This window comes from Cryobacterium sp. TMT2-15-1, assembly GCF_004402345.1.
GTDB lineage: Bacteria > Actinomycetota > Actinomycetes > Actinomycetales > Microbacteriaceae > Cryobacterium > Cryobacterium sandaracinum.
Genome location: NZ_SOGD01000009.1, coordinates 1 through 57671 on the forward strand (window position 1 = coordinate 1; position 57671 = coordinate 57671).

The window sequence follows — 57671 nt, forward strand, 5'->3', positions numbered from 1 at the left end:
CGGGCAACTCTGAAATATCCAACTGAACTCTCAATTCCCCGCCTCAAGTGCGGCCTGTAGTGAAACACGAACTGTCTCACTACAGGCTGACACTCAGGGATTCCACCCCGAGAAAGCGGTTTCACACGAGAATCTCCGTCGAATTGGTTCGACACCGGGCACTTCGCGTCACCGGTGAGGATCAGCTTCCACGAGGTGCCGTCAGCTCTGACTTGCCGAGGGCGACACCAGTGGTCGGCTCGGACTCGTTCTCTTAGGTCAGGCAGTTCGGCCCGAGCAGGCTCTTGAGCTCCCCGAACAGGTCGGCGCTGATCTTCACATGATGGGGTAGCTCGAACACTCGGGCCGTGTGGCCCTTCACCAGCTTGATCCGCACCTCGGAGCTGCCGATGTGGCGGGTGATGACTTCACCCAGCGCCGTCACGGTGTCGGTTGTGGCCCGGGATTCCGCCAGCGTGACCGTCAGCGTGCCGGTTTCCGAGGCCAAGCCGAGCTCGGGCGCGAAAATGCTGTACGCGTGCAGATTCATGCCGTCGTCGCGCAGGCTCACCCGGCCCCGCACGACCACGACCGAGTCGCTGACCAGGTCGGACGAGAACTCCTGATAGGCCTTGCCCATGAACATCACGGCGATCTCCCCACCGAAATCCTCGACCTGGATGATGCCGTATTGGTTGCCCGACTTCTTCGCGATCCGGTGCTGCACGCTGGTGATCAGCCCGGCGATGGTGACGGTGTCGGCATCCTGCGTCTGCTCCGATCCCACCAGGTCCACGATGGTCGTGCTGGCGTGCTTGGCCAGCGGGAGCTCGAGCCCGGCCAGCGGATGGTCGGAGACGTAGAGCCCGAGCATGTCGCGTTCGAGCGCGAGCTTCTCCTTCTTACTCCATTCGGGACGGTCGGGAACCTGCTCGCTCTCTTGCGGGTCGTCGAAGAGGCTGTCGAAGTCGAAGCCGACCATGCCGTGTTGCTCGTCGCGCTTGATCTTGACAGCGGATTCGACCGCGGCTTCGTGGATCTCGAACATGGCCCGGCGGGTCGCGCCGAGCGAGTCGAATGCGCCGGCCTTGATCAAAGACTCGACCGTGCGCTTGTTCGCCACCGGGATCGGCACCTTGCGCAGGAAGTCGTGGAACGACTCGAACGCGCCCTTCTCGGTGCGTGCGGCGCGGATCGCGTCGACCACGTTGAATCCCACGTTGCGCACCGCGCCGAGCCCGAAACGGATGTCCGTGCCCACGGCCGCGAAGTACCCGATCGATTCATTCACGTCGGGCGGCAGAACCTGGATGCCCATCCGGCGGCACTCGTTCAGGTACAGCGCGAGCTTGTCGCGGGAGTCGCCGACGCTGGTCAGCAGCGCGGCCATGTACTCCGCCGGGTACTTCGCCTTGAGGTACGCGGTCCAGTACGAGAGCACCCCGTAGGCGGCCGAGTGCGCCTTGTTGAAGGCGTAGTCGGAAAACGGGAGCAGGATGTCCCAGACGGTCTTCACCGCCTCCATGGAGTAGCCGTTGGCGACCATGCCGCCGGAGAAGCCCTCGAACTGCTTGTCCAGCTCCGACTTCTTCTTCTTGCCCATCGCGCGGCGCAGCAGGTCGGCCTGGCCCAGGGAGAACCCGGCCAGCTTCTGCGCGATCGACATGACCTGCTCCTGATACACGATCAGGCCGTAGGTGGTGCCGATGACGTCGGCCAGCGCCTCCTCGAGCTCCGGGTGGATCGGGATGATCTCCTGCTGGCCGGTCTTCCGCAGCGCATAGTTGGTGTGCGAGTTGGCGCCCATGGGGCCGGGCCGATACAGGGCGATGACGGCCGAGATGTCTTCGAAGTTGTCGGGCTTCATCAGGCGTAGCAGCGACCGCATGGGCCCGCCGTCGAGCTGGAACACCCCGAGCGTGTCACCGCGGGCGAGCAGCTCGTAGGCGGCCGGGTCTTCCAGGCCCATTTCTTCGAGCACGGGCCGGTGTCCACGGTTCACGGCGATGTTGTCGAGGGTGTCGTCGATGATGGTGAGGTTACGCAGCCCCAGGAAGTCCATCTTGATCAGGCCGAGGGCCTCGGAGGCCGGGTAGTCGAATTGGGTGACGACCTGGCCATCCGCTTCACGCTTCATGATCGGGATGATGTCGATCAGCGGGTCGGAGCTCATGATCACCCCGGCGGCGTGCACGCCCCACTGACGCTTGAGATTCTCCAGGCCGAGGGCGGTGTCGAAGACGGTCCGGGCCTCGGGGTCGGACTCGATCACGGCGCGGAAATCGGCGGCCTCGCGGTAGCGCGCGTGGTCCTTGTCGAACATGCCGGTCAGGGGCACGTCCTTGCCCATGATCGCCGGCGGCATGGCCTTGGTGAGCTTGTCCCCCATGCCGAAGGGGAAGCCGAGCACCCGGGACGCATCCTTGAGGGCCTGCTTGGCCTTGATCGTGCCGTAGGTGACAATCTGGGCGACGCGCTCCTCGCCGTACTTCTCGGTCACGTAGTGGATGACCTCGCCGCGACGGCGCTCGTCGAAGTCCACGTCGAAGTCGGGCATGGAGACGCGGTCAGGGTTCAGGAACCGTTCGAAGATCAGCCCGTGCACGAGCGGGTCCAGGTCGGTGATGCCCATGGCGTAGGCGACCATCGAACCGGCGCCCGACCCGCGGCCGGGACCTACCCGGATGCCCTGCTGTCTGGCCCACATGATGAAGTCGGCCACGACGAGGAAGTACCCGGGGAAGCCCATCTGGATGATGATGCCGATCTCGTAGTCGGCTCGTTTGCGCACCTCGTCCGGGATGCCGTTCGGGTAGCGCTTGGCCAGCCCGATCTCGTTCTCCTTGACGAACCAGCTCTCCTCGTTCTCCCCCTCCGGGCAGGGGAACCGGGGCATGTAGTTGGCCTTGGTGTTGAACTCCACCTGGCAGCGTTCGGCGATCAGCAGCGTGTTGTCGCAGGATTCCGGGTGGTCGCGGAAGAGATGCCGCATTTGCGCGGCGGTCTTCAGGTAGAACTCGTTCGAGTCGAACTTGAAGCGGTTCGGGTCGTCGAGGGTCGAGGCCGACTGCACGCAGAGCAGGGCCGCATGGGCGGTCGCGTCGTGGGCGTGGGTGTAGTGCAGGTCGTTGCTGGCCACGAGCGGCAGTTTGAGTTCGCCGGCGAGTTTGAGCAGGTCGGTCATGGTGCGGCGCTCGATGTCGATGCCGTGGTCCATAATCTCGCAGAAGAAGTTCTCCTTGCCGAAGATGTCCTGGAATTCCCCGGCCGCCTTCTTCGCCTCGTCGTACTGGCCGAGGCGCAGGCGGGTCTGCACTTCGCCGCCCACGCACCCGGTCGTGCCGATCAGCCCGTCCGAGAACTCGGCGAGCAGTTCCCGGTCCATCCGGGGCTTGAAGTAGTACCCCTCCAGGCTGGCCTTGGACGACAGCCGGAACAGGTTGTGCATTCCGGCCGTGGTCTCCGAGAGCAGCGTCATGTGCGTGTACGAACCGGCGCCACCGACGTCGTCACGGTTCTGACCGCTGGTTCCCCAGCGCACCCGGGTCTTGTCCCGCCGGTTGGTTCCGGGGGTGATGTACGCCTCGGTGCCGATGATCGGCTTGATGCCGGCCTCGGTCGCGGTTCGCCAGAAATCGAACGCACCGAACACGTTGCCGTGGTCGGTGATGGCGACCGCCGGCATCCCCTGCTCGATCGCCGCGTTGATCAGCGGTTTGACCCGCGCCGCGCCGTCGAGCATCGAGTACTCGCTATGCACGTGCAGGTGCACGAAGGAATCTGTCGATCCACCCGACTTATTCTGAGAGGACAAAACGGCTCCGAGGTGTTGGAATTGGGCGCTACGCGTCAGGCGTCGCGCAGCACGTCGAGGGCGTGCGCGAGGTCGGCCGGGTAGTCGGTGGTGAAGGTGACCCACTCCCGAGTGTCCGGGTGGTGGAACGCCAGCTGCTTGGCGTGCAGCCACTGGCGGGTCAGACCGAGGCGCGCCGTGATCGAGGGATCCGCGCCGTACATGGCGTCACCCACGCACGGATGTCGCTGGGCGGCCATGTGCACCCGGATCTGATGTGTGCGCCCCGTCTCCAGGTGCACCTCCACCAGTGACGCCGAGGGGAAGGCCTCGAGCGTCTCGTAGTGCGTAACGGAATCCTTGCCGCCGGCGATGACCGCGAACTTCCAGTCCGACCGAGGGTGGCGCCCGATCGGCGCGTCGATCGTGCCGGTGCTCGGATCGGGGTGGCCCTGAACGACGGAGTGGTAGATCTTCTCGACCTCGCGGTCGTGGAAGGCGCGCTTGAGCGCCGTATACGCGGTCTCCGACTTGGCGACGACCATCAGACCGCTGGTACCCACGTCGAGGCGGTGCACGATCCCGGCCCGCTCGCTGGCCCCGGAGGTGGCGATGCGGTAGCCGGCCGCGGAGAGCGCGCCGACCACGGTGGGACCGGTCCAGCCCACACTCGGATGCGCGGCCACCCCGGACGGCTTGTTGATGACCACGATGCTCTCGTCGTCGTGCACGATCGTGAGATCCGGCACCGGGATGGGCACGATCGCCAGGGCCTCCTTGGGCTGCCAGGACACCTCCAGCCACGCTCCATTGTGCAACCGGTCGGATTTACCGGCCACGACCCCGTCCAACGTGACTCCGCCGGCCTCGCAGACTTCGGCCGCGAAGCTGCGTGAGAAGCCGAGGAGCTTGGCGATGCCGGCGTCGACGCGGACTCCGGCGAGTCCGTCCGGGAGAGGAAGGGAGCGTGTTTCCATGGCGAGAATCAGGATGCTATCTGGGTGGGGGTGGATTCGGACGGGTCCGAGGCGTCGGTGCGGCGACCGTCGAGGCCGATTCCGCGAATGGTCAGGTACATGAAGATGATCATGCTCGACACGATCGCCATATCCGCCACGTTGTAGATGGCGGGGATAAGCCAGGGCGTGGAGATGAAATCGATCACGTGACCGAGGCCGAAGGACGGCTCCCTCAGCAGCCGGTCGGTCAGGTTGCCGAGCACGCCGCCGAGCAGGAGCCCGAAGACGACAGACCAGGCCAAAGAGCGGATGCGCCCGGCGAACCAGACCATGAGGATCACCACGGCCACGGCGATGATCGAGAAGATCCACGTCATGCCGGCTGCCAGGGAAAAGGCAGCGCCCGGGTTCCGGACGAAGTGCATTTGCAGCACGTCTCCCAGAACCCGGACGATGTCACCCTCGGTCAGTCTGCTGACGATGAGGTACTTACTGATCTGATCCAGAGCGTAAATTCCCAGGGCCACGACGGCCAGGAGGATCAACGCACCGGGGCGCTTCTTCGTTCGAACCTTAGGCGCCAAAGCTCTGGAAGCTCGACTTCGAGGCGTTGCTCGACTCGACCGGCGACGTGGCGTCGAGGTCGCGCAGCTGGGTCTCGATGTAGCTCTTCAGCTTCTGGCGGTACTCGCGCTCGAACGTGCGCAGATCGTCGATCTTGGTCTCGAGGACGGAGCGCTCCTGGTCGAGAATGCTGAGTTGCGCGCGCTGCTTAGCTTCGGCCTCGGCAACGAGACGGGCTGCGGTGGCGTGGCCTTCGGCGATGAGTGCGTCGCGCTTCTCGGCACCCTCCTTGACATGCTCCTCGTGTAGGCGACGAGCCAGCTGGAGGAGGTTGGTCGTGCCGGCGGTCTCGTCGATGGGCCCGGCGACAACCGGTGAGGCCACGACAGCGGGAGCCACGACGGGCTCCGCGACGGCCTCGGGCGCCGGTGCGACCTCGGCTGCAGGCTCCGCTGCGCCGCCAGAGCTGACGCGAGCCTTGAGCTCCTCGTTCTCTGCAGTCAGTCGGCGAAGTTCAACGACGACCTCGTCGAGGAAGTCATCGACCTCGTCCTGATCGTATCCTTCGCGGAACTTAGTCGACTGGAACCGCTTGTTGACTACATCTTCCGGAGTTAGCGCCATGGCTTTCCACCCTTAAAACTCGAGTTGCGAACATTGTGTTTGCGTTCAACCAACGCTATCAAGGTCCGACGCGTAGTCGGACCGCGTCAGCCCGGCACGCCGTCGGACCAGAATACATGCCCAGTCCGGGGCGCGAGGTAGCGGTCAGCGCATGAGCCCGGTGATCGACATGCCGACGATGACGCAGAGCATGGTGATGCTCCAGCCGAAGTCGAAGGCGATCGGGCCGACCCGAAGCGGCGGCAGGAGCCGGCGGAAGAACTTGATCGGCGGGTCGGTCAGGGAATAGGCCAACTCGATCACGACGAGCAGGGGGCCTTGCGGCCGCCAGGACCGGTTGACACTGCGTACGAGGTCGATGATGAACCGACCCCACATCACGAAGAAGTAGAGCAGGAGGGCGTAGTAGGCGATCGCACCGATCAGGCTGACGGCAAACACGGCGGTAACTACGACTGCGCGAAGAAGGACGCCTCGGCATCGGAGTCCTCCGCGGCATTGTCGCCGGACACGACAACGTGGGACGGGGAGAGCAGGAAGACCTTCGCCGTGACGCGCTCGATCTTCCCGTACAGACCCTGGGACAGTCCGCTGGCAAAGTCGATGAGGCGGCGCGCATCGGCGTCGCTCATCTGAGACAGGTTGATGATGACCGGGATTCCATCGCGGAAGGACTCCGCGATCACCTGAGCGTCCTTATACTGGCGCGGGTGGACGGTGAGGATTTCATTCATGTCTGAGGCAGCCACATTCTTCGGAGCGGAGGTCTTGCGCAGCGGTGTCACCGATGCGCGACCGGCCGAGGCGGATGCGCCGGCGGTGTGTGACGACGACGCGGTCGACGCGGCGTGCGAGGAATTGGGGGTGGAGTGCGGAGCAGCGGACTTTGATGCCGCAGCACCGGTCGCCGTCGAGTGAGTGGCCGTCGATGCGGGCGCAGTAGCGGGCGCCTCGTACTCGAGTTCCTCGTCTGCCAGACCCAGGTAAACCATGGTTTTCTTGAGCGGGTTGGACATCTCGACCTCCGTGTTGGTGATTCTTCTTGTCCAGATTAACCGGATACCGGGCGTTTCCCGGTGATTGCTGTGCCAATTCGAAGGTGTGTCGCCCCTTCGATGATCGCCTCCGCATAGTCCTGGGACATGCCCATGGACAAGGATTTCGCGTTCGGCGCGATCTGCTGAATCTGCTCACCCAGTTCGCGAACCCGGGCGAAGGATGGGCGCGGTTCTGCACCGAGCGGGGCCACCGCCATCAGCCCGATCAGCCGGAGTCCGGCCGTGGAGAGCACGTGTTCGACGAGTTTGGGCAGCTCCCCCGGAGCGACTCCGCCGCGAGACGGGTCAACCGTGAGGTTCACCTGCACGAAGCAGTCGACGACCGAATCCTCCGACGCCAATGCATCGACAAGCGATGCTCGATCCACGGAGTGGATGACGTCGGCGTAGGCCCGCACCTGCCGGGCCTTCTTCCCCTGCACCTGGCCCACGAAATGCCAGGTGAGGTCGAGGTGGAGGAGATCGGCGGCCTTGGCCTGGGCTTCCTGGTGGCGGCTTTCCCCGAAGTTGCGCACGCCGAGGGCGGCGAGTTCCTGGAGCAGCGAGACGGGCTGGAACTTGGTCACGACGATGGTCGTGAGCTCCGCCGGGTCGCGCCCGGCGGCGGTAGCCGCGGCGACGATCCCACCCTGAACGGCGGTCAATCGTTCCGCGAGGCCACCGGCCCCGGGCCTGACCGAGTCACTCATCTGGCTGCCTGCGGCACTACTTGAGGAAGTCCGGGATGTCCAGGTCGTCCGGGTCTTCCTCGAAGGCCGGGTCGGCCACGGCCGCACCCGGCTCGACGCCGGACCAGACCGACGAGGCTGCGGCATCCGTGTAGGGAGCCGAGTCGGTCGCGCCGACCGCCGCAGCGCCCGCCATGCCCACACCCGCGCCGGCCGCGACGCCGGCGGCGACCAGGTCTGCGCGGCGCACCTCGACCGCCTTGGCACCGGGCTCACCGCCGTCGAATCCGGCAGCGATGACGGTGACCCGCACCTCGTCGCCCAGGGTGTCGTCGATGACCGCACCGAAGATGATGTTGGCTTCCGGGTGCACGGCTTCCTGCACGAGGCGAGCGGCGTCGTTGATCTCGAAAATTCCGAGGTTGGAGCCACCCTGGATCGAGAGCAGCACGCCATGGGCACCGTCGATCGAGGCCTCGAGCAGCGGGGACGCAACGGCGAGTTCGGCCGCCTTGATGGCTCGGTCCGCGCCGCGGGACGAGCCGATACCCATCAGCGCGGAGCCGGCACCCTGCATGACCGACTTGACGTCGGCGAAGTCGAGGTTGATCAGGCCGGGGGTGGTGATCAGGTCGGTGATGCCCTGCACGCCGGCGAGGAGCACCTGGTCAGCCGTGGCGAAGGCCTCGAGCATGCTGATGCCGCGGTCGCTGATCTCCAGCAGACGGTCGTTCGGCACGACGATGAGGGTGTCGACCTCATTCTTGAGGGAGGCGACGCCGGCCTCGGCCTGAGCCTGGCGGCGCTTGCCCTCGAAGCCGAAGGGCTTGGTGACGACACCGATGGTGAGCGCGCCGATGGACTTGGCGATGCGGGCGACGACCGGCGCACCGCCGGTGCCCGTGCCACCACCCTCGCCGGCCGTGACGAAGACCATGTCCGCGCCGGCCAGAGCCTCTTCGATTTCTTCGGCGTGGTCTTCGGCGGCGCGGCGGCCGACCTCAGGGTCGGCGCCGGCGCCCAGGCCTCGGGTGAGATCGCGGCCCACGTCGAGTTTGACGTCGGCGTCGCTCATCAGCAGCGCCTGGGCATCCGTGTTAATGGCGATGAACTCGACTCCGCGGAGGCCAAGCTCGATCATGCGGTTGACGGCGTTGACACCGCCGCCACCGATTCCAACAACCTTGATGACTGCGAGGTAGTTCTGATTTGTTGTTGACACGTCCGGCCTCCGGTGGAACCCTAAACCTCTTGTCGAAGTTTAAAGTTATGCTGAGTATGCAATTCCTGTTTAGAAAGTTATGCGCCAGTCGATCAGGCTCGGGGAGGCGCGCCCGCGTGTCGCGAAGATCCAACCAACATCTCAGCGGAGAACGGCGCTGTCCGGGGAGGAGACGTCGTACTCACCGACGCTGCCGATCGGGTGGCTCACGATCAGGGCCGCGAGCACGACCGCCTTGAAGTCCGACTTCTCCGCACTCCCCCACACGACGCGCGCGCCGCCCACGAGCGTGAGGGTGACGTCGTCCGTGGTGGCGGCGGTGACGGTGTCGAGGGTGGAACGGATGTCTGCCGGCAGGGCCGCGATCACGGCCGCCGCCGCCCGGAAGCCGGCACTGCCGACCCCGGCCCGCGCATCGATCGTGGCGTACCCGGCGGGGCGCTCCGCGCCGCTCTGGATCACTACGCCGGCCGCGTCGACCAGGTCGAACCCGGACTCGGTCACGAGGGCGCCGACGGGCTCCCGCTCGACAATACGCACGACGAGGGTGTTCGGTGGACGGCTTTCGGTGACGTAGCTCTGGATCAGGGTGAACGCCGACAGCTCCTGTTTCACCGCGTCGAAGTCCACGAGCGGCAGCGGTGTACCCAGCTGGCCGTCGAGGGCGGACTGGATCTGCTCGGCCGGCACCCGGTTCGCCCCGACGACCTCAATGGTGCGCAGCGCCATCAGGGGCGAGAAGGTGCCGACGAGAACGAAGGCGACGAGCGCGCCCAGAATGCCGAGCGCGGTCAGCCAGATGTTCCGCCGCCGACGGGACCGCCAGGTGAAGCGACGCACCTCCTCCCGCTCATAGAGTTTGCGGGCACGACGGGCGGCCCGGAGCTTGCGTCTGGCCCCGGCCGGAGTCAGCGCAGAGTCGCGGGGCTCCGTGGGTGCGGGCGCGGAGGAAGGGGAAGAGTCCGGCGCCCGCAGCCGGGACACGGGTGCGATCGGGTCGGCGGGAAGCGTGATCGGCTCGGTGTTCGCGTGGTCGCTGTGACCGCTCGACTGGCGTCCTCCCGGCTTGGGACGGCCTGTCTTCGCTGCGGCAGGCTTCGCCCCCGCGCTGTTCGCGGCGGTCGCCTTCGGCCCGGCGGCCCGCTCAGCGCCTGCCGGCGGACGGTCGTAGCCCTCGGGCCGCTTCATGCTCGGCGGCGGGTCATCCGCGCGCCTGCGTGAGCGAGGCGAGCAGCTGGGGAACGATCCGATAGACGTCGCCGCAGCCGAGGGTGACGACGAAGTCGCCGTCCCGGGCGATCGAGGCGACGTAGTCGGCGGCCTCCTGCCAGTCGGGCACGTAGACGACCTTGCCGGCATCCGTGAACCGGTCGGAAACGAGGGCGCCGGTCACGCCGGGCTCCGGGTCCTCCCGGGCGCCGTACACGCCGAGGACGACGGTCTGGTCCGCCTTCTCCTCGAGCGTCTGGGCGAATTCCTGGGCGAACAGCCGAGTGCGACTGTAGAGATGCGGCTGATGCACGGCGATGATCCGACCGCCGCCGACCACCGTGCGGGCGGCGGACAGCGCCGCGGCCACCTCGGTGGGGTGGTGGGCGTAGTCGTCGTAGACGCTGACCCCGCCCACGGTGCCATGCAGCTCGAACCGGCGCTCCGTGCCGCCAAATTCCGAGATGGCGGCCAGGGACGCCTCCGGGGCGAAACCGAGGCCGACGAGCACCGCGAAGGCGCCTGCGGCGTTGATGGCGTTGTGCCGGCCCGGGATTCGGAGGGTGGCGAAGTAGTCGCTCCCGGCCCAGGCCACACCGAAACGCACCGGCCCGTCGGTGACGACCGAGTGCACGCGCACGTCGGCCGCGGCGTCCTCGCCGAAGGTGATGACCCGTTTGCCGGTGAGTTTGCCGGTCACGCTGACCGCGCCTGGGTCGTCGGAGGAGATGACGACGAAATCGGTCGCCTTCTGCGCGAATTCGACGAACGCGGCCTCGAACGCCTCGAGCGACCCGTAGTGGTCGAGGTGGTCAGGGTCGACGTTGGTGACCAGGGCGACGGCCGTGTTGTACAGCAGGAACGAGCCGTCCGACTCGTCGGCTTCGACCACGAAGAGGTCGTCGGTTCCCGCGGCCGCCGACACGCCGAGCGATTCGATCACGCCGCCGTTGACGAAGCTGGGATGCGTGCCGAGACCGAGCAGACCGGTCACGATCATGCCGGTCGAGGTGGTCTTGCCGTGGGCGCCGGCAACGGCGACGAGGCGGTGCTTCTGGATCAGCCAGGCGAGCGCCTGGGAGCGGTGCAACACGGGGATGCCGCGCTCGTTCGCCAGCACGTACTCCGGGTTGTCCTGCCAGAGCGCCCCCGTGACGACGAGGCTGTCGGCATCGCCGACGTTCTCGGCGGCGTGGCCGATCAAGATACGGGCGCCGAGCTCGCGCAGGGCGAGCACGTTGTCGGACTCGCGCACATCCGAACCGGTCACGGTATGCCCGGCGGCGAGGAACAGCCGAGCGATCCCGCTCATCCCGGAGCCGCCGATGCCCACGAAATGCACCGTGCCGAGGTCACGGGGAATGGTGAGGTTCAGGTCGGGCTTGATCACGGTTGCTGGCTCTTCTCAGTTGGAGACGAATGCTGGTGTGCGGTCGGTGCTGGTGTTCCGGTGCTGGATCAACGTTAGCCGCTGCGGCTACGCGAGGGCGGCGTGGATGAAGTCGGTCATGCGCGCCGCGCCGTCGAGAGCGCCGGCGGATGCCGCCGCGACGCCCATCCGGCGCACGCGCTCCCGGTCGGTGAGCACGGGAACGAGCTCGTGCTGAACCCAGTTCGGCAGGAAGTCCGCATCGTCGACGAGGATCCCGCCGCCGGCGCCCACGACGTCGGCCGCGTTGAAGCGCTGCTCGCCGTTGCCGACGGGGTAGGGCACGTAGACGGCCGGGATGCCGAGGGCGCTGAGTTCGCACACGGTTCCGGCACCGGCCCGGGACACCGCGAAGTCCGCCGCGGACAGCGCCAGGTCCATCCGGTCGCAGTAGGAGATCAGACGGTAGTGGTGCAGACCTGGGTCTGTCACCTCCGACTTCTCGCCGGTGATGTGCAGCACCTGCCAACCGGCCATGATCAGACCGGGAGCCGAGGAAGCGATGGTGTTGTTCAGGCGCCGAGCGCCCAGGGATCCGCCGGTGACCAGCAGGGTGGGGCGGTCGGCGTCGAGGCCGAAGAACGTCAGGGCCTCCGGGCGCGCCTGAGCCCGGTCAAGCTCGGCGATCTCGGGTCGCAGCGGCATCCCGACGACGTGCGGGTGGCGGATCCGGGTGCCGGGAAAGGCCACCGCGACGTGGCGGGTGAACCAGGCGCCGAGCCGGTTGGCCAGCCCGGCCCGGAAATTGGCCTCGTGGATGACGATCGGCACCCCCGCCCGGCGCGCCGCGAAGTAGGCCGGAGTCGAGACGTAGCCGCCGAACCCGACGACGACGTCGACCGTGCGGAACCGGATCAGATCGGCCACAGCGCCAATGGCCTGGTTCAGCCGTGGCAAAAAGGTGAGGGCCTGTCGGTTCGGCCGGCGTGGGAAAGGCAGTCGGGGAACGAAGACGAGCTCGTAGCCGCGGGCCGGCACCAGGCGGGCCTCGAGGCCCTCCTGGGTGCCGAGAACGATGACCGTCGCATCCGGTTCCCGGCTCATAATGGTGTCGGCGACGGCCAGCAACGGGTTCACGTGGCCGGCGGTTCCGCCCCCGGCCAGCAGATAGGTGGTCACTGTCGGGCTCCTGACGTGTCGGGTGACATGGAGCTGCGTCGTGGCGGCTCCGCCTGGTCGCCCCGGGTGAATGAGAGCACGATGCCGATCGCGCCGAGGGTCGTGAGCAGGGCGGTGCCTCCGGCGGAGACCAGCGGGAGCGGAACACCCAGCACCGGGAACACGCCCAGGACCACGCCGATGTTGACGAAGGCCTGGCCGATCAGCCAGACGAGCACGGCGGCCGTCGACACGCGGGCCTGCAGGCTCGTGCTGGTGCGCATGATGCGCAGGAACGCGAAGGCCAGCAGGATGAACATGAATAGGACGACGATGGCCCCGATCAGTCCGAGTTCCTCGCCGACGATGGCGAAAATGTAGTCGTTGTCGGCCGCCGGCAGCCAGGACCACTTGGCCTTGGAGTTGCCGAGCCCGACGCCGAAGATCCCGCCGTTGGCGAGTGCCCAGGTGCCGTGCAGCGGCTGCCAGCAGGGTGCCGAGATGGGGCCATCGAGCTCTTCGCAGCCGGCTCCCATGAAGCTCAGGATGCGGGTCATCCGGTTTGTGCTCGTCAACGCCATCAGAACCGCGAGCACGACCCCGGCGCCGAGAGGCACTGCCAGGAGGCGCAGTCGCACGCCGGCGAAGAACAGGGCTCCGAAAAGGATACCGGCCATGATCAGGACGGTTCCGAGGTCACCGCCGATGAGCACGAGCAGCACGGCGCCGCCGCCCACGCCGAAAACCGGAATGTACACGTGGCGCCAGTCGTCGAGCCGGTTCTCCTTCTGCGACAGGATCATGCCCAGCCAGACGACGAGGGCGAGTTTGATCGCCTCGGAGGGCTGGAACTGGACTCCGCCGACGGACAGCCAGTTGGTGTTGCCGGCCACCTCGACGCCCAGCGGCGTGAACACGACCAGGCATTGCAGGAGGCAGGCGACGATGAGCATCGGCCAGGCCACACGCTGCCAGAACTTCAGCGGCAGGTGGCTGATCATCAGCATCACTGGAACGCCGATCAGCGCGAATCCCCCCTGGCGCAACACGGTGCCGAAGAAGCCGGTGTTCTCCAGGTAGGAGTCGACCGAGGAAGAGGACAGCACCATGACCAAGCCGAACACGACGAGGAACAGTGTCGTGCCGAGCAGCAGAAAATAGCTCGCGGACTCGGACTTGAACACCCGGCCGAAATGAATCCGGGTGGAGGCGACGGGCTCGGCCTCCCTAGGCGCCGGGGTTCGAGGCGGAGTCTTCATCCGCCTCACCTCCCAGGTGCTCCCGTACGGCTTCTGCGAACAACCGGCCCCGCTGGGCGTAGTCGGTGAACTGGTCCATCGACGCCGCGGCCGGAGCCAGCAGCACGACATCGCCGGTTTCTGCGAGACCGGCCGCGAGGCGGACCGCCCCGGGCATCACCTGACCAGTGTCGTCGGCGTCGATCTCGAACACCGGCAGCTCCGGCGCGTGTCGCGCAAATGCGTCCCGTAACACGGAGCGGTCGGCTCCGATGATCACGGCCCCGCGCAGGTGGCCGACGTGCCGGGCCACCAGATCATCGACGTCGACGTCCTTGAGCAGGCCGCCGACCAGCCAGACGACGGTCTCGAAAGCGCTGAGCGAAGCATCCGCCGCATGCGGGTTGGTCGCCTTCGAGTCGTCGATCCAGCGGATGCCGGCAAACTCGGCCACGATCTCGATCCGGTGCGCGTCGAGGTGGAAACCCGCCAGGGCGTCGTGGATGACACCGGGCGCGACACCGAAGGACCGGGCCAGGGCGCTGGCGGCGAGGATGTCGGCGAGCAGGTGCGGCGCGCTGAGCCCGCGGGCCCGGAGTTCCGGCGCGGTGGTGATCTCGATGGCGGTCTCGAACCGGTCCTCGTGGAACGCGCGGTCGCAGAGGATGCCCTCGACAATGCCGAAGTCGCTGGGCCCGGGGGCGCCGAGACCGAAGCCGATCGCCCGGGCGCCCTCCTGCACGTCGGCGTCCTCGACCATGCGGATGGTCGCGGCATCCGCCTTGTTGTAGACGCAGGCCACCCGGGTATTGGCGTAGACGGTGGCTTTCGCATCGCGGTACGCCTCGGCCGAACCGTGCCAGTCGAGGTGGTCGTCGGCGATGTTGAGGCAGACGCTGGAGAACGGCAGGAGGGCGCCGGGACCGGTGCGGGGCAGGTGGTGAAGCTGGTAGCTGGAGAGTTCGACCACGAGCACGTCCCAGCCCTGCGGGTCGCGTACGGCGTCGAGGACCGGCACACCGATGTTGCCGCAGGGTGCGACGCGCAGGCCGGCGGCGGCGAGCATGGTGGCCGTCAGCTGCACGGTGGTGGTCTTGCCGTTGGTGCCGGTGACGAGGATCCACTCGGCTGCGGGCCCGACCTTGTCCCGCAGGCGCCAGGCCAGCTCGATGTCTCCCCAGACCGGGACCCCGGCCTCAGCGGCCCAGAGCAGCAGAGCGTGGTCGGGATGGTAGCCGGGCGAGGCGATCAGAACCTCCGGGCGGTGCCGGGTCAGTTCGTCCGGCACGATGCCGGGCGCCGCCTGCACCAGTTGCGCCCCGATCACGTCGAGCAGGCGGATGGTATCGGCGGGAGCATCGCCGGCCACAACGAGCACATCGGCTCCCAGCTCGGCGAGGGTATCGGCGGCCGCGAAACCCGTGACGCCCAGACCGAGCACGGCCACGCGCAGGCCGGACCAGTCGGCGTGCCAGCTCGTGAGGGCGTCAAGGCGTGCGGCATCCGCTGCAGTGGGCTCGGCGTCGTCCGAGTGTCGACCGGTCACTCGGCGGTCAGCCATTCGAGGTAGAAGGTGCCGACGCCGGCGGCCACGAGCAGCCCGCCGATGATCCAGAAACGCACCACCACGGTGACCTCGGCCCACCCCTTGAGCTCGAAGTGGTGATGGATGGGGCTCATCAGGAAGATGCGCTGGCCGCGGGTCACCTTGAAGTAGGCGCGCTGCACGATCACCGACCCGGCCTCGATCACGAACAGGCCGCCGATCAGCACGAGCAGCAGTTCGGTGCGGCTCAGAATGGCCAGGGCGGCGAGGGCGCCGCCGATGCCGAGCGAACCGGTGTCGCCCAGGAAGATCTTGGCCGGCGAGGTGTTCCACCAGAGGAAGCCGATCAGGCCGCCGACGATGGCCGCGGAGACGATGGCCAGGTCGAGCGGGTCCCGAACGTCGTAGGCGCGGTAGAGGTCGGAGATATCCGCGCCCCCGAAGCGGGCCTGGTTGGACTGCCAGAAGCCGATCACGATGAACGCGCCGATCGACAGGATCGACGACCCGGTGGCGAGCCCGTCGAGGCCGTCGGTGACGTTGACGCCGTTGGACGTGGCCGTCACGATCAGACAGATCCACAGCACGAACAGGGAGATGCCGATGATGCTGCCCAATTGCATGAAGTCCAGCGGCAGATCTCGTAGGAACGAGATCTGGGTCGACGCCGGCGTGACGCCGTTGGCGTTCGGAAACTGGATGGCCAGGATGGCGAACGTGCCGGCCACGAGAACCTGGCCGGTGATCTTGGCCCAGCCACCGAGCCCGAGGCTGCGCTGGTTGCGCGTTTTCAGGAAGTCGTCGACGAAGCCGACCATGCCGAGGCCCACCATCATGAACAGCACCAGCAGCGGCGACGCCGTGACCGGGGACCCGGTCAGCCACATCGCCGAGAAATAGCTGACCACGGCGCCGAGGATGATGATGATGCCACCCATGGTGGCCGTGCCGCGCTTGGCGTGGTGGCTCTGCGGGCCGTCGTCGCGGATGAACTGTCCCCAGCCCAGCTTCTTGAACAGCCGGATGAACAGCGGCGTCAGCGACAGGGTAAAGACGAGGGAGAAGGCTCCGGCCATCAAAAGTGCTCTCACGAGAACCACTCTCCCAGACGGTCGCCCAAAAATCTCAGGCCGGCGGAATTGGAGGATTTCACCAGCACGGTGTCCCCCGGTTGCACCGTGGCGCAGAGCAGGTCGAAGGCATCGTCGGCATTCTCGACGAAGGCCGACTCCCCGTCCCAGGATCCCTCGTTGATGGTGCTGATGTGCATGCGCCGGGCGCCCCGCCCGACGACGATGAGCTGGGAGATGTTGAGGCGCACGGCGAGCAGCCCGACCCGGTCGTGCTCCTCACCAGCCAGTTCGCCCAGCTCGCTCATCTCGCCGAGAACCGCGATGGTGCGCCGGCCGGGAACACCGATCTGGGCGAGGGTCTTGAGTGCCGCCGTCATGGAGTCCGGGCTGGCGTTGTAGGCGTCGTTGATGACGGTCACCCCGTCCCGGCCGCCCATGACCTGCATGCGCCAACGTTCGGCGGTCTGCACGGATTCGAGGGCGGAGACGATGTCGTCGATCGGGACCCCCAGGATCTCGGCGGCGGCGGCGGCGGCCAGGGCGTTCATGACATGGTGTTCGCCGAGCACCTGGAACGCCACCGGGCGGGACTGGCCCGAGGCCAGGTGCAGCGTGAACGTCGTTCCGGACGCGGAGGCGTGCACCGCGGTCGCGCGCACTCCCTCCTCGCCGTACTGACCGAACCAGACGATCCGGGCCCGGGTGGAGGCGGCCATACCGGCGACGCGCGGGTCGTCGGTATTCAGCACCGCGACATCCGTCGCCAGCAGCTCGGTGACCATTTCGGTCTTCGCGCGGACCGTGGCCTCGATACCTCCGAATTCGCCGGCGTGGGCGAGGCCGACCTTGAGCACGATCCCGATGTCGGGACGGGCCATCCGGATGAGCCGGGCGATCTCGCCGACACCGCTCGCGCCCATCTCCGCCACCAGGAAACGGGTGTCGCGGGTCAGTTCGAGCATTGTCAGCGGCGCGCCGACCTCGTTGTTGAAAGATGCGCGGGCCGCGACGGTGGGGCCGACACGTTCGAGCACGGCGCGGAGCAGGTTCTTCGTCGTGGTCTTGCCGTTGGATCCGGTGACGGCGACGATCTTGAGGTTGCCGGCTTCCCGCACGCGGGCCACGACGTCGGTGGCGAGGGCGCCGAGGGCGAGCACGGCGTCCGGCACGACGATCTGCGCGACGGGGAGATCAAGGTGTCGTTCGACGATCAGCAGGGTGGCGCCGCGATCGACGGCGGCCGGAGCGAAGAGGTGACCGTCGGTCACCTCACCGGGCTTGGCCACGAAGATGGAGCCGGGAACGGTGTCGCGCGAGTCGGTGTGCACCATTCCGTCGGTCACCGAGTCGATGCTCCGAGAAGTTCCGTCCAGGTGGAGCGTTCCGTCGACGGCCAGGGCGATCTGGCCCAGGGTCAGCGCGATCATCTACAACCACCCCGCATCGCGCAGCGCCTGGCGGGAATCGTCCCGGGCGGAGTACGGAATCTTCACGCCGGCGACCTCGTGATAATTTTCATGGCCTGGTCCCGCATACAAAATCGCGTCGCCTTCTTTCGCTAGGGAGAGCGCCGTCCGGAACGCCGTTCGGGGGTCGGGCACCTCATAGAACTCGCCGCCGGGCACAGCCTCCCTGGCGGCAGTGAGAAGCGTGGCACGGATGGCCGCGGGGTCTTCGAACCGAGGGTGGAAGTCGGTGATGACAACGACATCCGCCCCGCGGGCCGCGATGGCACCCATATCGGCCCGTTTGGTGGTGTCGCGGTCGCCGTCCGCGCCGAAAACCATGATCAGGCGACCGGTCGTGAACTTGCGAATGGCCGCGAGGGTGTTCAGGAACGCGTCCGGGCTGTGCCCGTAGTCGATGTAGACGAGCGGACCGGTGTCCCCGGAGATGCGCTCGGCGCGCCCGGGGATATAGACGTCGATTCCGCCGTCACGATCGAGGGAATGGGCGATCGCCTCCAGGTCGTAGCCGGATTCGACCAACATCAGGATGGCCAGGGCCGCGTTGGCGGCCATGAACCAGCCGACCAGGGGAACCCGGGTCTGCAGGCGGCGCCCCTCGGGACCCTCGAGCAGGAACTCGGTGTACAGCGCGCTCTCGGAGACGATGGACATGTGCCAGTCGGCGGCGACATCCGGGTTGCTGCTCAGGGTGGTGACGGGGATCCGGCACTCGTCGACGATCCGGCGGCCCCAGTCGGAGTCGACCGTGATGACGCCCCGCCGGGAGCGGTCAGGCTGGAACAGCTCGAGTTTGGCCTGGAAGTACTCGTCGAGGCCCGCGTAGTCGTCGAGGTGGTCGTGACTCAGATTCGTGAACCCGGCGACGTCGAAGACGAGCCCGTCCACGCGGTGGCGGGTCAGCGCCTGGGCGGACACCTCTATCGCAACGGCGCGCACCTCGGCCTCTCGCATGCGGGAGAGGAGGGCGTGCAGCTCGGTTGCCTCCGGGGTCGTCAGCGAGCTCACCACGGCGAGGTCGCCGATGCGGCGCTCGGCCGTCGAAGTGAGCCCGGCCACGACGCCCAGTTGGTTCAGCAGGGCGAAGAGGAGGTAGACCACGCTGGTCTTGCCGTTGGTTCCGGTGACGGAGAAGAGCGTGGCCGGATTGGCTTCGGTGCGGTAGATCCAGGCGGCGACGGCACCGAGCGCGGCGCGCGCGTCCGGGGTCACCAGGATCGGCAGGCCGCTGTCGGCGGCCAGTACCGCCCCGGCCTCATCGGTCAAAATCGCGACCGCGCCGGACTCGCGGGCGCCGGCGGCGTAGGACGCGCCATGACTCGCCCGCCCGGGAACGCCGACATAGAGGTCTCCGGGCTGAACGGTTCGGGAGCTCAGGCTCACGCCGGTGACCTCGAGGCCATCGACATCGCCGTGCACGTACAGTTCGAATTCATCGACCAGTCCCGACAACGATCTGGGGACCGGATGCTGAGGACGGAGAGCCGAGGGTGCCAATTCGGTCACGGGGCTCGCTTTCTTACCAGGTACCGGGAAGGGCAGGCGCGGTGGCGCCCGAGGGGACTGCCCGGTACTTCTTCAGCACCTGACTCATGACCTCTTGAAAGATCGGAGCAGATGCCGCGGAAGAGTTCAGTTTAACAGGATCGGCGAGGCTGACCGAAACGACATACTGCGGATCGTCGCCCGGAGCGAAGCCGGAGACCGACACCAAATACCCCTTGGTGTACCCACCCTGACCATCGGGCATCTGCGCTGTCCCGGTCTTCGCGCCCACCCGGTAGCCCGGAATCTCCCACGTCTTGGCCAGCCAGGCTTTCTGGTAGACCATCTCGAGGATGTCTGCGGTCTCCCGGGCGGCGGCGGCCGACACGACCGGGGTGCCGACCGCTTCGGGCACGTCGGTCATGCTGCCGTCAGCGTGGCGGCAGCCTGCGACCAGCTGCACGGGCATCCGCACGCCGTTGTTGGCCAGGGTCTGGTAGATGCTGGAGACCTGAATGGCCGTGGTGGTGAGCCCCTGACCGAACATGGTCGCGTACTTGGTCTGGTTATCCCAATCTTCGAAGGGGCGAAGGGTGCCGGATTCCTCGGCGAGGAATCCGGACTCCGAGGCCGAGCCCACACCGAACTTACTCATATAGTCGTAGCGCTGCTGGTCACTGATCAACTCGCCGAACTTCGACATGCCCGTGTTCGATGACTCGATCATCACGCCCGTGAGGGTGAGGTTCAGGTCGGCGTGGTTGGAGCTATCGTTCACGTTGGCCCCGTTGGGCGGCAGGTACCGGTACGGCGCGACGACCCGGCTCAGCGGGGTGGCGGCCCCCGCGTCGAGAACGGATGCCGTGGTCAGCGCCTTGTACGTAGAACCGGGCTCGAAGGGGGCGGTGAAGGCCCGGGAGCCGCGGTCCTCAGCGTCGGGGGTGCCGTTGACGTTGTTGGGGTCGACCGACGGGTAGTCGGCGACCGCGACGAGCTTCCCGGTCTTCACCTCCTGCACCACCACGTTGCCCCAGGCCGCGCCTGTGGCGACGGCCTGTTCGGCCAGCACCTGCTGCACGAACCATTGCAGGTCGGAGTCGATGGTCGTGACGACATCGCCGCCGTCCTTAGCCCGGGCCGTGGTGACGGTGCTCTGGGGCAGGCGCACGCCATCCGCACCCTTCTCATAGGTCTCCGTGCCGTTGGTGCTCGCGAGGCAGGCGTCCTGCCCGAGCTCGATGCCGGCCTGGGCCTCACCCCCGGAGGAGACGAATCCGACCAGGTTGCCGGCCACGGCGCCGTCCGGGTAGACCCGGCCCGGGTTCTTCTCGGCGTACATCCACGGGATGTCGAGCTGGTCGATGGCCCGAAACACCGAGACGTCCACGGCGCGCACGACGACGGCGTAGTCGGAGTCCTTGTCGGCGGCCAGGGAGCCGGAGATGATCCGGAGGATCTCGTCACCGGTCTGCCCGGTGAGGGCGCCCACCTCCGCGGCCGCCTGGGCGACAGTCACGGTCACGTCGCCATCGTCGGTGGTGCGGTCGAATTCCGCGGCGTTCCGCGGGGACAGGGTGATGTTGTACCGCATGACCGTGCCGGCCAGGACGACCCCGTTCGTGTCGACGATGTCTCCGCGGGCTCCATAGACGGGCTGCTCGACCGACCGGTTGCCCAGCGAGTCGGCGCTGAGCGTCTCGGCGCGCACGACCTGGATGTCGACGAGCCTGACCACGAACACGGCCACGAACACGAGCAGGATCAGGATCGTCGCGGCACTGCGCCGCCTGCTGGACCGAGAGCTGCTCGCCACCTCTGATTCCTTACTGCGGCCGGGGCCGCGGGTTGGGCGCGTTCTGGGAACGCAACTAACGGGAGGTCGGGCGGGACGTCCCTCGCGAGACGGGCGAGGCGGGGCGGGCTAGCGGGTCGTGGGCGTCGGCAGAGCGTTGGGTTCGGCTGCCGGGGCAACCGGGGCGACCGCCGCGGGGACCTCGGCCGGTGAACCGCCGAGGCTGGCTCCCTGGCCGCTGTTCTGCGGCAGCTCCGTGATCAAAGGTACGCCGGCCAGGAGTGAGTTCGGCACCAGACTCGCCGTCCCGGCCTGGCTTCCGCTGGCCGAGGCCGGGGCGCCGAGCACGGCGCCGTCGGACAGTTGCAGGAACAACGGATTGGAGTTGGTGACCATGCCGAGCGCTTCCGCGTTCGCGGCCAGGCTCTGCGGGGAGGACACCCGCACGAGGTCCTCGGTCACGCTCTCCGCCGTGCGTCCGAGTTCGACCTGGCTGGCCTGCAGCCGGGACACCTCGTAGGCGGACTGGGAGATCCCGACGCTCAGCAGCAACTGGGCGATCACGATGACCGCCACGCCGGTGACGGCCGATAGGGCGTAGACGATTTTCGGCCGCGCGTGTCGCTGGCTGCGCGGCGACACGATCTGGATGTGGCGAGGCTCCGACACCGGAGCGGCGTCGGGGGTGCTCTCCCAGGCGGGTCGTAGGACGCGTGCGAGATTGTCACTCATGCGGCTCTCCTCAGTCGCTCGGCGGCGCGAAGGCGAACCGGCGTTGCGCGCGGGTTTCTCGCCTTTTCCTCGTCCGAGGCCAGTTCGGCGCCTCGGATCAGAAGTTTGAACAGTGGTTTGTGTTCGGGAAGCTCAATCGGCAATCCGGCAGGGGCGGTGGAGCCGGATGCCTTCGCCAGGGTCTTCTTCACAATCCGGTCCTCGAGGGACTGGTAGGCCATGACGACGATGCGCCCACCGACCGCGACCGAATCGAGCGCTGCGGGAATGGCGCGCTCGAGCACGGCGAGTTCCTGGTTGACCTCGATGCGCAGCGCCTGGAAGACCCGCTTCGCGGGGTGTCCGGCGCGCTGAACGACGACCGGTGTGACGGCGGTGATCACGGAGACCAGCTGGGCCGACCGCACGAACGGGGTGGTCTCCCTGGCCTCGACGATGGCCTTGGCGTAGCGTGCCGCCAGCTTCTCCTCGCCGTACTCGTGGAAGATCCGGCGCAGGTCCTGCTCGCTGTACGTGGCCAGGATGCGCTCGGCCGTCAGCGAGCTGGTGTTGTCCATGCGCATGTCCAGCGGCGCATCCTTGGAATAGGAGAAACCACGCTCGACCCGGTCGAGCTGGAGCGAGGACACGCCGAGGTCGAAGAGCACGCCGGACACCTCGCGGATGCCGAGGCCGGCCAGCGCGTCCTGGATACCGTCGTAGACGGTGTGCACGAGGTGAACCCGGTCGCGGAACGGCTTCAGCCGCTCCTCGGCGATCGCGAGGGCGTCGAGATCCCGGTCGAGTCCGACCAGGACGAGCCCGGGGAATCGCTGCAGGAACGCCTCGGCGTGCCCGCCCATGCCAAGAGTGGCGTCGACGAGCACGGCGCCGGGTTGTTCCAGTGCCGGTGCGAGCAGCTCGACGCAGCGGTCGAGCAGAACTGGGGTGTGGATGTCGTTGATGGCCATAGTCCCGGGTGGATCCTGATTCCTGATCCCCATCCATTCGTCTCTGCCACCGGGGAAGTGTGTCAGGCAGAACGGCTGGGAGTCAGGCGTCAGGAGCTAGATGAGTCCCGGAATCACCTCCTCCGTGATGTTGGCGAATGGTTCTTCCTGTTCGGAGAGGTATGCGTCCCAGGCGGCGGTGTCCCAGATCTCGACCCGGTTGCCGGCGCCGATCACGGTGAGGTCCCGATCGAGCCCGGCCCAGGCGCGTAGGTTCGCGGGGATGGTCACCCGGTTCTGCTTGTCGGGCTGCTCTGCGCTCGCGCCGGAGAACATCATGCGACTGAAGGAGCGCCCGCTCTGGTCCGTGAGCGGCGCCTGGGAGATCTTCGCGTAGTACGCCTCGAACTCCCGGGTCGTGAACACGTAGAGGCAGTTCTCCTGGCCTCGGGTCATGACGATCCCGGGAGACAGCTCGTCCCTGAATTTCGCGGGAAGGATGATGCGGCCTTTTTCGTCGAGCTTGGGGGCGTACGTGCCAAAGAACATTCATCTCCCCCTCTCATCCGGTCACGTTCCAGATCTTGCTCCACTTTACTCCACTTTGATCCACTAAACAGAATAAACGCCCAAATATTGGAGAAATTCTCCCCACTGATCCGCATGAACACGGGGAAGAGCAGGGTGGAGGGATATTCAACACCGGGATTCACTTCGCGCCATTTTCAGGCACAAAAAAAGGGCCGATCGGATGATCGGCCCTGTCTGCGAGGTGCGGTGGAGCGAAAGTGCGGTGGAAAGGTGGTGAGGAGGTTACTGCTGGCCGTCCTGGCGGCGATCCCAGCGTTCGTTCATCCGATCCATGAAACCGCGCTGAGACGACCGCTGCTGCTGGTTCGGACGGGAGCGCGGAGCGGCTGCGGACATCCGCCGGGCGGACTTGCTGGGCGTGGTCGCGATCAACACCCCGGCGAACATGATAATGAAGCCGAGGACGCCGAGCCAGAGCTGCTGAATAGCCACGCCGGCGATGAGAGCACCGATGCCGGCAACCGCGGCCAGAACCCCGATGGAAATCGAGCGGTAGTCGGGCCGGAGGCTGCTGCCGCCGACGGTCGCCACGAAGTCGGCGTCATTGTGGTACAGGCCGCGCTCCATCTCTTCGAGGAGTCGCTGCTCTTGTTCCGAAAGCGGCATCTCATTCCTCCTGTTGGGATCGCGCTGTGCTCCACCGATTCTAACCCCGCCGTGATGGCTAGGCTAGGCAAGTGGCGCAAAGCAATCATCTGATCGATCTGGTTCATTCTCGCATCGACGAATTCCTCGAAACCCGTTTACCAATTGTGACTACCATCAGCCCCGATCTCACGCCGCTGGTGGAGTTCTCACGGCAGTTTCTCAGCGGTGGCAAACGCTTCCGTGCGCTGTTCTGCTACTGGGGCTGGCAGAGCGTCGGCACAAGCGGATCCGCTGGTGCGAACGGGGATTCCGACCCCGCCCTGACCGCGCTGGTGCCGGTCATCTCCGCGGCGGCGGCCCTGGAAATCTTTCATGCGGCAGCGCTCGTCCACGACGACATCATCGATAATTCGGACACCCGGCGAGGCGCGGCCTCCGCCCACAAACTCTTCGAGGGCATGCACGGCCAAAACGGCTGGGCAGGCAGCCAGGTCGCGTTCGGCCGGGCCGCCGGAATCCTTCTCGGCGACCTCCTGCTGGGCTGGAGCGATGAGCTGCTCGACGAGGGGCTCGCGGCAGCCCCCGACGCGTCGGCCGCGGTCCGGGCACGGATAGAATTCAACCGGATGCGCACCGAGGTCACCGTGGGCCAGTACCTCGACATCTTCGAAGAACGCGCCTGGCTCACCCAGCCCGAATCGGAGCTCTTCGACCGGGCGCTGCGGGTCATCGTCTTCAAGTCGGCCAAGTACAGCGTGCAGGCCCCGCTCGTGATCGGCGCAGCCCTGGCCGGCGCCGGCCCGGACCACCTCGTCGCCCTGCGTGCCTTCGGACTGCCTCTCGGCATCGCATTCCAACTTCGGGACGACCTGCTCGGGGTGTTCGGCGACGCCTCCGTCACCGGCAAACCGAGCGGCGACGACCTCCGCGAGGGCAAACGCACCGTACTGGTCGCTCTGGCGCGGGAGAACCTGACGGACACGGCCCGCGATGACCTGGACGCGCTCCTCGGCGACCCCCTGCTGACGGAAGCACAGATCGGGATGTTGCAGCGCACCATCGTGGACAGCGGCGCCGTCGAGCGGATCGAGGCGCTGATCGACTCGAACGTCGCCGAGGCCCTCGCAGCTCTCGAGGGATCACCGATCAGCGACGCGGTCACGACGCGGCTGATGGAGCTGGCCGAGACGGTGACCCGCCGCGCGTTCTAGGAGCGTGTGTCAGTAACGCCTATTCGCAGTTGATGCGACGAGATTCGGGCCAATTTGGCCGGAGCGGGCGGGGCGTTGCTGTGGCGGTCGTCGTGGACTTCGGGGTCTGCCTTGTTCTCGTGCCGACTGAAAATAGGGCCAGTGCCGCGTTGGCGGCAGTAGGTCGAGGCCGCTGGCGCCCGGCAGGGCTGTTCTGCCTTGGTCCTTAGGTTGCCGGGCGGGCTGTCAGTGCGGCTTGCGTGGCGAGGAGAGCTTTGGTGTGCACGGTGTGGAGCTTCATCAGGTTGTGGCAGGCAGCGATCAGGTCCCACTCGTGGGCTGCTTGCTCCAACCCGCGTAGCAGAACGAATTTTCCTTGTCGGGTGTGGATCTGACCGAACACGGGCTCCACGATTGCCTTCCGCCGCGCATAGGCCGCGCGGCCCTTCTTCGTCTTCAGCTTCCGTGCCATGCGTTCGCGCAACGTCGCGTCAGCGGGGATCCGGCCCCGAGGAACATCCGGAACACGTTCACCGTGCTTCACCCGGCCGGTCGCGATGAAGAACTCAGTCCGCCCGTCGCTCGCGGCTTCCACGGTCTTGGCGAAGTCCAAGTTTGCTGCTGAACAATACCCGGCATCCACCAGCACTTCGGCGGGGAGAGTACCCATCGTGGCGTGGAGTTTCTCGATCATCGGCACGACCTGTTCAACGTCCACGGCAATATTCGTCAGCGTCGTCGCGACGATCACTTGATGGTCCGCATCAACGATGGCCTGCGCGTTGTAGGTGTAGTGGAAGGCCCCGTCGGCGGTCTTCATGATCCGAGCGTCCGGGTCGGTGAAGTTGCGCTGAGCCTTCGGAGCGACGACCGCGTTCTTTGCCGCGTCATCACCCTTCTTCGAGACCACGTCGTCATCATCGCCCTTGTACCGGGCCTTCTTCTCCGCGTCTTTTCGAGCCCGCGCGGCCGCGTCTGCCTCCAACGCGGCGCGCGCCTCAGCCAGTTTCACCAGGCGTGACTCCCGCCGCGCGAGCTCCGGCGGCAACTCATCGCCGCGTTTGTCTTTCCCGAAACGGGCATCCTCAGCGTCATCAATCGCGTCGGCGTCAGCCAGCAGAGCGGAGACCTCGTCGGCGAGGACCTTCTGTTTCTCCGTCAGGCGGGCGTAACTCATGGCCTTGCGCCGGGACGCGTTCGCGCGCACTTTGGTGCCGTCCAACGCGACCTGCCCTAATGACACCATTCCGGCGGCGCGGCAGAGCTCCAAAGCCTGCAAGAACACGTTCCCCAAGCTGGAAAGGTGCCGTTTGCGGAACCGGGCGATGGAGCGAAAATCCGGCGCCTGCTGCGCGGCCAGCCAGCGGAACGCGACCACATCCACGCAGACACGTTCCAACTCCCGTGACGACCGAACACCCACGCAATACCCGTAAAGCAGGACACGGACCATCAGCCGAGGGTCGTAAGGCGGCTGGCCCTTCGTCTTCGCGTAGGACGCGTAGAACTTCTTCAGATCCAGCTGGGTTTCGACGATGTCCGCGATGAAACGGGAGAGGTGATTCTGCGGCAGCCACTCATCCAACGACGGCGGTACCAACATCACCGCCGCCGGCTCGAACGCCCGGAATCGCTTGTTCACGCCCGCGCCAGCTTCGACCCCGTCATCCACGACCAAGTCAACGTGCTCAAGTTCCGTCGCGGGGAACAGGCCATCAGAATCGCTCATAAGCAATTTTCCCAGACCCCACGGCCAAGGACGGGAAATCCGGCGGCGTTTTAAACTTTGCCGTTACTGACCCACGCTCCTAGGAGCACTGAAAAGTCAGGCGAGCGCCTGGGCGACCCGGCGCACTTCGGCCTTACGGCCGGCGAGCAGTGCCTGGACCGGGGGGACGCCGAGGCTGCCGTCGACCTCAAGGAGCCAGCGCATCGCCTGCTCGTCACTGAAGCCGTCGTCGGAGAGCACGATCAGGGTGCCGCGCAGCTCGGGCAGCGGGGCGCCGTCCCTGATGAACGCGGCGGGAACCTGCAAGGGGCCGTTGTCACGGCGCATGGCGAGCAGCTGCTTGTCGTCGATCAGCTGACGCACGCGGCTCTGGCTGACGCCGAGCACCCGGACGAGGTCGGGGATGGACAGCCACTCTTGATCTGAGAACGATTCGGTCACTCATCAAGCCTCCCATGATTCGACAGGCCGGACAAACTGTCAGGGCGCAAACGCGCGTGTTGTTGCCCAGAATGGGGGCCAACCTGCTTGACTGATTAATACTGTGCCAGCACCGCTGTCGCATGCAATCGACGGGAGCGGAATGTCGGCACCAGCCAGCAGGAACAGTCCAGCCAGCAGCACCAGCAACGTGAATTCTTCGACGCCCGGCGAGGGCCGCCACCGGCACGCCACCGAACGACGGGGTCTGGGCGTCCTGGTCACCGTCCCGCTCGTGCTGATCAGCACGATCGCGATCAGCCTGAACCTGGCGTCGCCGGCGGAAGCCGCCACCATCGCGAAGAAGACGCTGAAGAGCAAGAGCTTCCTACCGGCCGCGGTGCCCGCCGACCCAGGCCGGCAGAGTATCGCCGCCGCCGCGGCGCCGAGCCAGTACCAGGTCGTCGACGGCGACACCGTGAGCAGCGTGGCCGGACGATTCGGTCTCTCCACCGCATCCGTGCTCGCCCTCAACGGCCTTGGCTGGTCCGCGTTAATCTTCCCGGGCCAGATGCTGACCCTGGCCGGCCTGGCGCAGCCGTCCGCTCCGGCTCCGGCGCCCGTCGCCGCCGAGATCTCGCGGTACCTGATCCAGAGCGGGGACACGCTTTCCGGCGTTGCCGCCGCGCACGGGCTCTCCCTCGGGGCCCTGCTCCGCGTGAACGGGCTCGACGCGGGCAGCATCATCTTCCCCGGACAGGCCGTCGTGCTGCCGCCGGGCGAGGGTGCCGCGCCGGTCTCGGCCGTGCCGGCCGCAGCCGTCGCCCCGCTGAATGTTTCCGGCACGCACACGATCGCCGCCGGCGAGACCATCGGAGCCCTCGCGGCCGCGGCGGGCGTCTCGGTGCAATCCGTGCTCGACGCCAACGGCCTCGGCTGGACCAGCATCATCTACCCCGGCCAGGTCCTGTCGATCCCGTCCGGCTCCGTTCCCGCGGCGCCGGCGATGGAATCGGCGATCCTCATCGAGGAGGCCGTCCCTGCGCCGTCTGCAGCGCCCGGCGAGGTCACGCCGCTCAGCGAGGACATGCGCCGGCACGCCGAAATCATCATCGCGAGCGGTCGCCGCGCGGGTGCCGGCGACTCCGCAATCGTGATCGCCCTGGCCGCCGCGGCCCAGGAATCCGGGCTGCGCAACGTGCAGTACGGCGACCGCGACTCCCTCGGCCTCTTTCAGCAACGCCCCAGTTTCGGCTGGGGAACGCCCGAGCAGGTGCTCGACCCGGAGCGGGCCAGCCTCGCCTTCTTCGGCGGCCCCGTGAACCCCAACCCCGGCATCACGCGCGGACTGCTCGACATCCCCGGCTGGGAGTCGATGACCGTGACCGAGGCCGCGCAGACCGTGCAGATCTCGGCTCACCCCAACCACTACGCGAAGTGGGAAACATCGGCTCGGGCCTGGCTGGCCGATCTCGGCTGACCTGCAGCTCGCATCCGCTCAGGCGTGAAAACCCTGACTTGCGAGTGTTCCGGCACAGGGAACGGCTTCGCAATCCCTAGACTCGACTAGTGAGCGATACCCCTGCCGATCCCATGGTCGGCCGTCTGATAGACGGCCGCTATCAGGTGCGCTCCCGGATCGCCCGCGGTGGCATGGCCACCGTGTACCTCGCGACCGACCTGCGCCTCGAACGCCGGGTCGCCATCAAGATCATGCACGGGCATCTCGCCGACGACAACACGTTCAAGGCCCGGTTCGTGCAGGAGGCCCGCTCGGCCGCCCGGCTCGCGCACCCGAACGTGGTCAACGTCTACGACCAGGGCCAGGATGCCGATATGGCCTATCTGGTCATGGAATACCTGCCCGGCATCACTCTGCGCGACCTACTCAAGGACTACGGCCGGCTCACCAGTGAGCAGACGATGGACATCCTCGAGGCGGTGCTCTCGGGCCTCGCCGCCGCGCACAAAGCGGGAATCGTGCATCGCGATCTCAAACCGGAGAACGTTCTCCTGGCCGACGACGGCCGTATCAAGATCGGCGACTTCGGGCTCGCCCGGGCCGTCAACAACAACACGGCCACCGGGCAGGCCCTGCTCGGCACGATCGCCTACCTCTCCCCCGAACTCGTCACGCGGGGCATCGCGGATGCCCGCAGCGACATCTACGCGCTCGGCATCATGACCTACGAGATGCTTACCGGCGAGCAGCCCTATGTGGGCGAAGCGCCCATGCAGATCGCCTACCAGCATGCGAACGACACCGTACCCATGCCGAGCGCGCGGATACCCGCGATTCCGCACGAGCTCGACGAACTGGTGCTCTGGGCCACCGCCCGCGACCCGGAGCAGCGCCCCCGGGACGCACGTGTCATGCTCGATCAGCTGCTCGACCTCGACAAGCTCGTGCGCCCGGCTCCCCCGGCGACCGGACAATCCGCGACCATGGTGCTGCCCGGCGGCGTGACCGCAGCGGTGGCCGACGCGGACACCCAGATCCTCGGCGGTGCCCCGCTCGCCCCGGCGGTGGCCGGCGTGGCCACGGCGGCTACTGCCTCGGCACCCGCCACCACCATTCTCCTGGCCGACAAGGCCCGCACCCGCAAGTTCCGCGGTTTCTGGCTCTTCGCGCTGGTGCTCATGCTGACAGCCCTTGCCGGCGGAACCGGCTGGTTCTTCGGCAACGGCCCCGGCTCGGAGGTGCCGATTCCCGCCCTCGTCTCGGTGTCCCCCGACGACGCCACCGCCCAGCTCACCGGACTCGGGCTGGAGGCGGAGCTCGGCACCGAGTTCAGCGGCACCATCCCCGCCGGCCTCGTCTCCAGCACCAGCCCGGATTCGGGCACCCGCGTGGCGAAGGGCAGCACGGTGACGCTGCGTGTATCCCAGGGCCCGCAGCCGATCGTGCTGCCCGTGCTGGCGGGATTGACGGCCGATGCTGCGACCTCCGCCGTCACGGACCTGAAGGCAGGCATCGGGGCGACCGATTCTCTCTTCGACGACACCGTGGAATCGGGCCTGGTCATCTCCGCGAGCCGCGAAACCGACGCCGGGGACGTCTCCCAGGGGGGGGACTACTTCGTGGGCATGAACGTCAATCTGGTCCTCTCACTCGGCCCCGTACCGGACGTGTCCGGCAAATCCGTCACGGAAGCCACCGCGATACTGGCGGAGAAGGGGCTGCTCGTCACCCCCGGCGACGAGGTCTACAGTGAGTCGATCGCCGAGGGCGACGTCGTGAGCGCGGCCCCCGTGAACGAGGGTCCCGTACGCACCGGCGACACCTATGCACTCACCACCTCCCTCGGCCCGGCACCCGTCACGGTGCCCAACATCGTCGGCCTCCCGTGGAACGAGGGCAAGCAGGTGCTCACCGACCTGGGATTCAAGCTGAGCTACAATCTCGGCGCGGATGCCATCGCACCGCTCCTAAGCGTCGCTTCGACGAATCCCGAAGCCGGCACCGACGCGCCCAAGAACAGCACCATCACCCTCAAGCCGACGAACCCGTTCGGCTAGACAGCCGTCACGGCCGGGCGGCCGAACCCGCCGGTTCCCCTGCCGGACCGGGCACCCGGGGCCGCGGGGACCGGTCAGCGAGCGGCGAGCTCCTCGGCGACCAGGAAGGCGAGCTCGAGCGACTGCATATGATTCAGGCGCGGGTCGCAGAGCGACTCGTAGCGGGTCGCCAGCGCGGCCTCGTCGATGTGCTCGGAACCACCCAGGCACTCCGTGACGTCGTCGCCGGTAAGTTCGACGTGAACGCCGCCCGGGTGTGTACCGACGCTGCGGTGCGCCTCGAAGAAGCCGCGCACCTCGTCGACGACGTCGTCGAAACGACGGGTCTTGTACCCGGTGGGCGTGGTCACACCGTTGCCGTGCATCGGGTCGGTGACCCAGAGCGGCTTGGCCTCACTGGCCTTGATCGCCTCCAGCAGCGGCGGCAAGGCGATGCGCACCTTTCCCGCACCCATCCGGGTGATGAACGTGAGACGACCGGGTTCGCGGTTCGGGTCAAGCTTGTCGACCAGTCGCAGCATGTCGTCGGTTGACGTGCTCGGACCGAGCTTGACCCCGATCGGGTTGCGCACCCGGGAGAGGAAGTCGACGTGCGCGCCGTCAAGGTCACGGGTGCGCTCCCCGATCCAGATGAAGTGCGCGGACGTGTTGTACGGCGTGCCCGTGCGGGAATCGATCCGGGTCATCGGACGCTCATAGTCCATCAGCAGACCCTCGTGACTGGTGTAGAACTCCGTCCGACGCATGGCCTCAAAGTCGGCGCCGCACGCGATCATGAACTTGATCGCGCGGTCGATCTCCTTGGCCACCTTCTCGTAGCGCTGGTTGGCCGGGTTTGCGGCGAAGCCCTGGTTCCAGCTGTGCACCTGGCGCAGGTCGGCGAAACCGCCCTGCGTGAAGGCACGGATCAGATTGAGGGTGGAGGCGGCGGTGTGGTAGCCCTTGACCAGGCGGGCCGGGTCGGCCTCGCGCGATTCGGGTGTGAAATCGTAGCCGTTGACGATATCGCCGCGGTAGGCCGGCAGGGTGACGCCACCCCGGGTCTCGAAATCGCTGGAGCGTGGCTTGGCGAACTGGCCGGCCATCCGGCCCATCTTGATCACGGGCATCGACGCGCCGTACGTCAACACGACGGCCATCTGCAGCACGGTCTTGACCCGGTTGCGGATCTGCTCCGCGGTGGCGCCGCTGAACGTCTCGGCGCAGTCGCCGCCCTGCAGCAGGAAGGCATGGCCGCTGGCGGCCTCGGCGAGCCGGTTCCGTAGAATGTCGACCTCGCCGGCGAAGACCAGCGGCGGCTGCGTGGATAGTTCGGCAGATGCCGCGGCAACCGCATCCGCGTCGGGCCAGGTCGGCTGCTGCTTGATCGGGAGGGTGCGCCAATAGTCCAGGCCGGCAACCACAGATCGGTCTGCGAGCACGACTGGTTCGGTGGGGTCTACCACGGGACTATTCCTTTTTTGTCTGGTCCGGCGAAAAAAAAATTGTGGGCCGGGCTATCGGGTCGGGGTCTCTCGGCCCCTGGGCAACCGTCTGATTCTATCGGGTCAGGCTGGCCCGCTTTTCTTTCACGCTGGTCGCGTAGACGTCCACATACTCCTGCCGGCTGAGGGCCTGCAGCTCGTACATCAGCTCGTCAGTCACGGACCGGAGCACGAACCGGTCGCTTTCCATGCCGTCGAAGCGGCTGAAGTCGAGGGGTTCGCCGATCACGATGCCGATCCGGCGCACCTTCGGGATGCGGGTGCCCGTCGGCATGGCCTTCTCAGTGTCGATCATGGCCACGGGGATGACCGGGACCTCGGCCTCGAGCACCATCCGTGCCACGCCGGTGCGGCCCCGGTACATCTTCGCGTCCGGACTGCGGGTGCCCTCAGGGTAGATGCCGAGTACGCCGCCGGCACCCAGGACGCGCAGGCCGGTGTTGAGGGAATCCTCGGATGCCTTGCCACCCGACCGGTCGATCGGCAGCTGGCCGGTGGCCTTGAAGAACTGTCGTGTCGCCCAGCCCTTGAGCCCCTTACCCGTGAAGTACTCGCTCTTGGCGAGGAAGACGACCCGCCGCGGCACGACCAGCGGCAGAAACACCGAGTCGATGAACGACAGGTGATTGCTCGCGAGGATGACACCGCCCTCCTTGGGGATGTTCTCGAGCCCGACCACCCAGGGCCGGAAGATAGCCAGCAGCAGAGGGCCGATGACAATGTTTTTCATGAGCCAGTAGAACATCGTTGCTCCCTCGGTAACCCGGAAAGCCTACTGCGCGAAAACGTGTTTCCGCGCCAGGTCGGCGGCACCGACGACACCGGCGTCGTTGACGAGCTGCGCGATGGCGAATTCGGCCTCCGGGTGGAAGCCCCTGGCCGGCAGATTTTCGAGGTACGCGGCCCGGATGGGCTCGAGCAACAGTTCACCGGCAGCGGCGACGCCCCCGCCGAAGACGAAGATCTGCGGGTCGAGCACGGCCGCCAGACTTGCGCAGGCCTGCCCGAGCGAGCCGCCCACCTGCCGCAGGGCGGCCAGAGCGCCGTTGTCACCGTCCTGGATCAGCCGGCCGACCTCTTTGCCGGTCAGCTTGCCCTTGCGCTCACGGGCGGCCGCGAGGCCGAGGCCGATTCCGCCGGCATCCGCCAGCTCGGTGGCAATTCGAAGCAGGGCGCGACCCGAACCGTACTGTTCGATGCAGCCGTGGGCGCCGCAGCCGCAGAGGCGACCGCCGGGCACCACGCGCAGATGCCCGAGCTCGGCGGCACAGCCGAAGCCACCGCGGAAGAGACGGTTGTCGGCGACGATAGCTCCGCCCACGCCGGTGCCGATGGTGAGGGTGACCATGTCGGTGTAGCCCCGGCCGGCGCCGAAGGTGAATTCCGCCCAGCCCGCGGCGTTCGCGTCGTTCTCGATCAGGATGGGCAGGTCGAGCCGCGCCTCGAGAGTGGCCCGAAGCGGCTCGTGGCGCCAGTTGACGTTGGGCCCGTAGTAAACGGTGGACTGGGCGGCGTCGATGAAGCCGGCCGCGGCGATCCCGGCGGCGACGACCACCTCGCCCTTCGAGAGCTCCGTGATCATGTCGACGACGGCGTCTTCGATCCCGCGAGGATCGCTCGCGGTGGTCGGGCGTCGATCCGAGCGGATGATCGTTCCGGATTCGTCGACCAGGGCCGCGGCGATTTTGGTGCCGCCGATGTCGATACCAATGGCGTGCACAGCGGACTTCTTTCGTCGATGGATAAAATGGGGCGCTCTGCGAGGCGAGACAACGAAGCCGGTGCGTCCCCCTAGAGTGTAGTGAATCAAGACACGGCCAGGCGAAACGGCTGCTTCCACGAAGTGACGTGGATAGAGTGGGGCAAATCGCCCGCCCGGTACCAGAGGAGTTACCGTGAAACAGTACGATCTGCCCGCCATCGTTCCCGCAGACCCACAAGCCAATGTCACCGATCTCCTGGTCGAACGCCTCACGGCGACGCCCGGCTCCGTGTTGTTCTCACTGCCGAGAAACGGAGCCTGGTCCCCCGTCACCACCACGGAGTTTCATGCCCAGGTCGTCGCCCTGGCCAAGGGGCTCGTCGCGGCAGGAATCCAGCCCGGAGACAAAATCGGCTTGATGTGCAAGACCCGGTATGAGTGGACGCTGATCGACTTCGCCACCTGGTTCGCCGGTGCCGTGCTGGTCCCCGTTTACGAGACCAGCTCCCCGATCCAGATCCAGTGGATCCTGGGCGACTCCGACGCCGCGGCGGTGATCGTCGAGACCGCCGAGCACTTTTCCCGCTTTGACGAGGTGCACCCCGAGCTCGGCAGCGTGCAGAAGGTCTGGCAGATCGACCTCGGTGACCTCGACAAGCTCGCGGCCTCCGGGGTCGACGTGCCGGATGCCGAAATCGAGCGGCGTCGCTCGCTCGCCGTGGGTTCGGACATCGCCACCCTGATCTACACCTCGGGTTCCACCGGCCGTCCCAAGGGCTGCGTGCTCACCCACTCCAACTTTGTCGAGACGTCGCGCAACTCGGCGGTGGCGCTGAAAGAGGTGCTCACCGACGCGAACGGCGCTTCCACGCTGCTGTTCATCACCACCGCGCACGTTTTCGCCCGGTTCATCTCGGTTCTCTGCGTGCACGCCGGTGTGCGCGTCGGACACCAGCCCGATACCCGGAAGCTGCTCGAATCGCTCGGCACCTTCAAACCCACTTTCCTGCTCGCCGTGCCGCGGGTGTTCGAGAAGGTCTACAACTCCGCCGAGCAGAAGGCGCTGACCGCGGGCCGAGGCAAGATCTTCGAGACGGCCGCCCAGGTTGCCGTCGACCACTCGGTGCTGGTCGATCAGGGCAAGAGCGTTCCGCTGATGCTCAAGCTCAAGTTCACGCTCTTCGACCGTCTGGTGTACAGCAAGCTGCGCGCGGCCATGGGTGGCAACGTGAAGTACGCCGTCTCCGGTTCGGCTCCACTCGGCATGCACCTGGGTCACTTCTACCACAGCCTCGGCATCAAGATCCTGGAGGGCTACGGCCTCACCGAGACGACCGCGCCGACCACCGTGGGTCTGGCCACCAAGTTCAAGATCGGCACCGTAGGCCCGCCGCTTCCCGGCGTCTCGGTGCGCGTCCTGGACGACGGCGAAATCGAGGTCAAAGGCGTCAACGTCTTTAAGGAGTACTGGAAGAATCCCGTGGCCACCGCGGCCGCCTTCCACGACGGATGGCTCCGCACCGGTGACATCGGCGCCATGGACGGCGACGGCTTCCTCACCATCACCGGGCGCAAGAAGGAGATCATCGTCACGGCCGGCGGCAAGAACGTCGCTCCGGCTGCGCTGGAAGACCCGATCCGGTCCAACCCGCTGATCGGCCAGGTGGTCGTCGTCGGCGATCGCAAGCCGTTCATCGCCGCCCTGGTCACGCTCGACCCCGACATGCTCGCGGTCTGGTTGAACAACAACGGCGAGGACGCGGGGATGACGCTGGCCGAGGCATCCGTCAACGCGAAGGTTCTCGCCGAGGTGCAGCGCGCCATCGACCACGCCAACGACCACGTGTCGCGGGCGGAGTCGATCCGCAAATTCACGGTGCTGACGACCGAGCTGACCGAAGCCGCCGGGTACCTGACCCCGAAGCTGAGCATCAAACGGGACATCATCCTGCGCGACTACGCGGATCAGATCGAGGCGATGTACCTGGGCGCCCCGGTGACCGGGACGAACCCGATCAGCAGCTAGCAGTCCCCGCGACAATCGAAACAGGTCCCGTCGTCAAAGTGGCGACGGGACCTGTTTCGCGTCGTCCGGCCGCCTGGGTCGGGACCAGCAGCTCAGGGATCCCCGGCACCGTGCCCGGCGTCGAACCAATTCGACGGAGATTCTGCCGCAGAACTGCCTTTTCTGCACGTTGGGGGCGTTTCCAGCAAAACTTCGTCAAATTCGTGTGGGGCGGAGACCTTTGAAAGCCTCGGACCCGAACGACTGGGGTCAGAACCAGCTCGACTCGCGGACCTCTTTCATGGCGGCCCGCCGGTTCTCCTTATCGAGGCGGTCCAGGTAGAGCAAACCGTCGAGGTGGTCGGTCTCGTGCTGCAGGGCCTGCGCCATGATCCCGGTTCCGGAGAGTTCGACCGCCGTGCCGTCGAGGTCCATGCCGGTCACCCGGGCGAACGGGTACCGCATCGTGGGATACCAGAGGCCCGGCACCGACAGGCAGCCCTCGTCGACGAGCTCGGGCTCCCCCGAGACCTCCACGAGGACCGGGTTCAGGATGTACCCGATCTCGCCATCGACGTTGAAGCTGAATGCGCGCAGATTCACGCCGATCTGGGAGGCCGCGACGCCGGCCCGGCCGGGCAGTCGCACGCTGTCGACCAGGTCCTCGATCAGGCTCCGCACCCGGGCGTCGATCGTGCCGATCGGGTCGGAGACGGTTTTGAGGACGGGATCTCCGAAGAGACGGATCTGGCGCTCGGGCAAAGGTGACTCCAAGTCATGGATGCGGGGGTACGGGGTACCGGATCGGTTTAGACGCCGCGGTCGGCCGGCAGACCCTCCACGACGACGGCCGCGAGGGTGCGGGCCGCGAGCCGGGTGATGGGCTTCAGATCGTCGAAGGATATGACGCTGCCCGCGGCGAGCTGCGGGTCCCAGGGGATGCGCACGATCTCCCGCACCCGGGAGCGGAAATGCGATTCGATCTCTTCCAGCTTCACCAGATTCGTGCCCTGTGTCGCCGTGTTGAGAGCGACGACCGCGTTGCGAACCAGGTCGCCGTAGCCGTTGGCTTCCAACCAGGTCAACGTTTCGGACGCCAAACGGGCCTCGTCGATGCTGCCCCCGGAGACGATGACGATCGAATCGGCCCGCTGCAGCGTGGCACGCATGACGGAGTGCACGATTCCGGTGCCGCAGTCCGTGAGCATGATCGAGTAGTACCGCGCCGCCAGGTCGGCGACGACGTTGTAGTCGTTCTCGTCGAAGGCCTCGGAGAGGAGCGGGTCGGTATCGGATGCGAGGATGTCGAGCCGGGTCGCGTCGCGGGAGACCAGCGACGAGAAATCGGTATAGCCGCCGATCGACGCGGCCTTCGTGACCACGTCACGCACGGTGGACCGGGTCTGTTTCGTGACCCGCTCAGAGAGGGTGCCCCGGTCGGGGTTCGCGTCGACGGCTATGATGCGGTCTTCGCGGGCATCGGCCAGGGCCATGCCGATCAGTGCGGTGACGGTCGTCTTGCCGACCCCGCCCTTGCGGGTGAGGATCGGCACGAAGCGGGTGCCGCCCTCGAAATCCTTGCGGATGCGCTCGTCGAGTTGTTTGGAGGCGCGCACCGTGGCCGAGTCGCCGAGGTTTACCAGATGCAGGGTCGCCGAGTAGACGAAACTGTTCCAGGCTCCTCGGGGCGGCGGTTTGGTGCGACGGTTGACGGCGAGCAGCCGGTCGGGCGTGAGCATGGCGGCGGACTCGGGCGCCGATCCGCCGGCGGGGCGCAGACTCTCCCGGCGGGTGTGCGGAACGGCGTCGCTCGCGGCCGGGCCGGAGAGGGCGCGGACCGCCCCCGTGACGGCTGTGGACAACCGATCGGCGCGCGCCACGGCCGGGGTGCTGACCTCGATCGTGTGCGTGGCCGGGCGTTTCAGGTTCTCCGGCAGGGCCGCCGCCAGGTTCACGATCGTGTGCGGCAGTAGTTCGCTGTGGTACTCGTCTCCCGGCTCGGCGAGAGGCTCGATGGAGGCGTCCGGACCGGACGCCTCGGCGCCTGTGCGCTTATCTGACAAAAAGATCAGTCCCTTCGTCGATAGATCGCACCAAGCCTAGCGTGGACGCACCACCACCAGCAGATCGCCCGCGTCGACCTGCTGGGTTCGCGGCACGGCCACCCGTTCGATGTTTCCCGCGATGGGCGAGGTGATCGCGGCCTCCATCTTCATGGCCTCGATCGAGGCGACGGCCTGCCCGGCCTCGACGGTGTCGCCCTCCTCGACCTGGAGGGTGACCACCCCGGAGAACGGCGCGGCGATCTGGCCCGGCCGGTTGGCATCCGCTTTTTCGGCGACCTTGGTGCTGACCGTGATGTTGCGGTCCCGCACGAACACGGGTCGGAGCTGACCGTTCAGCGTGGTCATGACGGTGCGCATGCCCTTGTCATCGGCCTCGCCGATGGCCTCGAGCCCGACGTAGAGGCGCACGCCCTTGTCGATCTCCACCGCGTGCTCGATGCCCTGCTGGAGACCGTTGAGGTAGTCCACCGTGTCGAGCACGGACAGGTCCCCGAAGAGTTCCCGGATCTGCTCGAATTGGCGCGTGGGCGCCGGGAAGAGCAGCTGGTTCAGCATCATTCGGCAGGTGAGGCCGTCGCTGCTCAAGGCCGCGCGTTCCTCCTGGGTGAGCTCGGTGATTCCGACGCGGACGTTGCGCCCGGCGAGAACCTTGCTGCGGAAGGGCTCGGGCCAGCCGCCGGGCAGGTCGCCCAGCTCCCCCGCCATGAATCCGATCACGGAGTCGGGCACGTCGTAATTGCCCGGGTTCTCGGCGAAGTCGGCCGGGTCGGCACGCACGGCGGCGAGGTAGAGGGCGAGGTCGCCGACCACCTTGGAGGACGGCGTCACCTTCGGCACCCGGCCGAGGATGTCGTTGGCCGCGGCGTACATGTCCTCGATCAGTTCGAAGTCGTCGGCGAGGCCGAGCGCGACCGCTTGCGTGCGCAGGTTGGACAGCTGGCCGCCGGGGATCTCGTGCTTGTAGACCCGGCCGGTGGGCGCGCGCAGACCGGATTCGAAGGGATGGTAGACCCGGCGTACATCTTCCCAATACGGCTCGAGGTCGCAGACGGCCTGTAGGGAAATGCCGGTGTCGCGTTCGGTGTGGGCGAGCGCGGCGACGAGGGACGACGCCGACGGCTGGCTGGTGGTGCCGGCCATCGGAGCGCTGGCCACGTCGACCGCGTCGGCGCCGGCGCGGCTGGCCGCGAGCAGCGTGGCGAGCTGGCCGCCCGGAGTGTCGTGCGTGTGCACGTGCACCGGGAGGTCGAAGCGTGACCGGAGGGCGGTGACGAGCTTCTCGGCCGCGGCGGGGCGCAGCAGGCCGGCCATGTCCTTGATCGCGAGGATGTGCGCGCCGGACTCCACGATCTGTTCCGCGAGCCGGAGGTAATAGTCCAGGGTGTAAAGCTTCTCGGCCGGGTCGAGTAAATCGCCCGTGTAACAGAGTGCGACCTCGGCGATGGAGGAGCCCGTCGCCAGCACGGCGTCGATGGCTGGGCGCATCTGCGAGACGTCGTTGAGTGCGTCGAAGATGCGGAAGATGTCGACGCCTGTCTTGGCGGCCTCGCGCACGAACGCATCGGTCACCTCGGTCGGGTACGGGGTGTAGCCGACCGTGTTGCGGCCGCGAAGCAGCATCTGCACGTTGATGTTCGGCAGGGCCTCTCGCAGCGACGCCAGTCGTTCCCAAGGGTCTTCGCCGAGGAAGCGCAGCGCCACGTCATAGGTGGCGCCGCCCCAGGCCTCGATCGACAGCAACTCCGGGGTCATCCGGGCCACATACGGGGCCACGGCGACGAGGTCGCGGGTGCGCACCCGGGTTGCCAACAGTGATTGGTGGGCGTCGCGGAAGGTGGTGTCCGTCACGGCCAGGGCGGTCTGGGCGCGCAGGTCCGCGGCGAAGCCGGCCGGGCCGAGCAGCTGGAGCCGTTGCCGAGAGCCGGCCGGAGCAGGTTCGGACAGGTCGAGCTTCGGCAGCTTCTCGGCCGGGTTCAGCAGGGTCAGCGGCACCCCGTTGGGCTTGTTGACGGTCACGTCGGCGAGCCAATTCAGGATCTTCGTGCCGCGGTCCTTGGAGGCGCGGCCGCGCAGCAGCTCGGGGCGCTCGTCGATGAAGGAGGTGCTCAGGTTGCCGGACGCGAAGTCGGGGTCGTCGAGCACGGCCTGCAGGAACGAGATGTTCGTGGACACGCCACGGATACGGAACTCGGCCAGGGCGCGCTTGGACCGGGTCACGGCGGACGGGAAGTCCCGGCCCCGGCAGGTGAGCTTGGCGAGCATCGAGTCGAAGTGCGGGCTGATCTGGGCACCGGGGTTGATCGTGCCGCCGTCGAGCCGGATGCCGGCGCCGCCGGGCGAGCGATAAGTGGTGATCTTGCCGGTGTCCGGGCGGAATCCCATGGTCGGGTCCTCGGTGGTGATCCGGCACTGCAGGGCCGCCCCCCGCAACACGATCTTGTCCTGCGTGAGTTCGAGCTCGCGGAGCGTCTGGCCCGCGGCGATGCGGATCTGGGACTGCACGAGGTCGACATCCGTCACCTCTTCGGTCACGGTGTGCTCGACCTGGATGCGCGGATTCATCTCGATGAACACGTGCTCGCCGGCGCGTTCGCCGACCGTGTCAAGCAGGAACTCGACCGTGCCCGCGTTCACGTAGCCGATCGAGCGGGCGAAGGCGACCGCATCGGCGTACAGACGCTGGCGGATCTCGTCGGAGAGGTTCGGCGCCGGGGCGATCTCAATGACCTTCTGATGGCGGCGCTGCACGGAGCAGTCGCGTTCGAACAGGTGCACGGTCTCGCCGGACGCATCGGCCAGGATCTGCACCTCGATGTGACGCGGCCGCAGCACGGCCTGCTCGAGGAACATGGTCGGGTCGCCGAACGCGCTGTTGGCCTCTCGCATGGCTTCCTCAAGGGAGCCGCGGAGATCGCTCAGCTGAGCCACCCGGCGCATGCCGCGGCCGCCGCCGCCGGCGACGGCCTTGGCGAAGATCGGGAAGCCGATATCGTCGGCCGCGGCGATCAGCTCGTCGACGTCGCGTGAGGGCGCACTGGACCCCAGCACCGGAACGCCCGCCGCGATGGCGTGCTCCTTCGCGGTGACCTTGTTGCCGGCCATCTCGAGCACGTGCTCGCCCGGGCCGATGAAGGTGATGCCCGCCCGGCGGGCCGCCAGGGCCAGCTCGGGGTTTTCCGAAAGGAAACCGTAACCGGGGTAGATGGCGTCGGCGCCGCTCTCCCTGGCCACTCGGATGATCTCGCTCACCGTGAGATAGGCGCGCACCGGGTGTCCCGGTTCGCCGATCTGGTACGCCTCGTCGGCCTTCAGGCGGTGCAGCGAGTTGCGGTCCTCGAAGGGGAACACCGCCACGGTTTTGGCACCCAGCTCATAAGCCGCCCGAAAAGCCCGGATCGCGATTTCCCCGCGGTTGGCAACAAGAATTTTCGTGAACATGCAGACCTTTCAAGCGTGACGTCGCGCACAGCTGACGGTTAGGTTCTCCAAGACTAGTGAAGGTAACGTGTCTACTTGTGCACGTACTAAGCGTTAGCTCCCTCAAGGGAGGAGTAGGCAAGACCACGGTGACCCTGGGTCTGGCGTCTGCTGCCTTCGCCCGCGGCGTGCGAACCCTGGTGGTGGACATCGACCCGCAGTCGGATGTGTCAACCGGAATGGACATCGAGGTCACCGGCCACCTCAACATCGCCGATGTGCTCGCCTCGCCCAAGGAGAAGGTCGTTCGTGCCGCCATCGTTCCCAGCGGCTGGACGCGCGGCCGCCCCGGCACCGTCGACGTGATGATCGGCAGCCCGTCGGCCATCAATTTCGACGGGCCGCACCCGAGCATCCGCGACATCTGGAAGCTCGAAGAGGCACTCTCCACGGTCGAAAAGGACTACGACCTGGTTCTGATCGACTGTGCTCCGTCGCTGAACGCCCTTACCCGCACCGCGTGGGCGGCCAGCGACCGCGTTGCCGTGGTCACCGAACCCGGCCTATTCTCCGTCGCCGCGGCCGACCGGGCGCTGCGCGCGATCGAAGAAATCCGCCGCGGACTCAGCCCCCGGCTGCAGCCGCTCGGTATCATCGTCAACCGTGCCCGCGTGGCGTCTCTCGAGCACCAGTTCCGGATCAAGGAACTCCGCGACATGTTCGGCCCACTCGTACTCAGCCCGCAACTGCCGGAACGCACCTCGCTACAGCAGGCGCAGGGCGCCGCGAAGCCGCTGCACACCTGGCCCGGCGACAGCGCCCAGGAGATGGCGCGCTACTTCGATCAGTTGCTCGAACGCGTGCTGCGCACGGCCCGCATCGGCGAGTACGCGGAACAGCACTAGCCACGGAACACCAGCCAGGGAGCGTTAGCCGGACAACGTTCACCGGATGGGCAGCCGCACAGTGTTTGCCGATCGTGTCGACTGCGTGAAAACGTTCCGCTAGGAGACCTTGCGGCTGCCCCGGCGAACGGACAGCTCGTCCGACGGGTCGATCGGAAGGGTCTCCAGTTCGACCAGGCTCGTCTCGACCTCGCGCAGCACCTTGCCCACGGCGATGCCGAACACGCCCTGACCGCGGCTGACGAGGTCGATGACCTCGTCGTCGGAGGTGCACAGGTAGACGCTGGCGCCGTCGCTCATCAAGGTGGTCTGGGCGAGGTCGCTGACCCCCGACTCGCGCAGTTGGTTCACCGCGGTGCGGATCTGCTGCAGAGAGATGCCGGTGTCGAGGAGCCGCTTGACCAGTTTCAGAACCAGGATGTCCCGGAAGCCGTAGAGACGTTGGGAACCCGAGCCGGCAGCACCGCGCACGGTGGGCTGGACCAGGTCGGTGCGGGCCCAGTAGTCGAGCTGACGGTAGCTGATTCCGGCGGCACGGGCCGCCACGGCGCCACGGTAGCCAAGGTTGTCGTCGAGCTCGGGCATTCCGTCGGTGAAGAGAAGGCCGAGTCCGTAGCGCGAGGCATCGTCACGCTGATTCAGCTCGCTCATACGATGGCCTCTCGGAGGTAGGTCTGCGATACGGATGATCGCTGCATCTACGCTACCGAGGGGGACCGTCCTGATCAACGACATTCGGTCGAGTAAATTGGCGTGTCGGGCTCCACTATTTGGTCAAGCGCCCCAGGGCCGAACGGATCAGACTGCCGCGGATCACTTCGAGCTGGCCGGCGATCTCGACCGCCATTTCGGCGGCCTTAGCCCGGCTCGATGCGTCTTTACGGCGGGAGAGCGGCACGAGGGCACTCTCGATCAGGCCGAGCTCGCGTTCGGCCGCGCCGCGGAATCCGCGCAGGTGGCGGGGCTCGATGCCGCTGCGCTGCAGTTCGACCAGGGCCCGCAGCACGCTGAGCGCGTCGTCGCCGTAGAAGTCGGCCGGCAGGATGATCGATGCGGAAACGGCGTCGTGCAGCAGCATCGCGGAGGCCCCTGCTTCGCGCAGCAGTTCGTCGCGGTCCAGCCGGCGGGCGGTCGACAGCATCGACGGTCCCGGCGTCACCCCGCCGGGCAGGGTCGGCGAGAGGCCCGCGTCGAGGTCGGCCAGGTAGCCCCGGATGACCTTGAGCGGGAGGTAGTGATCGCGCTGCATGGAGAGGACCAGGCGCAGCCGGTCCAGGTCACCGGCACAGAATTTGCGGTAGCCCGACTCCGTACGCGCCGGCGCAACCAGTCTCTGTTCCTCCAGGAACCGAAGTTTGGACGGAGTCAGTTCCGGGAATTCCGGCGTGAGCCGGGCAAGCACCTGTCCGATGCTGAGCAGTGACGTCGCGCCCGGCGCTCTGGCCTGGGCTGCGGACGCGGGCACTACTCGCTCGCCTGAAGCTTGAGGTCGTGCCGCGAGGCGTAGAACGTCAGCCGGAACTTACCGACCTGGACTTCGGCGCCGTCGTGCAACAGCGCGGTGTCGATGCGGACCCCGTCGAAATAGGTGCCGTTGAGGGACACCAGGTCTTTCACGTCGAACTTGGTTTCGTGGCGCAGGAACTCCGCGTGCCGACGGGATACCGTGACGTCGTCGAGGAAGATGTCCGCATTGGGGTGACGGCCCACAGTGGTCACGTCCGCGTCCAACAGGAAACGAGCGCCGGCGTTCGGGCCGCGCCGAACGACGAGCAGCGCCGAGCCGGAGGGCAGAGCCGCGATGGCTTCCTGTTCTTCGGCCGTGACGTCACCGTCGAGCGATGCCAGCTGGGCCGCGAATTCCTGCCCGAACGTCATCGTCGTGTCGGTATTGGAATAGTTATCGGGCGCGGCCTTGCGCTGGGGTTCATTCGTCTTTTTGGAATCAATCACCGTACACCTCCTGGTCCTCCAGCGTATCGGATGGAACGGGCTGAATCGCCCGCGGAATGCGAATCACCCGGACGGTCTCGACGGCGTAGATTATGCCTGCCCACCAGTAAAGAAAAGCTCCCCAGATGCCAAAGGCCCAGCCCACCGGGAGCGACCACCAGGACACCGCGGGGAAGGCCTCTCCCAGCATGATCATCGGCAGGGCGTAGAAGAGGCAGAAGGTGGCGACCTTGCCGAGCTGGTGGACGGGCAGAGGCCCGAATCCGAAATTCGCGAGGATGACGCCGAGTCCGAGCAGGAACACGTCCCGTCCCACGATGACCAGGACGATCCACCAGGGCACCAGGTCGCGCCAGGCCAGTCCGAGAAGGGCTGCGAAGATGTACAGCCGGTCGGCGGCCGGGTCGAGCAGCTGGCCGAGCCGCGTGATCTGGCCGAATCTCCGGGCCAGGTAGCCGTCGAGGAAATCGGTGAGGCTGGCGACCATCAGCACCAGAAGCGCCCAGGCATCCTCTCCCCGCACCAGCACGACCAGAAAGACTGGCACCAGCGCCAGGCGCAGCATGCTGAGCAGATTGGGCAGGGTGATCACCTTCGAGCTGACGCCGGTTCCCTCTGCCCCTGTCACAATCACCGAGTCTACCGACGCGGCGGCCGAACCGGAATGCGGCCTCGTCAGTTTCCCGACACCCGTTTTCGCGCCTTGTCGGCGCGTTTCTCGGATTTATCCGACGCGTCCGGCTTCGCCTGGCCGCGGCTGCGCTCCACGCTACGGCGGAGGGCCTCCATCAGGTCGAGCACCTCTCCCCCGCCTTCCTCGCCCTCCCGGGGTTCCCGGCCGACGGTGAGCTCGGTGTCGACGGCTTCGCCCGCGGCGAGCTTCACCTCGAGCAGTTCGCGTAGCTGGTCCTGATAGTCGTCCCGGAAATCCTGCGGCGAGAACTCGGCGGCGAAGGAGTCGACCAGTGCGGCCGAGAGCTCGAGCTCCTGGGCGGAGATGCGCACCGACTCCTGGAGCACCGGGAATTCAACGGCCCGCACCTCGTCGCCCCACAGCAGCGACTGCAGCAGCAGCACGTCCCCGCGCACCCGGAGGGCACCGAGTCGGGTCTTCTGCCGCAGCGCGAACCGCACGATCGCGGTGCGGTCGGTGGCGTCGAGCGCACGCCGCAGTAGAACGTAGGCCTTGGGCGAGCCGGAGGGTTCGAGAAAATAGCTGCGCTCGAACATGATCGGGTCGAGCTGCTCGCTCGGCACGAACTCGACGACCTCGATCTCGCGGCTTCTCTCGGCCAGCAGCGTGCGCAGGTCCTCGTCGGTGATGACAACCGTCTTGTCGCCGCTGTCCCAGGCCTTGTCGATGTGCGCGTAGTCGACGACCCGTCCGCAGCGCTCGCACCGGCGCTGGTAACGGATGCGCCCGCCATCGGCGTCGTGCACCTGGTGCAGGGCGACGTCGTGGTCCTCGGTGGCGCTGTAGACCTTGACGGGCACATTGACCAGCCCGAAGGTGATCGCGCCCTTCCAGATCGATCTCATCCCTCCAGTACACACCCGGTGCGCCGAGAGGGCTAGGCACCCTGTGGCCCCGGGAGCATGCTGGAGCCATGAACGAGCGGCCGCCCTCCCCCGACTCCCGCCAGGTCGTCACCGTCGGCGGACACCGGATCACACTCACGCATCTCGACAAGGTGCTCTACGCGGAGTCGGGAACCACGAAGGCCGACGTTCTCGGCTACTACGCGTTCATCGCCGACGTGATGATCCCGCACACCGCGAATCGCCCGGCGACCCGGAAGAGGTGGGTACACGGTGTGGGCACCCGGGACGCACCCGGACACGTGTTCTTCCAGAAGAACCTGGACCAGGCGACGCCGAGCTGGGTGAAACGCCGACCGATCCAGCATTCGAACCACGTGAGCGAGTACCCGCTGGTCAACGACCTCGCGACGCTGACCTGGCTCGGCCAGATCTCGGCGCTGGAGATCCACGTTCCGCAGTGGCAGTTCGGCCGGGGTGGACGCCCACGCAACCCGGACCGGCTGGTGATCGACCTGGACCCCGGCGACGGGGTCACCCTCGCCGAGTGTGCGGAGGTCGCCCGTCTGGCCCGGGCCATCCTGAGGGACATGGGCCTGGACCCCCTGCCGGTCACCAGCGGGTCGAAGGGCATCCACCTCTACGCACCGCTGGACCTCACGCACACCTCGGACCAGGTCTCCCAGGTCGCACACGAGCTGGCTCGGGCGCTCGAGGCCGACCATCCGGACCTCATCGTCAGCGATATGAAGAAGGCACTGCGACCGGGGCGGGTTTTCGTGGACTGGAGCCAGAACAGCGCCCACAAGACGACCATCACCCCGTATTCGTTGCGCGGAACGCTGCATCCGATGGTGGCCATGCCGCGCACCTGGCGGGAACTGGCCTCCCCCGGGCTCGCACAGATCGACTACAAGCAGGCGATGCACCGGGTGCAGCGTAGCGGGGACCCGCTGGCCGCGCTGCTCGAGGCACATTCCGGCCGGGGCACCACGGATGCCGGGGGTGCCGGTGACGAGGCCGATAAAGGCTCCAGGGCGGGGGTTGGTGCGCTGGCCGTCTACCTCGGCAAACGAGACGCTTCCCGCACCTCGGAGCCGATGCCGACGGGTGCGCCTTACGCATCCGCGGGTCGGTCATTCGTCATTCAGGAGCACCACGCCCGCAACCTGCACTATGACTTTCGGCTCGAGCACGACGGGGTGCTGACGTCGTGGGCGCTGCCGCGCGGGGTGCCGACCGATCCGGCGAAGAATCGGCTCGCCGTGCGCACCGAGGACCATCCTCTCGAATACGCCACGTTCGAGGGTGATATCCCGGCCGGCCAATACGGGGCCGGCACCATGAGCATCTGGGACCACGGCAGCTACGAGCTGGAGAAGTGGCGGGATGACGAGGTGATCGCCGTGCTGCACGGCGAACCGGGCGGCAGGCTCGGTGGCACGCGGCGCTTCGCCCTGATCCGCACGAAGGGCACGGACGGGGCCGACCGGAACTGGCTGATCCACCTGATCAAGACACGGCCGGCCCGGCGGGCCGGGGACGTGGGCACCGGGGTGGGCGCGACGGCCAAAACGGGCGGCCGGTCCGCACGCCGCACACGGTACGGGCCCATGCTGGCCACGCCCGGTTCCATCGCCGACCTCTCCGAGGACGACGAGTGGACCTACGAAATGAAGTGGGACGGCATCCGTGCGCTCGCCTATCTCGGAGCCGCCGGCCTTGGCGCGGACGTGCGCTTGGTCACCCGGAACGGCAACGACATCACGCACGCGTACCCGGAGCTGGTGCGCGCGTTGCCGGGGGCGGTTTCGGCCGACTTTGCGGTGCTCGACGGGGAGATCGTCGCGATGGACGCGGGCGGTCGGCCGAACTTCGGGCTGCTGCAGACGCGGCTGGGGCTGACCGGTCGCCGACAGATCGAGGCGGCCGAGGCATCCACCCCGGTGCGGTTTCTGGCTTTCGACGTGCTCGAACGTGACGGGGAGCCGCTACTCGAGCTGACGTACACGGCCCGGCGCCGCGTGCTCGAGGAGATTGTCACCGGGTCCGGTGCGGTGCAGGTGCCGCCGGTCTTCGCGGGCGACTCCGCCCAGGCCGTGGCGACCAGCAGCGAGCTCGGCTTAGAGGGGATCGTCGCCAAGACCCGGGATGGGCGCTACGAGGCCGGTCGGCGGTCCCGATCGTGGATCAAGATCAAGCACCATCACACCCAGGAGGCGGTGATCGGCGGGTGGCGACCGGGCAACGGGCGCCGAGCCGACACCGTGGGCTCCCTGCTGCTGGGGATTCCGGACGGAGACACGCTGACCTATATCGGCCGGGTCGGCACCGGGTTCCGGGACGCAGAGCTCGAGGACCTGCGGGCGCGACTGGATGCCATCGCTGCGGTGGACAACCCCTTCACCGGCATCCCGCCTGCCGGCGCCCGCGATGCGCGGTGGGTGCGCCCGGTGCTGGTGGGCGAGGTGGAATTCTCCGAATGGACCGGCACGGGGCGACTGCGCCACCCGGTCTGGCGCGGCTGGCGGCCGGATAAGTCACCGGGCGAGGTGGTGCGGGTTTCATGACGGTGCGGGTTCAGAGGCGGGCGAGCAGTGCCGGCCAGCTGGTGGCGAAGCCCGGATGCAGCGGCAGCGCGTCGACCTGGTGGGTCGGTACCCAGCGCAGCGCGATGCTCTCCTGGTCGCTGATCACGGGTTCGAAGCGCTCCGTGGCGCGCACCACGACCGTCGTGTACGACCAGAAACCGAGGTCGAGCACGGAGCTGAACTGCACGGAGACCAGGCCCGGTGGCACGCCGGCCTCTTCGCCGGCCTCCCGCAGAGCCGCCTCGAGCGCACTCTCGTGTTCGTGGCGCGCCCCACCGGGCAGCCCCCAGGTGTCACCCTGGTGGCTCCAAAGCGCGCGGTGCTGCAGCAGCACCCCCAGCTCCTCGTGGTGTACGAGCAGGCCGGCCGCCCCGAAAAGACCCCAAAACTTGCGGCCGTCGGGCCCGTACACCCACCCGTCACCGTTTGCGCTCATGGCTCAAGCATGCGCCACGGTCCCGTGAATCCGCACCGTGTCGAGTCGCGTTCGACTCGCGGCACAGGTTATGGATGGTGGCGAACGGTAGAACGTGCGCCGGCTTCCAGAGGGTGCGCCACGACGAGCGAGCCCCGCCGGCTGGATACCTGGGCGGGCTAGAGGGCGACGATGGCGTGCACGGGGGCGTCGCCGAGGCGCGTTCGGCCGACCAGCTCGGTCAGCTCCAGCACGACGCCGACGCCGGTCAGGCGGTAGCCGGCGCGCTCGATGAGGCGGGCGGTCGCGGCGATCGTGCCGCCGGTGGCCAGCACGTCGTCGACGACCAGCACGCGGGCACCCGGCGCGAGCTGGCCGATCTCGAGCTCGAGGCAGGCCGAGCCGTACTCGAGGTCGTACTCCTCGCTCAGCACCGATCCGGGGAGCTTGCCGCCTTTGCGCACGACGAGCACGGCGACATCCGCCGCGTAGCCGATCGCCGCGGCCAGCAGGAAGCCGCGGGCCTCAATGCCGGCCACCGCGTCGAATTCACCCTGGAACCGGCCGGCGAGCTCGTCGATCAGCGCTCGAAAAGCGGCGGCGTCGGCGAACACCGGGTTGAGGTCGCGGAAGAGGATGCCCACTTGCGGGAAATCCTGGTACGAGGCGAGAAGGGCGTTCACATGGTCTGCAGCGGGGGTGGGCACCCCACGAGTTTAAGCGTTCGGCCGACGGATGCCGTGCGGGCCTCCCGACGCCCCGCAATGGACCGTTCGGACGGGGCCCCGTGCTAGCCTCGAATTTAGCTAATCAGGTTAGGTATTTTTTCCGGTATCGTGACTGAATCACCCGAAGGGATGGCTAATGCGGCCGGTCGAAGTGCTCGAAGAACTCGTGGTCCTGCTGGACGAGTCCGGCCGCGAAATCGGCACGGCCCCGAAGCTCAGTGTGCACGACACGGACACCGCGCTCCACCTCGCTTTCTCCTGTCATGTGCTCAATCCGGCGGGCGAGGTTCTCGTCACCCGACGCGCCCTGTCGAAGAGGACCTGGCCGGGCGTCTGGACCAACTCCTTCTGCGGCCATCCGCTCCCGGGCGAGGAATTTCCCGCTGCCATCGAGCGGCGCGCGCTGTTCGAGCTCGGACTCTCGATTGCGAACCTGACCGTCACCCTGCCTGACTTCCGCTACCGCGCCGTCGACAGCAGCGGCATCGTCGAGAACGAGATCTGCCCCGTCTACCTGGCCCGCACCACCGGCGACCCCGTACCCAACCCGAACGAGGTCATGGAATTTGCCTGGGTGGAGCCGGCCGCCTTGCAGCGCTCGGTGCGGGACGCCCCGTGGGCGTTCAGCCCCTGGTTGGGGCTACAGCTCCAGGAATTGACCAGTTTCGATGCATGAAATCCAGACGCTCGGGGTAGGGACGGAGTTGCAGCGCTTTTTCGCTGCCGCGCGCCTGCGCGCCAGCGACTACGGCGAACACTATGTCGCGCTCTGGGACTCTCTCGAGCAGGCCAGCAGCGGCGGCAAGCGTGTGCGCCCCGCACTGGTGCTGGCCGCGTTCACCGGCCTCGGCGGCACCGACCTCACCCTGGCCACTCCGGTCGCGGTCAGCTTCGAACTGTTGCACACGGCCTTCGTGATCCACGACGACGTGATTGACCACGACCTCGCCCGCCGCGGCGTGGCCAACATCGCCGGGCAGTTCACCGAGCGCGCCCTCGCCCACGGAGCCGGCGACCAGGCCGGGGCGTGGGCCGCGACGGCCGCGATCCTGGCCGGCGATCTGGCGCTGAGCGAGGCCCACCGCGCCCTCGCGATGCTGCCGGTCGAGCTCGAACTGCGCGGCCGCCTGCTCGACCTGCTCGATCGAGCGGTGTTCGTCTCCGCTGCCGGGGAACTGGCGGACGTCACCAACGCCGCGTCGAAGCATCCGCTCACGGTGGCCCAGGTCATCTCCACCCTGGAGCAGAAGACGGCGGTCTACTCGTTCGAGGCTCCCCTGCAGGCCGGCGCCATTCTGGCCGGCGGCTCGGCCGAGGCGATCGACGTGCTCGGCGCCTACGGCCGCCTGATCGGCGTGGCCTTCCAGCTGACCGACGACGTCCTTGGGGTCTTCGGTAACCCGGAGAAGACCGGCAAAAGCGTGCTCACCGACCTGCGGGAAGGCAAGCAGACGACCCTGATCGCCCACGCGGGCACCACCCGCGGCTGGCCAGAGATCGCCCCCTTCATCGGCAAGGCCGACCTCACCGAGGTGGAAGCGGACACCGTGCGCGACCTGCTTCGTGACTGCGGCGCCCTGCAGGCAACGGATGAGCTGGCCACCGACCACTGCAATCGCGCCGTGGCCGCGCTCGACACGGCCGCCGTACCGGCGCCCCTGCGCGAGCTGCTCACCACCCTGGCAGGCACGGCCGTGAATCGCAGCCGATGAAACGTGACAGCCCCGCCGACCATACCGGCATCGCGAAGTACAACGCCGCGGCCCGGGCCAGCTCCGCCACGGTCATCGGCCACTATTCCACCTCGTTCGGCCTCGCGGCCCGTCTCCTCGAGCCGCGCGTGCGCAGCCAGGTGCGCACCATCTACGCCCTGGTACGGGTCGCCGATGAGATCGTGGACGGTGCCGCAAGCCAGGCCGGCGTGAACGTGGACGGCCAGCGCGACCTGCTGGACGCGCTCGAACGGGAGACCAGCCAGGCGATGGGGTCGGGCTTCAGCACCAATTTGGTCGTGCACGCCTTCGCGGCGACCGCCCGGGAAGCCGGAATCGACACCAGCCTGACCACACCCTTCTTCGCCTCGATGCGCCGGGACCTCGACCCGTCGCCGTTCGACGCGGCCGGAGTGGCCGAGTACATCTACGGTTCGGCCGAGGTGATCGGGCTGATGTGTCTGCGCTGCTTCGTGCAGGACACGCCGCGCACGACCGATGAGCTCCAGGTTCTCGAGGCCGGTGCCCGGAGCCTCGGCGCGGCCTTCCAAAAGGTCAACTTCCTGCGCGACCTCGCCGCAGATCGGGACGCCCTCGGCCGCAACTACTTTCCCGGTGTGAACCTGCTGACCATGACCGAAACACAGAAGAACGAACTCCTCGACGACATGGACTCCGACCTCGACGCGGCGGCCCGCGTGTTGCCCATGCTCCCGGTGGGGAGCCGCCGCGCGGTCACCGCTGCACACCACCTCTTCGCCCGCTTGTCGGCGAAGCTGCGAGTCACCCCCGCGCGAGCACTGATGAGCGCCCGGGTACGGGTGCCGGATCCGGAGAAAATCATGATTGCACTCACCGCGTCGTTCGGACCGGGAGCGTGGAAGCGATGAGCGCACCGACCAGGCGCACCGTTGTCATCGGCGGCGGCATCGCCGGACTGGCCAGCGCCGCGCTGCTGGCCCGGGACGGCCACCAGGTCACCCTGCTCGAGGCGCAGGCCACCCTCGGCGGGCGCGCCGGGTTCTGGGACGTCGACGGCTTCCGGTTCGAAACCGGCCCGTCCTGGTACCTGATGCCGCAGGTGTTCGACCATTTCTACCGGCTGTTCGGCACATCCTCCGCGGAACAGCTCGACCTGACCCGCCTCGACCCGGGTTACCGGGTCTTCTTCGAGGGCACGACACAGCCGGTGGATATCGCGGCCGAGCGGGCCGACAACATCCGTCTGTTCGAAAGCCTCGAACCCGGTGCGGGCGCGGCCCTCGACCGCTATCTCGTCTCGGCCAAAGAGACATATGACATGGCAGTCAAACGGTTCCTGTACACGAGCTTCGCCTCCTTCACACCCCTGCTGGTTCCAGATGTCCTGAAGCGGCTCGGTCGGTTGGGCCGATTGCTGCTGCAGCCGTTGGACAAGTTCGTGGCCGGCTATGTGAAGGACCACCGGTTGCGCCAGATCCTCGGCTACCCGGCCGTGTTTCTCGGCTCCTCCCCCGACCAGACCCCGTCGATGTACCACCTGATGAGCCACCTCGACATGGCCGACGGCGTGCTCTACCCGCAGGGTGGGTTCACCCGGCTGATCGACAGCATCGCCGACATCGCGAAAGCTCAGGGCGTGACCGTGATCACCGAGGCGACCGTGACGGCGATCCACACCACCCCGGGCGCCGCGACCGCCGTCGCCGGGGTCAGCTATCGCACGGGTGACGGCACCAGTGTCACCCTCGAGGCCGACACGGTCGTCTCGGCCGCCGACCTGCACCACACGGAAACCGAGCTGCTCCCGGCATCCGCGCAGACTTATCCCGAGCGCTGGTGGCAGAAGCGCGTCTCCGGTCCGGGCGCCGTGCTCGTGATGCTCGGCATCAAGGGAGACCTGCCCGAGCTGAAACATCACAGCCTGTTCTTCACCAGGGACTGGGCCGAGAACTTCGGCCGTATCTTCGGCAAGAAGACCAGCGTGCCCTCGCCGGCCTCCTTCTACGCCTGTATGCCCAGTGCCACCGACCCGGGAGTCGCCCCTGAGGGATACACGAACATGTTCCTGCTGGTGCCGATCCCCGCCGACCCGGGCCTCGGCCACGGCGGGATCAACGGCCAAGGCTCCGCCGCGATCGAAAAGATCGCGGATGACACCGTCAGACAGCTCAGCGACTGGGCCGGAATTCCCGACCTGGCGGAGCGGATCGTGGTGCGCCGCACGGTGGGACCCGGCGACTTCGCGGACGACCTCAACTCCTGGCGTGGCGGGGCCCTCGGCCCGGCGCACACCCTGCGGCAGAGCGCATTCCTGCGCGGCTCCAACGCCTCCGCGAAGGTCGGCGGTCTGTTCTACGCCGGCGGCACCACCATCCCGGGCATCGGACTTCCGATGTGCTTGATCAGCGCTGAAATTCTCCTCAAGCGGATCAACTCGGACACGAGCACGGGACCGCTGCCGGAACCGCTGCCGAACTCCGTGCGGGCGCCGCTGCCGGAAGCCCAGTGACTCCGGCAGCACAGTGAATCCGGTAACGCTGTGACGTTCGCGTATCTGCTGACCCTGCTTCTCAGCCTGGGGGCGATGGTGCTGCTCGACCGTCGCTTCCGGCTGTTCTTCTGGCGGGACCCGGTGCGAGCGGCCATCGTGCTCGGCGCCGGGCTGGTGTACTTCCTCGCTTGGGACCTGTTCGGAATCGGACTGGGCATCTTCTACCGGGGCGAGACGACCCTGATGACCGGTCTGCAGCTGGCCCCGGAGCTGCCCGTGGAGGAGTTCTTCTTCCTCACCTTCCTCTGCTACCTCACCATGAACGCCGTTCAAGGGGCGCGCCTGCTGCTCGCCGCCCGGGCCGAACGGTCCGGCGTCGACGAGGGGAGCGACGGATGACCTACCTGCTCCTGAACACCGTCTTCCTGCTGCTCGCCGCGGCGGTATTCCTCGCGGCTGCGCGCCGTGGCCGGCTCTCCCGGCACAGGATCCGTGCCGCCGGGATCGCCGTGGCCGCCGTGCTCGTGCTCACGGCCGTTTTCGACAGCATTATGATCGGGGTCGGACTGGTCGACTACGATCCCAGCCGCATCTTCGGAGTGCGGATCGGCCTGGCCCCGATCGAAGACTTCGCCTATCCCGTTGCGGCAGCACTCCTGCTGCCCGCCCTCTGGGCCCTGCTGGAAAGAAAACCGAATGGCTGAAACCCGCACCCCGCCGCTCTGGAAGACCCGGCAGGTGCTGCTCTCGTCGCGGCCGCTGAGCTGGATCAACACGGCGTTCCCGTTTGCCGCCGCGTATGTGGTGGCTACCGGCCGGGTGGACGCCCTACTGCTGGTGGGAACCCTGTTCTTCCTCATTCCGTACAACTTGCTGATGTACGGAATCAACGACGTCTTCGACTACGAGTCCGACCTGCGCAACCCGCGCAAGGGCGGCGTCGAGGGAGCCATGCTGGACCCGGTCCTTCACCGCACGGTGCTCGTCTCCGGGATCGTGACGGCTGTGCCCATTCTGGTGGCGATGCTCGTCTTGGCCGGCGCGGAGCATCCGTGGTCGTGGTTCATTCTGGCCGTGAGCCTGTTCGCGGTCGCCGCGTACTCCGTTCCGGGACTGCGGTTCAAGGAGCGCCCGATCGTGGACTCGATCACCTCGAGCACCCACTTCGTCAGCCCCGCCGTCTACGGTCTCGTGGCGGCCGGCGCCGTCGTGACGCCCGGCCTGGTTGCCCTACTCGCCGCGTTCTTCCTCTGGGGCATGGCCAGCCACGCGTTCGGCGCGGTGCAGGACGTCGTGCCCGACCGGGAAGGCGGCATCGCCTCGATCGCGACCGCGCTCGGCGCCGCGCGGACCGTGCGCCTCGCGATCGCTTTCTGGGCCCTGGCCGGGCTGCTCATGCTTGTGACAGGCTGGCCCGGGCTGCTGGCCTCGGTGCTCGCGGTGCCCTACATTCTGGCGGCCTGGCCATTCCGGTCGGTGTCGGACGAGCGGTCCGAGACCGCGAACGCCGGTTGGAAGCGTTTTCTCTGGCTCAACTTCCTGACCGGATTCCTGGTGACCATGCTGCTGATCGCCTGGGTGCTGCTCGGGCCTTTCTAGGGTGCGGGCCGTTCGGGCCTGGGGGCCGTAGAGTCGAGGGATGGAGCCTCTGACCACCGCCCGTGTCGACAGCTGGACCTGGGCCGTGCGGATGTTCAAGACCCGTTCCCAGGCCACGGCCGCCTGCCGAGCCGGTCACGTCAAGGTGAACGGTGAGCGGGCCAAGTCCGCGCAGACCGTGCGGATCGGCGACGAGGTGCGGGTGCGCATCAGCGGTTTCGACCGAATCCTGGTCGTGGCGAAGATCATGGTCAAACGGGTCAGCGCGCCAGTCGCGGCGGAGTGCTTCGTCGACCAGACTCCCCCGCCGCCCCCGCGCGAGGAGGTGGCGCTCCTCCCGATGCGGGACCGCGGCGCCGGCCGTCCCACCAAGCGCGAACGGCGCGAGATCGACAAGCTCCGGGCGCCCGAGGTGCTGCCGCCGAGCCCCGACGACGTCAGGCACGGTACCTCCAGGTCAGGGTGATGGGGGCCACGAGCAGGCCGACCTCCGAGCGCACCCACCACTCCCGGGTCTCGCGGCGTTCGTCTGGAGTGGAGTAGCGGTAGCGGTAGACCCGGGCGCGCACGTAGCGCGGCGGGGCCTGCGGGAACGGGTTGACCCGCACCATCCGCAGCGTGGGTCGGTCGCCCTCGAGGAGGCGGGCCAGGAACATCTCGAACCAGCGGGTGCCCGGGTCGCCGAGCGCCAGGAACCACATCAGCCAGTCCAGGCGCAGGTGGTACGGCGCGAACTGGCGGGGCCGGTGTTCGGGGTCGCCGGGCTTGCCGCGGAACTCGTAGGCGCGCCAGCCCGACTCGTCGGTCGGGTCGACGGCGTCGCTGCCCTCGACGACCACCTCGTGGCGCTGCCGGGTGACCGTGCCGAACGCACCGTAGGCGTTCACCAGGTGGTACCGGTTGAAGCTCGCATTCATCAGTTGCCGGCGGGCGAACAGGTTGCGAAGCGGCCAGTAGCTGAGCACCAGAAGCAGGGCCGTGGCCAGGCTGACCACGATCATGAACCAGAGCGGGCCATCCGGTGCGGCCTCCCCGGCCGGCAGCCACGGCAGCACCGCGCGCAGCGTGGCGTCGTCGACGGCAGAGAAGGCCAGCACGATGGTGATCCAGTTCAGCCAGGCGAAGTTGCCGGTGAGCACGAGCCAGAACTGGCTCAGGATCACGATCAGGGCCGCGACGGATGCGACGGGCTGGGGTGCAAAGAGAAAGAACGGCACGACCAGCTGCGCGAAGTGGTTGCCGACCACCTCCCCACGGTGGAACCACGGGGGCAGGTGATGTGCGAACCAACTGAGCGGGTTCGGCATCGGCTGCGTCTCATGGTGGTAATAGAGGGCGGTCAGGTCTCGCCACTCCCGGCCGCCGCGGATCTTAATCAGGCCGGCGCCGAATTCCAGCCGGAAGAGCAGCCAGCGGCAGAACAGGATCACGAAGAGCGGAGGGGCCACCTGCTCGGAGCCGAGGAAAGCCACCACGAAACCGGCCTCCAGCAGCAGGCTCTCCCAGCCGAACGAGTAGAAGGATTGGCCGACGTTGACGATCGACAGGTAGCCCACGAAAAGCAGGAGGAAAGCGACCATCGGCAGCCAGGGCGGCCCGAGCTGCGGCAGGCCGGCCACGAGCGCGGCCGCCACGGCGGCGCCGGACCAGGCCAGGGAACGCAGCATCCGGTCGGAGTAATGCCAGTGGAAGATACTCGGCGACTCGCTGAACCTCACGTGGGCCACAAAACGGGCCACCGGGAGCAAGCCATGGTCGCCGAGCAGCGCGGGGAATTGGTTGACGGCCGAAACGAAGGCGATCAGGTAGCAGGCAGCCACCCCGCGCTGCAGCACCTGCCGCGCGATCTCATATTCTCCGGCACCGAACCAGTCCATTTGCGCACAATCTAGGCCTTCCCCGGCCCGGGTTCAATCGGACCGGCTGTAATCGGAGCCGTCCCCTTGACGGGGGGAACTAAACCGGTCTAGTCTTTCTAAACCGGTTCAGGTTGGGTCGGCTGTCAATGAGGAGGCCCTGAAGCGTGCCTGCGCATACTCCTGCCATCACCACCGCTCAGTCCGCCCCGACGTCGGTCGCGAACTCCCCCAAGGTCACCATCGAGGTGGTCGCCAAGCGGGCCGGCGTCAGCAAGGGCCTCGTCTCCTTCGCCCTCAACAACCGGCCCGGCGTCGCCCCCGA

Annotated in this window: 52 protein-coding genes (1 of these 52 running past the window's edge); 15 read left to right on the plus strand and 37 right to left on the minus strand. The window is 67.3% G+C overall.

Translation table 11 applies throughout. From position 1 onward, the window contains the following. Nucleotides 1–253: 253 nt before the first annotated feature. From dnaE to E3O62_RS01860, 21 genes are all read right to left on the minus strand, one after another. Nucleotides 254–3721: a DNA polymerase III subunit alpha gene (dnaE, locus tag E3O62_RS01760; protein ID WP_134395506.1), complete on the minus strand. Its 3468-nt coding sequence runs from the start codon at nt 3719–3721 to the stop codon at nt 254–256. 107 nt (nt 3722–3828) lie between these two features. Beyond that, a complete protein-coding gene (locus tag E3O62_RS01765; protein WP_134395432.1) occupies nt 3829–4749 on the minus strand; it encodes an RluA family pseudouridine synthase in 921 nt (306 codons plus the stop codon). Nucleotides 4750–4757: 8 nt separating this feature from the next. Further along, a complete protein-coding gene (lspA, locus tag E3O62_RS01770) occupies nt 4758–5315 on the minus strand; it encodes a signal peptidase II (protein ID WP_241973256.1) in 558 nt (185 codons plus the stop codon). Then, nucleotides 5305–5919, minus strand: coding sequence for a DivIVA domain-containing protein (locus E3O62_RS01775; protein WP_134397345.1), 615 nt, complete (start codon nt 5917–5919; stop codon nt 5305–5307). The genes lspA and E3O62_RS01775 overlap by 11 nt, the downstream gene beginning before the upstream one ends. A gap of 144 nt (nt 5920–6063) precedes the next feature. Beyond that, nucleotides 6064–6360 carry a YggT family protein gene (locus E3O62_RS01780; RefSeq protein ID WP_104099514.1) on the minus strand — a complete coding sequence of 99 codons (297 nt, stop codon included), beginning with the start codon at nt 6358–6360 and terminating at the stop codon, nt 6064–6066. Between the two features lie 8 nt (nt 6361–6368). Further along, a complete protein-coding gene (locus E3O62_RS01785; protein ID WP_134395434.1) occupies nt 6369–6935 on the minus strand; it encodes a cell division protein SepF in 567 nt (188 codons plus the stop codon). 35 nt (nt 6936–6970) lie between these two features. Beyond that, complete coding sequence (locus E3O62_RS01790) at nt 6971–7666, minus strand: YggS family pyridoxal phosphate-dependent enzyme (RefSeq protein WP_134397346.1); 696 nt, start codon at nt 7664–7666, stop codon at nt 6971–6973. Nucleotides 7667–7682: 16 nt separating this feature from the next. Continuing rightward, nucleotides 7683–8867, minus strand: coding sequence for a cell division protein FtsZ (gene ftsZ, locus E3O62_RS01795; RefSeq protein ID WP_134397347.1), 1185 nt, complete (start codon nt 8865–8867; stop codon nt 7683–7685). A 141-nt stretch (nt 8868–9008) separates the two neighbouring features. Then, nucleotides 9009–10055: an FtsQ-type POTRA domain-containing protein gene (locus tag E3O62_RS01800; protein WP_134397348.1), complete on the minus strand. Its 1047-nt coding sequence runs from the start codon at nt 10053–10055 to the stop codon at nt 9009–9011. A 13-nt stretch (nt 10056–10068) separates the two neighbouring features. Further along, a complete protein-coding gene (gene murC, locus E3O62_RS01805) occupies nt 10069–11466 on the minus strand; it encodes a UDP-N-acetylmuramate--L-alanine ligase (RefSeq protein WP_134397349.1) in 1398 nt (465 codons plus the stop codon). Between the two features lie 87 nt (nt 11467–11553). Then, nucleotides 11554–12624, minus strand: coding sequence for a glycosyltransferase (locus tag E3O62_RS01810; RefSeq protein WP_134397350.1), 1071 nt, complete (start codon nt 12622–12624; stop codon nt 11554–11556). Continuing rightward, nucleotides 12621–13862, minus strand: coding sequence for a putative lipid II flippase FtsW (ftsW, locus tag E3O62_RS01815; RefSeq protein WP_134395440.1), 1242 nt, complete (start codon nt 13860–13862; stop codon nt 12621–12623). The genes E3O62_RS01810 and ftsW overlap by 4 nt, the downstream gene beginning before the upstream one ends. After that, entirely contained in the window at nt 13831–15402 is a 1572-nt protein-coding gene (murD, locus tag E3O62_RS01820; protein WP_134395441.1) for a UDP-N-acetylmuramoyl-L-alanine--D-glutamate ligase, read from the minus strand. The genes ftsW and murD overlap by 32 nt, the downstream gene beginning before the upstream one ends. Further along, entirely contained in the window at nt 15384–16478 is a 1095-nt protein-coding gene (mraY, locus tag E3O62_RS01825) for a phospho-N-acetylmuramoyl-pentapeptide-transferase (RefSeq protein ID WP_134395442.1), read from the minus strand. The genes murD and mraY overlap by 19 nt, the downstream gene beginning before the upstream one ends. Next, nucleotides 16475–17887, minus strand: coding sequence for a UDP-N-acetylmuramoyl-tripeptide--D-alanyl-D-alanine ligase (gene murF, locus E3O62_RS01830; RefSeq protein WP_134397351.1), 1413 nt, complete (start codon nt 17885–17887; stop codon nt 16475–16477). The genes mraY and murF overlap by 4 nt, the downstream gene beginning before the upstream one ends. Next, nucleotides 17888–19432: a Mur ligase family protein gene (locus E3O62_RS01835; protein WP_134397352.1), complete on the minus strand. Its 1545-nt coding sequence runs from the start codon at nt 19430–19432 to the stop codon at nt 17888–17890. Nucleotides 19433–19445: 13 nt separating this feature from the next. Continuing rightward, a complete protein-coding gene (locus E3O62_RS01840; protein WP_241973257.1) occupies nt 19446–21224 on the minus strand; it encodes a penicillin-binding protein 2 in 1779 nt (592 codons plus the stop codon). A gap of 108 nt (nt 21225–21332) precedes the next feature. Further along, nucleotides 21333–21935, minus strand: coding sequence for a hypothetical protein (locus E3O62_RS01845; RefSeq protein WP_134395445.1), 603 nt, complete (start codon nt 21933–21935; stop codon nt 21333–21335). Then, nucleotides 21932–22885 (minus strand): 16S rRNA (cytosine(1402)-N(4))-methyltransferase RsmH, encoded by a 954-nt coding sequence (gene rsmH, locus E3O62_RS01850; protein ID WP_134395446.1) that lies wholly within the window; start codon nt 22883–22885, stop codon nt 21932–21934. The genes E3O62_RS01845 and rsmH overlap by 4 nt, the downstream gene beginning before the upstream one ends. A 96-nt stretch (nt 22886–22981) precedes the next feature. Beyond that, entirely contained in the window at nt 22982–23413 is a 432-nt protein-coding gene (gene mraZ / locus E3O62_RS01855; RefSeq protein WP_104099528.1) for a division/cell wall cluster transcriptional repressor MraZ, read from the minus strand. A gap of 264 nt (nt 23414–23677) precedes the next feature. Next, nucleotides 23678–24061, minus strand: a complete 384-nt coding sequence (locus E3O62_RS01860; RefSeq protein WP_134395447.1) for a DUF3040 domain-containing protein — start codon at nt 24059–24061, stop codon at nt 23678–23680. Nucleotides 24062–24132: 71 nt separating this feature from the next. Here E3O62_RS01860 and E3O62_RS01865 point away from each other — a divergent pair, with 71 nt between their 5' ends. Beyond that, on the plus strand, nt 24133–25254 hold the full coding sequence (locus tag E3O62_RS01865) for a polyprenyl synthetase family protein (protein ID WP_134397353.1): 1122 nt from the start codon (nt 24133–24135) through the stop codon (nt 25252–25254). Between the two features lie 205 nt (nt 25255–25459). On the opposite strand, the gene E3O62_RS01870 is transcribed toward E3O62_RS01865, so the two are convergent. Continuing rightward, nucleotides 25460–26962, minus strand: coding sequence for an IS1182 family transposase (locus tag E3O62_RS01870; RefSeq protein ID WP_241973258.1), 1503 nt, complete (start codon nt 26960–26962; stop codon nt 25460–25462). Between the two features lie 96 nt (nt 26963–27058). Next, nucleotides 27059–27403: an Rv2175c family DNA-binding protein gene (locus E3O62_RS01875; RefSeq protein ID WP_134395449.1), complete on the minus strand. Its 345-nt coding sequence runs from the start codon at nt 27401–27403 to the stop codon at nt 27059–27061. A gap of 190 nt (nt 27404–27593) precedes the next feature. Here E3O62_RS01875 and E3O62_RS01880 point away from each other — a divergent pair, with 190 nt between their 5' ends. Continuing rightward, nucleotides 27594–28862 carry a LysM domain-containing protein gene (locus E3O62_RS01880; RefSeq protein WP_241973259.1) on the plus strand — a complete coding sequence of 423 codons (1269 nt, stop codon included), beginning with the start codon at nt 27594–27596 and terminating at the stop codon, nt 28860–28862. Nucleotides 28863–28951: 89 nt separating this feature from the next. After that, nucleotides 28952–30901, plus strand: coding sequence for a Stk1 family PASTA domain-containing Ser/Thr kinase (pknB, locus tag E3O62_RS01885; RefSeq protein ID WP_134397355.1), 1950 nt, complete (start codon nt 28952–28954; stop codon nt 30899–30901). 74 nt (nt 30902–30975) lie between these two features. Here pknB and E3O62_RS01890 read toward each other — a convergent pair whose 3' ends face one another. The 3 genes from E3O62_RS01890 to E3O62_RS01900 all read right to left on the minus strand — a co-directional run bounded on the left by E3O62_RS01890 (nt 30976) and on the right by E3O62_RS01900 (nt 34105). Then, the gene (locus E3O62_RS01890; RefSeq protein WP_370448424.1) at nt 30976–32346 is read right to left on the minus strand and encodes a class II 3-deoxy-7-phosphoheptulonate synthase; all 1371 of its coding nucleotides are present in this window, start codon (nt 32344–32346) and stop codon (nt 30976–30978) included. Between the two features lie 94 nt (nt 32347–32440). Beyond that, nucleotides 32441–33130, minus strand: a complete 690-nt coding sequence (locus E3O62_RS01895; RefSeq protein WP_134395452.1) for a 1-acyl-sn-glycerol-3-phosphate acyltransferase — start codon at nt 33128–33130, stop codon at nt 32441–32443. 27 nt (nt 33131–33157) lie between these two features. Beyond that, nucleotides 33158–34105, minus strand: coding sequence for an ROK family glucokinase (locus E3O62_RS01900; protein ID WP_134395453.1), 948 nt, complete (start codon nt 34103–34105; stop codon nt 33158–33160). A 175-nt stretch (nt 34106–34280) separates the two neighbouring features. On the opposite strand from E3O62_RS01900, the gene E3O62_RS01905 reads away from it, so the two are divergent. Continuing rightward, the gene (locus tag E3O62_RS01905; RefSeq protein WP_134395454.1) at nt 34281–36113 is read left to right on the plus strand and encodes a long-chain fatty acid--CoA ligase; all 1833 of its coding nucleotides are present in this window, start codon (nt 34281–34283) and stop codon (nt 36111–36113) included. Between the two features lie 249 nt (nt 36114–36362). Here E3O62_RS01905 and def read toward each other — a convergent pair whose 3' ends face one another. Genes def through E3O62_RS01920 form a run of 3 tightly spaced genes read right to left on the minus strand, consistent with a single transcriptional unit; the run spans nt 36363 to nt 41596 of the window. Beyond that, nucleotides 36363–36854 (minus strand): peptide deformylase, encoded by a 492-nt coding sequence (gene def / locus E3O62_RS01910; RefSeq protein ID WP_134397356.1) that lies wholly within the window; start codon nt 36852–36854, stop codon nt 36363–36365. A gap of 47 nt (nt 36855–36901) precedes the next feature. Further along, nucleotides 36902–38155: a MinD/ParA family protein gene (locus E3O62_RS01915; protein ID WP_241973260.1), complete on the minus strand. Its 1254-nt coding sequence runs from the start codon at nt 38153–38155 to the stop codon at nt 36902–36904. A 36-nt stretch (nt 38156–38191) separates the two neighbouring features. Next, nucleotides 38192–41596 (minus strand): pyruvate carboxylase, encoded by a 3405-nt coding sequence (locus E3O62_RS01920; RefSeq protein WP_134397357.1) that lies wholly within the window; start codon nt 41594–41596, stop codon nt 38192–38194. Nucleotides 41597–41673: 77 nt separating this feature from the next. Between E3O62_RS01920 and E3O62_RS01925 the strand changes: the two genes are divergently transcribed. Next, nucleotides 41674–42480: a ParA family protein gene (locus E3O62_RS01925; protein WP_134395457.1), complete on the plus strand. Its 807-nt coding sequence runs from the start codon at nt 41674–41676 to the stop codon at nt 42478–42480. 99 nt (nt 42481–42579) lie between these two features. Here the strand turns inward: E3O62_RS01925 and E3O62_RS01930 are convergent, their stop codons facing one another. The 5 genes from E3O62_RS01930 to E3O62_RS01950 form a co-directional block, all read right to left on the minus strand. Continuing rightward, nucleotides 42580–43131 carry a MerR family transcriptional regulator gene (locus E3O62_RS01930; RefSeq protein ID WP_134395458.1) on the minus strand — a complete coding sequence of 184 codons (552 nt, stop codon included), beginning with the start codon at nt 43129–43131 and terminating at the stop codon, nt 42580–42582. 115 nt (nt 43132–43246) lie between these two features. After that, entirely contained in the window at nt 43247–43945 is a 699-nt protein-coding gene (locus E3O62_RS01935; RefSeq protein ID WP_104171280.1) for a MerR family transcriptional regulator, read from the minus strand. Further along, nucleotides 43945–44358 (minus strand): FHA domain-containing protein, encoded by a 414-nt coding sequence (locus E3O62_RS01940; RefSeq protein ID WP_134395511.1) that lies wholly within the window; start codon nt 44356–44358, stop codon nt 43945–43947. The genes E3O62_RS01935 and E3O62_RS01940 overlap by 1 nt, the downstream gene beginning before the upstream one ends. Before the next feature lie 67 nt (nt 44359–44425). After that, a complete protein-coding gene (locus tag E3O62_RS01945; protein ID WP_255570037.1) occupies nt 44426–45061 on the minus strand; it encodes a CDP-alcohol phosphatidyltransferase family protein in 636 nt (211 codons plus the stop codon). Between the two features lie 47 nt (nt 45062–45108). Beyond that, the gene (locus E3O62_RS01950; protein ID WP_134397358.1) at nt 45109–45972 is read right to left on the minus strand and encodes a Ku protein; all 864 of its coding nucleotides are present in this window, start codon (nt 45970–45972) and stop codon (nt 45109–45111) included. Between the two features lie 68 nt (nt 45973–46040). Here E3O62_RS01950 and E3O62_RS01955 point away from each other — a divergent pair, with 68 nt between their 5' ends. Then, on the plus strand, nt 46041–48542 hold the full coding sequence (locus E3O62_RS01955; RefSeq protein WP_134397359.1) for an ATP-dependent DNA ligase: 2502 nt from the start codon (nt 46041–46043) through the stop codon (nt 48540–48542). 10 nt (nt 48543–48552) lie between these two features. Here E3O62_RS01955 and E3O62_RS01960 read toward each other — a convergent pair whose 3' ends face one another. Beyond that, on the minus strand, nt 48553–48999 hold the full coding sequence (locus E3O62_RS01960) for an NUDIX domain-containing protein (RefSeq protein ID WP_134395461.1): 447 nt from the start codon (nt 48997–48999) through the stop codon (nt 48553–48555). A 158-nt stretch (nt 49000–49157) separates the two neighbouring features. Next, the gene (locus E3O62_RS01965) at nt 49158–49685 is read right to left on the minus strand and encodes an adenine phosphoribosyltransferase (RefSeq protein WP_104171284.1); all 528 of its coding nucleotides are present in this window, start codon (nt 49683–49685) and stop codon (nt 49158–49160) included. A gap of 157 nt (nt 49686–49842) precedes the next feature. Here E3O62_RS01965 and idi point away from each other — a divergent pair, with 157 nt between their 5' ends. From idi to E3O62_RS02005, 8 genes are read left to right on the plus strand one after another with little or no spacing between them, the layout of a single operon-like run. Further along, entirely contained in the window at nt 49843–50382 is a 540-nt protein-coding gene (gene idi / locus E3O62_RS01970; RefSeq protein ID WP_134395462.1) for an isopentenyl-diphosphate Delta-isomerase, read from the plus strand. Then, nucleotides 50375–51418, plus strand: a complete 1044-nt coding sequence (locus E3O62_RS01975; RefSeq protein WP_134397360.1) for a polyprenyl synthetase family protein — start codon at nt 50375–50377, stop codon at nt 51416–51418. The genes idi and E3O62_RS01975 overlap by 8 nt, the downstream gene beginning before the upstream one ends. After that, a complete protein-coding gene (locus E3O62_RS01980) occupies nt 51415–52308 on the plus strand; it encodes a squalene/phytoene synthase family protein (protein WP_134397361.1) in 894 nt (297 codons plus the stop codon). Before E3O62_RS01975 ends, E3O62_RS01980 begins: the two co-directional genes overlap by 4 nt. Beyond that, nucleotides 52305–53909 carry a phytoene desaturase family protein gene (gene crtI / locus E3O62_RS01985; RefSeq protein ID WP_134395465.1) on the plus strand — a complete coding sequence of 535 codons (1605 nt, stop codon included), beginning with the start codon at nt 52305–52307 and terminating at the stop codon, nt 53907–53909. Before E3O62_RS01980 ends, crtI begins: the two co-directional genes overlap by 4 nt. 30 nt (nt 53910–53939) lie before the next feature. Continuing rightward, nucleotides 53940–54290, plus strand: coding sequence for a lycopene cyclase domain-containing protein (locus E3O62_RS01990; RefSeq protein ID WP_134397362.1), 351 nt, complete (start codon nt 53940–53942; stop codon nt 54288–54290). Further along, nucleotides 54287–54595, plus strand: a complete 309-nt coding sequence (locus E3O62_RS01995; protein WP_134395467.1) for a lycopene cyclase domain-containing protein — start codon at nt 54287–54289, stop codon at nt 54593–54595. The genes E3O62_RS01990 and E3O62_RS01995 overlap by 4 nt, the downstream gene beginning before the upstream one ends. Continuing rightward, nucleotides 54588–55490, plus strand: coding sequence for a prenyltransferase (locus E3O62_RS02000; protein ID WP_134397363.1), 903 nt, complete (start codon nt 54588–54590; stop codon nt 55488–55490). The genes E3O62_RS01995 and E3O62_RS02000 overlap by 8 nt, the downstream gene beginning before the upstream one ends. Before the next feature lie 40 nt (nt 55491–55530). Then, nucleotides 55531–55956, plus strand: a complete 426-nt coding sequence (locus E3O62_RS02005; RefSeq protein WP_134395469.1) for an RNA-binding S4 domain-containing protein — start codon at nt 55531–55533, stop codon at nt 55954–55956. Here the strand turns inward: E3O62_RS02005 and E3O62_RS02010 are convergent. Then, on the minus strand, nt 55928–57367 hold the full coding sequence (locus E3O62_RS02010; protein ID WP_134397364.1) for a lipase maturation factor family protein: 1440 nt from the start codon (nt 57365–57367) through the stop codon (nt 55928–55930). The two genes, E3O62_RS02005 and E3O62_RS02010, sit on opposite strands and share 29 nt — an antisense overlap. A gap of 146 nt (nt 57368–57513) precedes the next feature. Between E3O62_RS02010 and E3O62_RS02015 the strand changes: the two genes are divergently transcribed. Then, on the plus strand, nt 57514–57671 hold the beginning of the coding sequence (locus E3O62_RS02015; RefSeq protein WP_241973261.1) for a LacI family DNA-binding transcriptional regulator. Its footprint extends 919 nt past the window's final position; the window shows 158 of its 1077 coding nt (coding positions 1–158); the start codon lies at nt 57514–57516; the stop codon falls past the right edge of the window.

Coding starts and splice junctions, on each gene's coding strand:
- E3O62_RS01765 (WP_134395432.1), bottom strand. CDS start 4,749: ATGGAAACACGCTCCCTTCCTCTCCCGGACGGACTCGCCGGAGTCCGC.
- crtI (WP_134395465.1), top strand. CDS start 52,305: ATGAGCGCACCGACCAGGCGCACCGTTGTCATCGGCGGCGGCATCGCC.
- murF (WP_134397351.1), bottom strand. CDS start 17,887: ATGATCGCGCTGACCCTGGGCCAGATCGCCCTGGCCGTCGACGGAACG.
- E3O62_RS01980 (WP_134397361.1), top strand. CDS start 51,415: ATGAAACGTGACAGCCCCGCCGACCATACCGGCATCGCGAAGTACAAC.
- dnaE (WP_134395506.1), bottom strand. CDS start 3,721: ATGCTCGACGGCGCGGCGCGGGTCAAACCGCTGATCAACGCGGCGATC.
- E3O62_RS02010 (WP_134397364.1), bottom strand. CDS start 57,367: ATGGACTGGTTCGGTGCCGGAGAATATGAGATCGCGCGGCAGGTGCTG.
- E3O62_RS02000 (WP_134397363.1), top strand. CDS start 54,588: ATGGCTGAAACCCGCACCCCGCCGCTCTGGAAGACCCGGCAGGTGCTG.
- E3O62_RS01920 (WP_134397357.1), bottom strand. CDS start 41,596: ATGTTCACGAAAATTCTTGTTGCCAACCGCGGGGAAATCGCGATCCGG.
- idi (WP_134395462.1), top strand. CDS start 49,843: ATGCGGCCGGTCGAAGTGCTCGAAGAACTCGTGGTCCTGCTGGACGAG.
- E3O62_RS01950 (WP_134397358.1), bottom strand. CDS start 45,972: ATGAGATCGATCTGGAAGGGCGCGATCACCTTCGGGCTGGTCAATGTG.
- ftsW (WP_134395440.1), bottom strand. CDS start 13,862: ATGAAGACTCCGCCTCGAACCCCGGCGCCTAGGGAGGCCGAGCCCGTC.
- E3O62_RS01995 (WP_134395467.1), top strand. CDS start 54,287: ATGACCTACCTGCTCCTGAACACCGTCTTCCTGCTGCTCGCCGCGGCG.
- E3O62_RS01860 (WP_134395447.1), bottom strand. CDS start 24,061: ATGCCGCTTTCGGAACAAGAGCAGCGACTCCTCGAAGAGATGGAGCGC.
- E3O62_RS01845 (WP_134395445.1), bottom strand. CDS start 21,935: ATGAGTGACAATCTCGCACGCGTCCTACGACCCGCCTGGGAGAGCACC.
- murD (WP_134395441.1), bottom strand. CDS start 15,402: ATGGCTGACCGCCGAGTGACCGGTCGACACTCGGACGACGCCGAGCCC.
- E3O62_RS01960 (WP_134395461.1), bottom strand. CDS start 48,999: ATGAGCGCAAACGGTGACGGGTGGGTGTACGGGCCCGACGGCCGCAAG.
- E3O62_RS02005 (WP_134395469.1), top strand. CDS start 55,531: ATGGAGCCTCTGACCACCGCCCGTGTCGACAGCTGGACCTGGGCCGTG.
- rsmH (WP_134395446.1), bottom strand. CDS start 22,885: ATGGCCATCAACGACATCCACACCCCAGTTCTGCTCGACCGCTGCGTC.
- E3O62_RS01790 (WP_134397346.1), bottom strand. CDS start 7,666: ATGAGTGACTCGGTCAGGCCCGGGGCCGGTGGCCTCGCGGAACGATTG.
- E3O62_RS01800 (WP_134397348.1), bottom strand. CDS start 10,055: ATGAAGCGGCCCGAGGGCTACGACCGTCCGCCGGCAGGCGCTGAGCGG.
- E3O62_RS01940 (WP_134395511.1), bottom strand. CDS start 44,358: ATGACGTTCGGGCAGGAATTCGCGGCCCAGCTGGCATCGCTCGACGGT.
- E3O62_RS01955 (WP_134397359.1), top strand. CDS start 46,041: ATGAACGAGCGGCCGCCCTCCCCCGACTCCCGCCAGGTCGTCACCGTC.
- E3O62_RS01870 (WP_241973258.1), bottom strand. CDS start 26,962: ATGAGCGATTCTGATGGCCTGTTCCCCGCGACGGAACTTGAGCACGTT.
- E3O62_RS01975 (WP_134397360.1), top strand. CDS start 50,375: ATGCATGAAATCCAGACGCTCGGGGTAGGGACGGAGTTGCAGCGCTTT.
- mraZ (WP_104099528.1), bottom strand. CDS start 23,413: ATGTTCTTTGGCACGTACGCCCCCAAGCTCGACGAAAAAGGCCGCATC.
- E3O62_RS01895 (WP_134395452.1), bottom strand. CDS start 33,130: ATGTTCTACTGGCTCATGAAAAACATTGTCATCGGCCCTCTGCTGCTG.
- E3O62_RS01775 (WP_134397345.1), bottom strand. CDS start 5,919: ATGGCGCTAACTCCGGAAGATGTAGTCAACAAGCGGTTCCAGTCGACT.
- E3O62_RS01785 (WP_134395434.1), bottom strand. CDS start 6,935: ATGTCCAACCCGCTCAAGAAAACCATGGTTTACCTGGGTCTGGCAGAC.
- E3O62_RS01930 (WP_134395458.1), bottom strand. CDS start 43,131: ATGAGCGAGCTGAATCAGCGTGACGATGCCTCGCGCTACGGACTCGGC.